This window comes from Oceaniferula marina (assembly GCF_013391475.1).
GTDB classification, from domain to species: domain Bacteria; phylum Verrucomicrobiota; class Verrucomicrobiia; order Verrucomicrobiales; family Akkermansiaceae; genus Oceaniferula; species Oceaniferula marina.
Genome location: NZ_JACBAZ010000004.1, coordinates 171,384 through 229,054, shown reverse-complemented (window position 1 = coordinate 229,054; position 57,671 = coordinate 171,384). Strand labels below are relative to the sequence as shown.

The 57,671-nt window shown below is 52.3% G+C and carries 44 protein-coding genes and 1 tRNA gene (2 of these 45 cut by a window edge); 15 read left to right on the top strand and 30 right to left on the bottom strand.

Translation table 11 applies throughout. The annotated features are described in order from the left end of the window. From HW115_RS19800 to metH, 8 genes are all read right to left on the bottom strand, one after another. Positions 1–535 carry the 5' portion of an L-rhamnose mutarotase gene (locus tag HW115_RS19800; RefSeq protein ID WP_227021443.1) on the bottom strand. The gene continues 251 nt to the left of window position 1, outside the view, so the window shows 535 of its 786 coding nt (coding positions 1–535); the start codon lies at positions 533–535; the stop codon falls past the left edge of the window. Positions 536–555: 20 nt separating this feature from the next. After that, on the bottom strand, positions 556–2,007 hold the full coding sequence (locus tag HW115_RS11205) for an alpha-L-fucosidase (protein ID WP_178932911.1): 1,452 nt from the start codon (positions 2,005–2,007) through the stop codon (positions 556–558). Between the two features lie 34 nt (positions 2,008–2,041). Continuing rightward, entirely contained in the window at positions 2,042–3,934 is a 1,893-nt protein-coding gene (locus HW115_RS11200; protein WP_178932909.1) for a sodium:solute symporter family transporter, read from the bottom strand. A gap of 31 nt (positions 3,935–3,965) precedes the next feature. After that, positions 3,966–6,125: a glycoside hydrolase family 95 protein gene (locus HW115_RS11195; protein WP_178932907.1), complete on the bottom strand. Its 2,160-nt coding sequence runs from the start codon at positions 6,123–6,125 to the stop codon at positions 3,966–3,968. A gap of 46 nt (positions 6,126–6,171) precedes the next feature. After that, positions 6,172–7,395 (bottom strand): enolase C-terminal domain-like protein, encoded by a 1,224-nt coding sequence (locus HW115_RS11190; RefSeq protein WP_178932905.1) that lies wholly within the window; start codon positions 7,393–7,395, stop codon positions 6,172–6,174. 90 nt (positions 7,396–7,485) lie between these two features. After that, a complete protein-coding gene (locus HW115_RS11185; protein ID WP_178932903.1) occupies positions 7,486–8,604 on the bottom strand; it encodes an AraC family transcriptional regulator in 1,119 nt (372 codons plus the stop codon). 18 nt (positions 8,605–8,622) lie between these two features. Beyond that, positions 8,623–9,384 carry an SDR family NAD(P)-dependent oxidoreductase gene (locus HW115_RS11180; RefSeq protein ID WP_178932901.1) on the bottom strand — a complete coding sequence of 254 codons (762 nt, stop codon included), beginning with the start codon at positions 9,382–9,384 and terminating at the stop codon, positions 8,623–8,625. Between the two features lie 69 nt (positions 9,385–9,453). Then, positions 9,454–13,323 carry a methionine synthase gene (gene metH, locus HW115_RS11175; protein ID WP_178932899.1) on the bottom strand — a complete coding sequence of 1,290 codons (3,870 nt, stop codon included), beginning with the start codon at positions 13,321–13,323 and terminating at the stop codon, positions 9,454–9,456. A gap of 123 nt (positions 13,324–13,446) precedes the next feature. Here metH and HW115_RS20085 point away from each other — a divergent pair, with 123 nt between their 5' ends. Beyond that, a complete protein-coding gene (locus HW115_RS20085; RefSeq protein WP_178932897.1) occupies positions 13,447–14,919 on the top strand; it encodes a DUF2868 domain-containing protein in 1,473 nt (490 codons plus the stop codon). Between the two features lie 42 nt (positions 14,920–14,961). Continuing rightward, on the top strand, positions 14,962–16,437 hold the full coding sequence (locus HW115_RS11165; RefSeq protein ID WP_178932895.1) for a DUF3482 domain-containing protein: 1,476 nt from the start codon (positions 14,962–14,964) through the stop codon (positions 16,435–16,437). A 161-nt stretch (positions 16,438–16,598) separates the two neighbouring features. Here the strand turns inward: HW115_RS11165 and HW115_RS11160 are convergent, their stop codons facing one another. Beyond that, the gene (locus tag HW115_RS11160; RefSeq protein WP_178932893.1) at positions 16,599–17,219 is read right to left on the bottom strand and encodes an acetate uptake transporter; all 621 of its coding nucleotides are present in this window, start codon (positions 17,217–17,219) and stop codon (positions 16,599–16,601) included. A gap of 276 nt (positions 17,220–17,495) precedes the next feature. Here HW115_RS11160 and HW115_RS11155 point away from each other — a divergent pair, with 276 nt between their 5' ends. Next, a complete protein-coding gene (locus HW115_RS11155) occupies positions 17,496–20,066 on the top strand; it encodes a DUF294 nucleotidyltransferase-like domain-containing protein (protein WP_178932891.1) in 2,571 nt (856 codons plus the stop codon). 63 nt (positions 20,067–20,129) lie between these two features. On the opposite strand, the gene HW115_RS11150 is transcribed toward HW115_RS11155, so the two are convergent. The 8 genes from HW115_RS11150 to HW115_RS11115 all read right to left on the bottom strand — a co-directional run bounded on the left by HW115_RS11150 (position 20,130) and on the right by HW115_RS11115 (position 27,610). Continuing rightward, entirely contained in the window at positions 20,130–21,359 is a 1,230-nt protein-coding gene (locus HW115_RS11150) for an OprD family outer membrane porin (protein ID WP_178932889.1), read from the bottom strand. A 78-nt stretch (positions 21,360–21,437) separates the two neighbouring features. Further along, a complete protein-coding gene (locus HW115_RS11145) occupies positions 21,438–23,345 on the bottom strand; it encodes a solute symporter family protein (protein ID WP_178932887.1) in 1,908 nt (635 codons plus the stop codon). After that, positions 23,345–23,629, bottom strand: a complete 285-nt coding sequence (locus tag HW115_RS11140; protein ID WP_178932885.1) for a DUF485 domain-containing protein — start codon at positions 23,627–23,629, stop codon at positions 23,345–23,347. Before HW115_RS11140 ends, HW115_RS11145 begins: the two co-directional genes overlap by 1 nt. Before the next feature lie 306 nt (positions 23,630–23,935). After that, on the bottom strand, positions 23,936–25,012 hold the full coding sequence (gene prfA / locus HW115_RS11135; protein WP_178932883.1) for a peptide chain release factor 1: 1,077 nt from the start codon (positions 25,010–25,012) through the stop codon (positions 23,936–23,938). Between the two features lie 35 nt (positions 25,013–25,047). After that, a complete protein-coding gene (locus tag HW115_RS11130; protein ID WP_178932881.1) occupies positions 25,048–25,398 on the bottom strand; it encodes a four helix bundle protein in 351 nt (116 codons plus the stop codon). A 43-nt stretch (positions 25,399–25,441) separates the two neighbouring features. Then, complete coding sequence (truB, locus tag HW115_RS11125; RefSeq protein ID WP_178932879.1) at positions 25,442–26,188, bottom strand: tRNA pseudouridine(55) synthase TruB; 747 nt, start codon at positions 26,186–26,188, stop codon at positions 25,442–25,444. Between the two features lie 47 nt (positions 26,189–26,235). Beyond that, the gene (locus HW115_RS11120; RefSeq protein ID WP_178933366.1) at positions 26,236–26,586 is read right to left on the bottom strand and encodes a four helix bundle protein; all 351 of its coding nucleotides are present in this window, start codon (positions 26,584–26,586) and stop codon (positions 26,236–26,238) included. A 46-nt stretch (positions 26,587–26,632) separates the two neighbouring features. Then, the gene (locus HW115_RS11115) at positions 26,633–27,610 is read right to left on the bottom strand and encodes a DHH family phosphoesterase (RefSeq protein ID WP_178932877.1); all 978 of its coding nucleotides are present in this window, start codon (positions 27,608–27,610) and stop codon (positions 26,633–26,635) included. 145 nt (positions 27,611–27,755) lie between these two features. Here HW115_RS11115 and HW115_RS11110 point away from each other — a divergent pair, with 145 nt between their 5' ends. Both HW115_RS11110 and hypD read left to right on the top strand, forming a co-directional pair. Next, a complete protein-coding gene (locus HW115_RS11110; RefSeq protein ID WP_178932875.1) occupies positions 27,756–28,583 on the top strand; it encodes a glycyl-radical enzyme activating protein in 828 nt (275 codons plus the stop codon). A gap of 32 nt (positions 28,584–28,615) precedes the next feature. Continuing rightward, the gene (gene hypD / locus HW115_RS11105; protein ID WP_178932873.1) at positions 28,616–30,979 is read left to right on the top strand and encodes a trans-4-hydroxy-L-proline dehydratase; all 2,364 of its coding nucleotides are present in this window, start codon (positions 28,616–28,618) and stop codon (positions 30,977–30,979) included. A 72-nt stretch (positions 30,980–31,051) separates the two neighbouring features. Here hypD and HW115_RS11100 read toward each other — a convergent pair whose 3' ends face one another. The 9 genes from HW115_RS11100 to tyrS form a co-directional block, all read right to left on the bottom strand. Continuing rightward, positions 31,052–31,801: a PEP-CTERM sorting domain-containing protein gene (locus tag HW115_RS11100; protein ID WP_178932871.1), complete on the bottom strand. Its 750-nt coding sequence runs from the start codon at positions 31,799–31,801 to the stop codon at positions 31,052–31,054. Positions 31,802–31,942: 141 nt separating this feature from the next. Then, complete coding sequence (locus HW115_RS11095) at positions 31,943–32,335, bottom strand: hypothetical protein (protein ID WP_178932869.1); 393 nt, start codon at positions 32,333–32,335, stop codon at positions 31,943–31,945. Between the two features lie 75 nt (positions 32,336–32,410). After that, positions 32,411–33,997, bottom strand: coding sequence for an Rne/Rng family ribonuclease (locus tag HW115_RS11090; protein ID WP_178932867.1), 1,587 nt, complete (start codon positions 33,995–33,997; stop codon positions 32,411–32,413). A 92-nt stretch (positions 33,998–34,089) separates the two neighbouring features. Further along, entirely contained in the window at positions 34,090–36,228 is a 2,139-nt protein-coding gene (gene mrdA, locus HW115_RS11085) for a penicillin-binding protein 2 (RefSeq protein WP_178932865.1), read from the bottom strand. A gap of 19 nt (positions 36,229–36,247) precedes the next feature. Continuing rightward, a complete protein-coding gene (locus HW115_RS11080; protein ID WP_178932864.1) occupies positions 36,248–36,838 on the bottom strand; it encodes a hypothetical protein in 591 nt (196 codons plus the stop codon). A gap of 5 nt (positions 36,839–36,843) precedes the next feature. Beyond that, positions 36,844–37,662 (bottom strand): rod shape-determining protein MreC, encoded by an 819-nt coding sequence (gene mreC, locus HW115_RS11075; RefSeq protein WP_178932862.1) that lies wholly within the window; start codon positions 37,660–37,662, stop codon positions 36,844–36,846. Between the two features lie 40 nt (positions 37,663–37,702). After that, the gene (locus tag HW115_RS11070; protein ID WP_178932860.1) at positions 37,703–38,734 is read right to left on the bottom strand and encodes a rod shape-determining protein; all 1,032 of its coding nucleotides are present in this window, start codon (positions 38,732–38,734) and stop codon (positions 37,703–37,705) included. Between the two features lie 434 nt (positions 38,735–39,168). Beyond that, entirely contained in the window at positions 39,169–39,669 is a 501-nt protein-coding gene (locus HW115_RS11065) for a hypothetical protein (RefSeq protein ID WP_178932858.1), read from the bottom strand. Between the two features lie 59 nt (positions 39,670–39,728). Then, positions 39,729–40,925 carry a tyrosine--tRNA ligase gene (tyrS, locus tag HW115_RS11060; protein WP_178932856.1) on the bottom strand — a complete coding sequence of 399 codons (1,197 nt, stop codon included), beginning with the start codon at positions 40,923–40,925 and terminating at the stop codon, positions 39,729–39,731. Between the two features lie 88 nt (positions 40,926–41,013). Between tyrS and HW115_RS11055 the strand changes: the two genes are divergently transcribed. The 4 genes from HW115_RS11055 to HW115_RS11040 all read left to right on the top strand — a co-directional run bounded on the left by HW115_RS11055 (position 41,014) and on the right by HW115_RS11040 (position 43,516). Next, positions 41,014–41,613, top strand: coding sequence for a hypothetical protein (locus HW115_RS11055; protein ID WP_178932854.1), 600 nt, complete (start codon positions 41,014–41,016; stop codon positions 41,611–41,613). 130 nt (positions 41,614–41,743) lie between these two features. Beyond that, positions 41,744–41,818, top strand: a tRNA-His gene (locus tag HW115_RS11050). A 118-nt stretch (positions 41,819–41,936) separates the two neighbouring features. Continuing rightward, positions 41,937–42,629, top strand: coding sequence for a ribonuclease III (gene rnc, locus HW115_RS11045; RefSeq protein WP_178932852.1), 693 nt, complete (start codon positions 41,937–41,939; stop codon positions 42,627–42,629). Next, positions 42,584–43,516, top strand: a complete 933-nt coding sequence (locus HW115_RS11040) for an ROK family protein (RefSeq protein ID WP_227021442.1) — start codon at positions 42,584–42,586, stop codon at positions 43,514–43,516. Before rnc ends, HW115_RS11040 begins: the two co-directional genes overlap by 46 nt. Here the strand turns inward: HW115_RS11040 and HW115_RS11035 are convergent. The 3 genes from HW115_RS11035 to HW115_RS11025 all read right to left on the bottom strand — a co-directional run bounded on the left by HW115_RS11035 (position 43,505) and on the right by HW115_RS11025 (position 46,236). Continuing rightward, positions 43,505–44,227, bottom strand: coding sequence for a ComF family protein (locus HW115_RS11035; RefSeq protein ID WP_178932849.1), 723 nt, complete (start codon positions 44,225–44,227; stop codon positions 43,505–43,507). The genes HW115_RS11040 and HW115_RS11035 overlap by 12 nt on opposite strands. A 64-nt stretch (positions 44,228–44,291) precedes the next feature. After that, positions 44,292–45,332 carry a hypothetical protein gene (locus HW115_RS11030; RefSeq protein ID WP_178932847.1) on the bottom strand — a complete coding sequence of 347 codons (1,041 nt, stop codon included), beginning with the start codon at positions 45,330–45,332 and terminating at the stop codon, positions 44,292–44,294. After that, positions 45,295–46,236: a type I phosphomannose isomerase catalytic subunit gene (locus tag HW115_RS11025; RefSeq protein ID WP_227021441.1), complete on the bottom strand. Its 942-nt coding sequence runs from the start codon at positions 46,234–46,236 to the stop codon at positions 45,295–45,297. The genes HW115_RS11030 and HW115_RS11025 overlap by 38 nt, the downstream gene beginning before the upstream one ends. 101 nt (positions 46,237–46,337) lie before the next feature. Here HW115_RS11025 and HW115_RS11020 point away from each other — a divergent pair, with 101 nt between their 5' ends. The 3 genes from HW115_RS11020 to HW115_RS11010 all read left to right on the top strand — a co-directional run bounded on the left by HW115_RS11020 (position 46,338) and on the right by HW115_RS11010 (position 48,882). After that, the gene (locus HW115_RS11020; RefSeq protein WP_178932845.1) at positions 46,338–47,009 is read left to right on the top strand and encodes an ABC transporter ATP-binding protein; all 672 of its coding nucleotides are present in this window, start codon (positions 46,338–46,340) and stop codon (positions 47,007–47,009) included. 228 nt (positions 47,010–47,237) lie between these two features. Next, on the top strand, positions 47,238–48,122 hold the full coding sequence (gene ilvE / locus HW115_RS11015) for a branched-chain-amino-acid transaminase (protein ID WP_178932843.1): 885 nt from the start codon (positions 47,238–47,240) through the stop codon (positions 48,120–48,122). A gap of 82 nt (positions 48,123–48,204) precedes the next feature. Beyond that, on the top strand, positions 48,205–48,882 hold the full coding sequence (locus HW115_RS11010) for a 3-keto-disaccharide hydrolase (RefSeq protein ID WP_227021440.1): 678 nt from the start codon (positions 48,205–48,207) through the stop codon (positions 48,880–48,882). Between the two features lie 70 nt (positions 48,883–48,952). Here HW115_RS11010 and HW115_RS20080 read toward each other — a convergent pair whose 3' ends face one another. After that, the gene (locus tag HW115_RS20080; RefSeq protein ID WP_178932838.1) at positions 48,953–51,427 is read right to left on the bottom strand and encodes a c-type cytochrome; all 2,475 of its coding nucleotides are present in this window, start codon (positions 51,425–51,427) and stop codon (positions 48,953–48,955) included. 129 nt (positions 51,428–51,556) lie between these two features. On the opposite strand from HW115_RS20080, the gene HW115_RS11000 reads away from it, so the two are divergent. The 3 genes from HW115_RS11000 to HW115_RS10990 all read left to right on the top strand — a co-directional run. Further along, the gene (locus HW115_RS11000; protein WP_178932837.1) at positions 51,557–52,945 is read left to right on the top strand and encodes an apolipoprotein N-acyltransferase; all 1,389 of its coding nucleotides are present in this window, start codon (positions 51,557–51,559) and stop codon (positions 52,943–52,945) included. Positions 52,946–53,063: 118 nt separating this feature from the next. After that, entirely contained in the window at positions 53,064–54,479 is a 1,416-nt protein-coding gene (locus tag HW115_RS10995) for a 3-keto-disaccharide hydrolase (protein ID WP_178932835.1), read from the top strand. Positions 54,480–54,711: 232 nt separating this feature from the next. After that, positions 54,712–57,671: the 5' portion of a hypothetical protein gene (locus HW115_RS10990; RefSeq protein ID WP_178932833.1), read on the top strand. The gene runs 997 nt beyond the window's last position; 2,960 of the gene's 3,957 nt are visible here — the first part of the coding sequence; the start codon lies at positions 54,712–54,714; its stop codon lies off the right edge, out of view.

Sequence of the window (57,671 nt, the reverse complement as noted above, 5' to 3'; positions counted from 1 at the left end):
TATTCTGGTGAAGAAGGCGGTAATCCATTTCCTTTTCTGGTTTCAAAATGGTGGCCGCCATATGGCGAGAAACGAGAGGGAGAGGATTTCCTTCCTTATCATGCATCGCCTCTTTGCGGGTAATGAGGCAAAGCGTTTCCATGCGCTCCCATGCGGGTTGCTCATCTTTCTTTACCAGATAGGAGTTACAGGCTTTCATCCATGGATGTAAATCTGGGTCGGCCATGGCAGCGGTCCATGCCTTGTCCGGGTGCTGATTGGCAATACGGTGATAACAAATTACAATGGTTTTCTCGCCGATCTGATCGAGCCAAAATGAAACGTTGCTTATGCCGTGTTTTTCCAGTGCCTTGATATGGTCAGCTTTTGGGGTGATGTGTTTTTTGAGGGCGTCAACAGAACCGGCTTTGATGTAGGCAAAGTAAGCAGTGCGTGAGCACTCTCCCTGCCGGGTGGGCATATCAAATTGCCCGGGATTCGCCGTAATTTTGAACGAGGTGAGAAGGGAGACGATGATAAAGAGCGTTCGCATCATTAAGCTGGTGAGATGAAGAGTTAGTTTTTTCCTGCGCCAATAAAGTAGAAGCTGGGAGCATCCTTGCATTGGTCAAATGAAATTTTGAGGTTGGTCGTCGTGGTTTCGGGGAACGGGATAAGTTTATTCGGGCCGATCTCTGTTCCCGTTACGATGGTTTTCCAATTACCGTTCATCATGGCGGAGACCGTAAATTTTTCCACACGGTTTGTATATTCACGAATGCGCAGGAAGTTGATCGTCTGGGCATTCCCCCATTGGAGAAAGAACTTACATGGTGAGTCTGCTGCTGCCCAGCGGGTTGAGGGGTTTCCATCCGTGGCACATATGGCTGAATGGTCGGTAGGATCTTTCGTCCAGGTAGAGGTGGCATAGACCTGTGCGCCTTCTGCTAGGTTGTGCGGGATTCTTTGGCTTGATTTGGCTCCAAGTGCTGAGGCAAGTTCTTTAAGTCGGTCAATATTCCGTTGCTCCATGAGTCCGTCTCTATTCGGTGGAGAGTTGAGGGTGAGTACATTGTCTTGAGCCGTGCAGCGTTCGTAGAGAGGGATGAGCTTTTCCACACTGAGTAGACCTTTGTCGTATGGGTGCCAAAACCAGTGTTTGTTGATGGTGATGGTGGCTTCAAAAGGCATGTAAACAAGTTGTCCCTTGGCGTTGGAATAGAGTTTTGGGTCCGGAAACACAGGAAGCATGGGGTCGCCCAAGCGGAAGTCGCCAGCGTAGCGTTGAGGTTGGCCTAAGCGGTAAGCCGGTGGCCTGACGGCGTGGTGGTCAGGGTTCGAATGTTTACCAATGCTCCAGTTTACTCCAACAAGGCAGTTAGGTTGTAGTTTTTTGACATGCTTATAGATACGGTCTGTTTGCCACTGCTCTCTTGGTAGCACCCATCCGCCATCGAACCAAAGTTCGCAGACTTCACCGTATCGGGTGAGGAGTTCCGTGAGTTGGCTATTCATGTAGGTAACGTAGTCGTCACTTTGTTGGGGTGTTAGTGTGGCTCTATTACTTCGCATGACGCCATTGCCCCAGTTTCTGTCCCACAGGGAGTAGTAGAGTCCAAGGTTGAGCCCATATTTCTTACAGGATGCGGCCATGGACTTGACGACATCCGTTTTGACCGAGCTTGAAGCCACATCATAGGTCGTGTGTTTCGAATCCCAGAGGCAAAACCCTTCATGGTGTTTAGTGACGAGGATGACGTAGGTCATGCCGGCATCTTTGGCTGTTTTTGCCCATTGGTCGGTGTCGAGTTTCTCAGGTTGATAGATGTCCGGGCTCAGCGTGCCATCGGTCCACTCTTTGCCTGAGTAGGTATTGATACCAAAGTGAATGAACATACCATAGGACCGGTTGATCATTTGTTTTTGGTATGCATTCGGTTGTGACGACGGCTTCAGATGCCCTGTCTGAGCATGGGCGAGAAGTGGTAACAATAGAACAAGCGCGGGGATGTGGAGTTTCTTCTTCATAAGTGCGGTTGGTAATGAAAGCAATCGGCTAGGTTTATTGAAAAACGATGTAGAGGATGACCATGATGACAAGGAGAAGGATCGCGAGAAACTTATAGTTTCCGATGCCACGCCATCCTGGTTGGCGGACCGGGTCAAATGGTGAGTCCCAGCATAGTTTGGCACTCGATTCCGGGACGCTCTGGCCCGAAACCAGCGTGATGGTGACTTGGACAACAACACAAAAGACAAAGAGATAAAATGCCATCATCATAAAGCCTCCGGTAATGTATGATGACGCATTGCATGAGTAGGTGGTGATGCCTGCAATCGCCCCGATGATCATTGTCCATTGGGCTGAAGTGGCATTGGCTTTTTTCCAAAAAACACCCAGAAGGAAGACACAGGTAACGGGGGCTGCAATGTGAGCAATGATTGAGTTGAGGGCATTAAAGATACTCGGGGCCTTGAGTAACAATGGAACAAGCCCGATGGCGATGACGAGGGCGGCGGCCGCTGCAATCCGCCCAATGGTAACCAGCTGGTGATCCGGGGTTTCAGGTTTGAAGCGTTTAAACAAATCATAGGCAGTGAGTGTGGAGATCGAGTTGAGTGCTCCTGATACGGTTGACATGAGCGCGGCGATCAGCGCGGCAATGATGACGCCTTTTAAACCATCAGGTAAAAGCTGGGTAATCATCGCGGTGTAGATGCCTTTGGTTTCATAGACTGGCTCTCCGTGTTCACGGGCTGCCGCGATGGTTGCAGGGTCGAGTAGGTTTTGTTTTTCTGCCGCTTTGAGATCAATAGTGAGGTGCCGTTGAGGCGCATGACTGAGCACGCCGGATGCTTTGAGCGAATCATAGCTTGCCTCGTCTATTGTCAATGTTTGGTTGGCATAGGCGACCCTGATATCAACGACGTCAGGTTTAATGTTATCGCTCATATCCAATTTTCCCGTCTTAAACATCGTGAAAGCCAGCAGTCCGGGAAGCACAAAGATAAAGACCGGGATGATCTTCACAATCCCGGCAAAAAGAGGGCCGACGCGGGCGTGGTTTTCATCCTTGGCCCCGAGAACACGCTGGACGATGGTTTGATCCGCACACCAATACCAGATGCCCAGCACGGGGTAGCCGAGTAATATGGCAAACCACGGCATACCATCGGGGTCGTCAGCAGGGCGCAGCATCGAGAGTCGGTGGCTTTCAGTTTCGCCCAAGGCGTTAGGTGTATTCAATACTTCCGTCATGGCACTCCATCCTCCCATTTTTTGATAGGCGATGTAGGAAATGATGGTGGCTCCGATAATCAGGACGATTGTTTCGATGGTTTCTGTGAGAACGACGGCGAGCAGCCCACCGACGATTGTATAAATGGCCGTGAGGATGGCGATGGCAATGATGGCAACATAAATATTCACACCAAAGATATCGTGTAGCACGATGCCTCCCGTTAGAAAGGAAAAGCCAATATGGACGATGACGGCAGAAACCAGCGAAAAAACGGCGAGCATGTCCCGGCAGGATCGGTTGTATCGCTTTTCAAGAAAGTCAGGCAAGGTGGCAACCTTTGATTTAATATAGAAAGGAGCAAAGAAAAGAGAGAGCAGGATAAGCGTAAAGGCTGCCATCCATTCAAAATTGCCATTCAGCAGACCTGTGTCGAACCCGGACTGAGCCAGGGATACGAGATGGACACAAGAGATGTTGGTGGCAAAAAGGGCCAAGCCAATCATGGGCCACTTCAGAGTGCCTCCGGCAAGGAAGTAGTCACGGCTTTCCCCCGCACCCGCTTTCGCCTTTTTCTTTTTCATCACGGTGCCTGCATAGAGACCGATACCAACGATTCCTAAGAGGTAAACGATGATGATGACGACATCCAGAGTGGCGACCTTGCTTCCACTAGGTGACGTTGCTGCAGTGAGGTGAGAAAGATATGAAGTCACGGTATCTTCGAGTATGGTTTAGCCGGAGGCGTTATTGGATGTTGATACGCGGGTCTGTTGCTTTGATCGGCTTGCCTTGGACCAGGACGGTGGGAACGCGGGACTGGCCTGTTTTAATAACCGCATGAGTCAGTTTGCCATCTTTCCAGGTGATGTCGATGCTGTGGCCTCCTCTGGCTTTGAAGCCTTTGACTGATCCGTTTTTCCATGCATCGGGGAGAGCTGGGAGGAGGTGGACTTTGCCGGCTTCGTTGCTCTGAAGAAGCATTTCAGCAACGGCTGCTGGATACCCGAGGGAGCCATCAATTTGGATGACCCCCCAGACGATGGTAAACAGATTGGGTGATGTTCCATCAATGCCACTACGGATTCTCCCTGGAGTCGTGAGGATCGGGTTGAGTTTATTGACCAGAAGCTTATGTGCACGGTTGCCATCGCCGAAGCGTGCCCACGCCGCAGCTTTCCATGGTAGGGCCCAGCCAGCCCCTTTGTCACCACGGGCATTGAGTGAGATCTTGGCTGCTTCGAGAAGGTTAGGTGTGTTGCTGTTGATTTGTCTTCCCGGGTAAAATCCAATGAGGTGGGACAGGTGGCGGTGTTTCTCTTGTTTTTTGTCCCTGTCGACTAATAGCCATTCTTGGAGTTGCCCCCATTTGCCAATTTTGAGAGGCATGAGTTTTTCCCGGAGCTTAATGATCTTCTGTGTGTGTGCCGTTTCATTGCCGAGGATTTTGCAAGCATCAATGTAATTGGTGAAGGCGTCCCACGCAAATTGTTGATCATAGGTCACCCCATCTTCGGTGGGGCCATGTTCTGCCGACCATCCATTGGGGGCGATGAGTTGTCCGTCTTTTTCAATCAGCCAATGTTCCCAGAATTCACAGACGCTTCGGAATACTGGGAGCGCTTGAGTTTTGAGGAATTTTTTATCGAGCGTGAAGCTGTAGTGGTCCCAGAATTGTTGGGCAAACCAGGATGCCCCGGAATGATTCCAGCGGTAGGATCCTCCACCATGGATTCCATTTTCATATTGAATGGCGTAGCCGTCGAATCCAAATTTCTTTTTGGTGTTGATCTTGGAGACCGGGAGTTGGCTTAGGACGTAGTTGAAGAACGGTTGACGAAGCTCGGAGAGGTTCGTTGTCTCAGCCAGCCAGTAGTTCATATCTACGTTGATGTCCGAGTGGTAGTCACATCTCCATGGTGGCTTGTTGGACTGGTTCCAGATCCCTTGTAGGTTGGCTGGTAGGGTGCCCGGGCGCGAGGATGAGATAAGGAGATAGCGGCCGTAATTGAAGATGAGTTCTTCTAAGTCGGGGTCGTTACGATCTTTCCAGAAACGAAGCAGACGGGCTTCGGTGTTGAGTTTATTGAGGCTTTGATCACTGGTTCCGAGATCGATGGCGACGCGCTTATAAAACTGTTGGTAGTCGTCGATATGCTGTTTTTTAAGGGTCAAAAAATCGGCGTTGGCTATGGTTTTGATTCGCTGATTGATGCTGATGAGCGGATCTTCGCCTTTCCATTTTTTTGTGTGATCTGGGATGTAGTCCGTGTTTGCAATAAGGATAAATTGCAGGCTGTTGGCGTTTGTGACGTGGAGTTGGTTTCCTTTGTTTGTAAGAGTTCCACCATGGTTGATGACCTTGACCTTGGCTGCGTAGCGCATGCCGTTTTTTAATGAACCTTGGAATTGGATGGTGTCGTTTCCGATCACGTTGGCTTGGGTCCCGTGGTCGTCAATAAGTGAGATGGTGCCCGAGTATTGAGCAGGCTTGTCAGCTGAGGCTTGGAGTATGATGGCTCCCTTGGGCGTGGAGGAGAATGCGGTGCGCTGGTATGTCGTGCCGCCTGCGGTATAGCTGAGGTGGTGAGTGGCGGTGGAAATGTCCAACTCTCGTTGGTATTTCTGGTATGTGGGAATTTGCTTGTCGAATTTGAATGTAAGGTGGCCAAAAGATTGATACCAGCCAGTGTCGTCGGCATTGCCTTCCCAGAGCGAGTCTTGGTTGAAATGGATGACCATTTCCTGAGTCCCACCGTAGAGCATGGCTCCAAGGGATCCATTGCCGATAGGTAGGGCGTGGGTTTCCCAGTTCGTTGCTGGTTTGTCGAACCAGATTTTGTCTTGGGCTGGGAGTGTCAGGTTGCTGAGAAAGAGGAGGAAAAATATTCTCGTTAGTCGATGCATCGGTATCGGTGGTTTGATGGTTAGTAGCTCGCCATGGGTTCTATGGCTATTTTAAATCGGATGACATGCCGGGTTCTTGAGGTGTATGATATACGCCACCCGAGACTTGGCACGGGTGAATGAAATGTTCGCTCAGGTGAGGGATATGCTCGAGTAATAAGGCCTCGTGACCCAAGCCGATATGATTAAAAAGGACAAGGTGTTGGTGGATTTGCCCCATATCACCAACGTGTGGCACAACAGGGATATTGCGTTGGCGTGCCATGAGGCTGATTGCCAAAAACTCACTAATTCCGGCGACCCGGACAGCATCAGCCTGGCAATAGCCGAAGGCCTTGGCCTGGAAGTAATTTTTGAAAATAATGCGATTCGGGACGTGTTCACCTGCGGCAACCTTGGTGTGTGGTGCGTAGGCTTTGGCAAGGGTCGCGTGGCCGAGAATGTCATCGGGGTGGGTAGGCTCCTCAATCCAGAACAAGTTATAATCTTTGGCTCGTTCACCAAATTCCAATGCTCGGGATAGGGTCCATTGTTGGTTGGCGTCGACCATGAGCGTCGCGAGACGGCCTGCCCCTGACCGGACAATTTCCGTACGTTTCAGGTCGGCATCCATGTTTGATGACCCCACTTTAAGTTTCATCGCCGTGAATCCGGCATCGACGGACTTTTTGACGTTTTCTTTGATTTGCTCATCACTGTAATTAAACCAGCCGATCGAGGTGTCATAGCCTGGGTACCCTTGATGCAGGATGCCTTCTCGTTGTTTGCGGGTAGCTTGATGGTCTGTGATGATCTTGAGTGCCTGTTCCTTGGTGAGTTCGTCTTCGAGGTAGGAAAAGTCGATGGTGTTGACGAGTTCTTCGGGGGATAGGTCGAGAAGAAGTTTCCAAAGTGGGACGCCCCGTGTTTTTGCCCAGAGATCCCAGCAGGCGTTGGTGACCGAGGAAAGGGCGAGGTGGGCCACTCCTTTATGCGGGCCGAGCCAACGAAACTGTTGTTCGTCAGCCAGCTTTCTCTGAACTTCCCCGAAGTTGGCCATCAAATCTTCGATGTCACGGCCTTGGAGCGAGCTCGCTAAAAATTCAGCACCGCGGCAGACCAAGTCGTTTCCCTCACCCAAGGTGAAGGCCAAGCCGGAACCCGTGTGGCCCGAATTGTCCTTGAGCAGGGTGACGGCGTAGGAGTATTGCGGGTTCTTGTGGATGGCGTCGGATCCCGCTTGATCTCCGATGTCGAAACGCGTGTCGTTTGTTTGAATGCTCTTAATCACAGGGACGGTGGGTAATGAATAATGCTATTATTACACCGAAGTCATCTGCTGAACATTGCAAATTGGGACGTTTGGGTTGTGGTTTGAGCTTCAAGGGCTCTCATGGTAGCTCGAGGGGGCAAGGCCTTCATGTTTTTTGAAGGCTCGGAAGAAGGTGGTGTATTCTCTATAACCTACGGTGAACGCTACTTGTTCCAGTGTCAGGTTTGATCGTTCAATAAGTTCTTTTGCGGCTCTCATTCGTGCATTTAGAATGCACCTGGAGAGTGGTGGGTAATCGTGGGTTTTTAGAGATCGGTTGAGAGATCTGACGCTGATAGCGCATTTTGCTGCTAGTGTTTCGGGGGTGAGGTCAGGGGACGCATACTCTGATGCTATTATTTGCAGTGCTTGTGAGACTGCAGGGTGGCGACTCTGAAGTCGTTGAGCCTGGCGGTATCTGTTGACCAATTGGAGTGGCGGAATTTCAATACACCTTGGTGGTGAGGTTTTCTCCCGATATTGCTGGTGAACGAGTTGGGCGGCTTGATACCCGACCTGGCGATGGTTTACATCGATGCTGGAGAAAATGACGGCACCGTTGTCGTAGTAGAAAGGATCGTTATCGACACCAAGGAGGATCAGGTGATCTTCCAAATCAGGGTGGCGAGGTTCCAGGAGGTTGAGTAGAGCTCTTGCGGTAAGGTCATTGACACAGAAGACAGCGGATCTTGTTTTGTCCGCAAGTTTCTTTTTCAGCCACAATACGGCAGGGTCTAACGAATTTGAGCTAATGCAATTCGCTCGAATGCCGTGGGTTTTGAGGGTGTCATTAAAGCCTGCCTGACGTCGTTCTGAATAGTGATGATTAGGGACGTCGCTGATGAAGGTGTAATCTTCACATTGAAGATTTAAAAAATGGTTTGCGGCCATCACTCCCACTGCATAGGCATCGGATCTGACGCATGAAACATGTTGATGATCGAATATGCTGTTGATGCATACCGAGGGGATATTCATGTTTGTGAGTTGCTGGACATGCTCCGGTTGATGCAAGAAACCGATCAGGGCATCGGGATCGCAGCTTAAGGCGTCTTTCCAGGATAGGGAGGAGGTTCCATTGACGCTAACGACATCGATCTCAGAGTGATCCCTTAAATAATCGTGAATGCCCAGTTCTACAGGAAAGCGTAGAGCTGTGGAGCGGCGTAGTGCGAGTGCCAGTTTCATAGGGAACTGGGAAGAGGATTACCTTCTATAGCCAATCTCGGCACCTCCTCCAACATGAAGGATGTGGCCTGTAATGAAGCGGGCCATTTTTGATAGGAGGAATACGCAAGGGTCCGCTATGACGTCACCTTCTGGGCAATTGCCAAGAGGGTGGATGTCGTCCAGGTATTGTTCAATCGAAGCGGCGTTTTCTTGTTCCGAGCACCATTTTCTAAGCATGGGGGTCCATGTGCCCGCAGGGCAGACCGCATTCACTCGGATGCCGTATGGTGCATAGTCAAGAGCCATGGACTTCGTCAAGGTATTGACGCCTCCTTTGGTGCCAGTGTAGGCCGCATGATCGGCTTGCCCCATGACGCCTACGAGTGATGAGGTATTGAGGATGCAGCCTTTGGATTGTTTTAGAAATTCAAAACCATAGCGCGTGGTTAGGTAGATGCTTTTCAGATTGATGTTCATCAGGTTCTGCCATTCATCGAGGGAGGTTTCGTGCAGAGGCTTTGCCGGCGATCCTATCCCTGCGTTATTGTGGATGGCATTGATTCGTCCATATTTAGCCATAATCGACTGCATGGATGCCGAGACATCATTTTCATTTGATACGTCGCAGGCAATACCATGGTGATCCGGTCCTATGGCATCCACCGCCGTTTTGATTTTGTCATTCGAACGGGCGAGGATAACGACTTTGGCTCCCGCTTTGGCATAAGCCTGGGAGCACTCCCAGCCAATGCCCTCTGATCCACCGGTGACGACAATGACCTGATCTTTTAGCAACATAGTTGACCTCTATTATGGCTTTGCTGAGGGGGCAAGTCTATTTATCTGAATGAACTGACTGGATCTTTATCAATACCCGAGCCAGGGGCCGAGCCATTTTTCAGAGGTTTCCAGATCCCATCCTTTGCGTTGGGCGTAGTTTTCCACCTGATCTTTTTGCAGGTCGGTAATGGCAAAGTAGCGACTTTCCGGGTGGGAGAATAGCAGACCTGAAACAGCTGATCCGGGATGCATGGCGCAGGATTCGGTGAGGTCCACACCGGTTTCTTCTGCTGCGTTGAGCAATCGGAACAACGTTTCTTTTTCCGTGTGATCCGGCTGTGCCGGATAACCGGGAGCCGGGCGGATACCCTGATAGATCTCCTTGATCAGCTCGTTGTGATTGAATTCGTTAGTCCGCTCGTATCCCCAATCAACTCTGGCACGATGGTGCAGCAGCTCGGCAAAGGCTTCGGCGAGTCGGTCCGCAATGGCTTGGACCATGATGGCAGAGTCGAGTTCATGTTTGTCCCGCAGTTCGGCCGCCCATTCGTCCGCACCGTGGATGCCCACAACAAATGCTCCGATGTGGTCGGATCCATGAGCCTCGGGTGAGATAAAATCACTGAGTGCGTAGTTCGGCTTGCTGCTGGACTTGTCTGTTTGCTGGCGAAGGGTGTGGAAGGTGGCATTCTTGGTGGGCAGAATGATGTCGTCGCCCTCGGCATGGGCTGGAAAAAAACCGTAGATGCCGCTGGCTTTGAAGCGCTTGTTGCTGATGATATCTTGGAGCAGCTCTTGAGCATCCTCGTAGAGTTTGCCGGCAACTTCCGCAGCCTCTGCATTTTTGGTTTTAAGAACCTTGGCCTCACGGTCCCATACGCCGCGGAGCTCCCATGCGTGGAAGAAGGGCGTCCAGTCGATATATTCGGAGAGCTCGCGCAGTGATTGATCGTTGATCGTGCGCGTGCCAGTGAAAGACGGTTGAGGTGGTGTGTAATCGGCCCACTTGGTTTGAGGTTGGAAACGCTTGGTTTGCGCATCCCGCAGACTGACGCTCGCCTTGTCTTTGCGGTTGAAACCATCCCGTAGCTTTTGGTAACGATCTTTTGTTTCCTCAAGGAAGCCATCTCGTTGGTCCTCACTGAGTAAGGCAGTGGTCACGGGGACGGAGCGGGAGGCATCGAGGACGTGGATCACCGGCCCGGAATAGTGGGGGTCGATTTTTACTGCGGTGTGGGCAGCACTGGTGGTGGCACCTCCTAACAAAATTGGAAGATTCATTTCTTGTCTCTCCATCTCCTTGGCAACATGGACCATCTCATCTAACGATGGGGTGATCAATCCAGAGAGTCCAATAATGTCGGCGTGTCTTTGCTTGGCGATTTCGAGGATTTTTTCACAGGGGACCATGACGCCGAGGTCGATGACTTCAAAGCCATTGCAGGCGAGAACCACGCCAACGATATTTTTCCCAATGTCGTGAACGTCTCCTTTGACGGTCGCCATGACAACACGGCCTGCGGTCATGGATTTTTCTGCCTGTTCGCGTGCACTTGCCTCGTCGAGGTCGGCATCGGCGGCCATGAATGCAGCTGCTGATTCCGAGATTTTTATTTCCTTTTCCTCGAGCATAAACGGGTCGAGGTAGGCAACGGACTTTTTCATCACGCGGGCGGACTTGACCACTTGGGGAAGGAACATCTTGCCGGCGCCAAAGAGGTCTCCGACCACCCCCATGCCGTCCATCAGTGGGCCTTCGATCACTTTCAGCGGCACCTTGTACTTTTGCCGAGCTTCTTCCGTATCTTCTTCGATGAAGGTGTCGATCCCCTTAAGCAACGCGTGTTCCAGGCGTTTTTCGACTGGCTCCTTGCGCCAGGCGAGGTCTTCTTTTTGAGTGGATTTTTTGATGCCTTTGAATTGCTCGGCGAAGTCGAGCAATCGTTCGGTGGCATCCGGGTCGCGGTTGAGCAGGACGTCTTCGACGTGTTGGAGCATGTCCGGTTTGATGTCGTCGTAAACCTCCAGCATGCCGGCATTGACGATGCCCATATCCATGCCGGCTTTGCCTGCGTGATAGAGGAAGGCGGAGTGCATGGCTTCACGCACTGGATTGTTTCCTCGGAAGGCAAAGGAAATGTTAGAAACTCCGCCGGAGACTTTCGCGCCAGGGAGGTTTTCTTTGATCCATCGGGTGGCTTTGAAAAAATCGACAGCGTAGTTGTTATGTTCCTCGATGCCGGTGCCAACGGTCAGGATGGCGGGGTCGAAAATGATGTCTTCCGGGTTGAAGCCAACTTCATCAACAAGGATGCGGTAGGCTCGTTCACAGATGCGGACTTTGTCCTCATAGGTCGCGGCTTGGCCATGTTCATCAAAGGCCATCACCACGACGGCTGCTCCGAATTTCATGATGGTCTTCGCTTGTTGCTTGAATGGCTCTTCACCTTCCTTGAGTGATATTGAGTTGACGATTCCCTTGCCTTGCAGGCACTTGAGGCCTGCTAACAAAATTTCCCATTTTGACGAATCGACGGTAATCGGCACCTTGGTGATGTCTGGCTCAGATTGCACCAGATTGAGGTAGCGGGTCATCATTTCCACGCCATCGATCAGACCGTCATCAAAACAGATGTCGATCACTGGGGCTCCGTTGTCAACTTGTTGGCGGGCGACGGCGAGGGCGTCTTCGAGTTTGCCTTCCTGGACGAGCCTGCGGAAGCGTGGAGAGCCTGCGACGTTGGTGCGTTCACCAATCATCAGGAAATTTTTATCCGGGGTGTGGTTGTAGGGTTCGGTTCCGGAGAGGCGGAGCCGGGGTTCGATGACGGGCAGCTTACGAGGTTGAATATCTTTGACTCCACGCGCAATGGCGGCGATGTGCTCCGGGGTGTTGCCGCAGCATCCGCCGGAAAGGTTGATAAAGCCGGATTTGGCGAAGTCGCGTAAGTGTCCGTACATGTCATCCGGCAGGAAGGGGAACCCCGTGGGTGAAAGCGGATCCGGCATGCCTGCATTCGGGTAGCATGAAACAAAACACTCGGCGACGCGACTGAGCTCCGCAATGAAGGGGCGCATTTCATCCGGCCCGAGAGAGCAGTTCAAACCGATGGCGAGCGGCTTGACGTGGGCGACGGCATTCCAGAGGGCCTCGGCCTTTTGGGCGGAGATCATGGTTTCGCCGCCGCGGCCGACAGCTGCTGAAATGATGATCGGGAGGTGAATGTTTTCTTCCTCGAAGACATCCTGACAGGCAACGAGGGCCGCTTTGGAATTCAGGGCGTCGAAAATGGTTTCCACCATAAGGATGTCCACTCCGCCATGAATGAGGGCACGGATTTGACGTTTGTAGTCGATATAGACCTGATCAAAGGTCACCACCCGGAACCCGGGGTCGTCAGGATCGACGGCGGAGTTGTTCAAGCCGACGGTCATCGGGCCGATTGCTCCGGCGGCGTAGCGTGGGATACCGGTGGCTTCTGCCATTTCGTCGCAGGCCTTGCGAGCCAGTTTGGCCGACTCGACGTTGATTTCCCATGCGAGATTCTGAAGGAAGGGGTCATCGATGACCTTTTGGTAAAAGTCCGGGTCCTTGCGCCCATTACCAGATTCGCGGGGGTCTTCGACAAAAAACTCCGACTGGGCGATAGCGGTTCCGGAAAAGGAATTGGTTTCAATGATGTCGGAGCCTGCTTTCAGAAAGCGTTTGTGGATATCCAGAATGACATCCGGTCGGGTGAGGGACAGAATATCGCCATTATTGAGAAGGTCTTTTTCTGTATCTTTGAAACGTTCTCCCCGGGCATCGGATTCTTTCAGGCCGTAGCCACGGATGGTGGTTCCCATCGCTCCATCGAGCATCATAATACGTTGTTCCAAGGCGCTGGTGAGCGATTTGGTGGCATCGGGCCGGTGGGAAATGGGGCGTAATTCAGGTGAGATGTGTGGTTCGGACATCAGCGGTGTTTGTGGTTCGGGCGGAAACGTAAGGGGAAAAACGGAATGATCAAGAACAAATCTACATATCTTGATTTGTTGATTTGTTTGTCCTTCCGCTAGAATTACTTCAGTTTACGGAGAGTGAAACGAGGATCGACACAAACGCGCTGGACCTTGGCAGAGGTCTTGGATTTGGAATGGTTGAAGGACCGGCATGAGCTTTGGCGCAGTGCTTGGCGTGAGGGGGTGGTTGGAGAGTTAAAACAAGGAGATTTTCAGAGCGAGAAAGAGCGTCGAAGGGCTGGGTTGCGGTGGATGCTGGAATCGATCCGTAATAAAGAGGGGAAATCCGAAGGAAAAGGCACTGTGGCATCACTGAAGGTGGTGGAGTGGGCCGTGGCCTTGGTGATGTTGGTCTTGGGCGTCATGTTGGTGAGAGGGTTGATTACGGATTATCAGTATGATGAATACCAGTTTTCCTTACCGACGGCTGACGAGGGCACGATGGAGGGTCGCTTGGATCAAAAGGCGGCCCAAGGGTTTAACCTTTGGGTGTTTCTGATGGTTTCTCTCGGGGCGCAGTGGTTGGTGTTGCTTGCCGGCTTGGTGGGTTTTGTCCTGTTTCGGAAATGGTCTGGAGGTTTGGGCGGCTTACAAAAAGCAATGGCATGGTTGGTTCGTAAGTGTGAGGGCGCGGTGGGCGAGGACAGGTGGAAGTCGATCCAAGGGCAAGTTGGTGGCGGAGCTAGCCAAGTGTGGTCATGGAGACTAAGCCGGGTGCTTCAGGCCGGTGGAGTTGGTTATAACCTCGGTTTGTTGCTGGGTTTGTTTGGCTGTTTATGGTTTATGCGTGTCGGTTTTTTTTGGGAGACCACGCTGCCACAGTTCGGGGCCGAGAGTTTGGAGTATGTGACGCGGGGATTGTCGTTGCCGCTGGGTGGAGGAGGCGTGTCCAGTGAGACCATTGCGATTAGTCAGTTAGGCTATATGCCTGATCTTAACCCGAAGTCGGCAGTGGATCTGTCGTCACTGAGTCCGAGGATGCAGGCTGATCTTAGCTGGAGTTTGTTTTTATTTACGGTTTTGGCCTTGTGGGGGTTACTCCCCCGCATGCTGATGTGGTGGGGGTGCCGTTTTATGGAGTCGAGGTCTTTAGCCCGGATGGATTTTCAGGATGCAGGGCATCGCGTGTTGTGGCGCGAAGTGACGCGAGTCGAGCGCACGGAAGTGATGCATGGACCGGCGGATGGGGTGGTGGTGATGGATGTGGGTGGCATCGAGATGTCCACGGAAGAATTGCGTCCGTTTTTGCTGCAGTCCTTGCGTGTCAATCCGGAATCCCGGTATGTTCTGGGTTCCTTGGATGAACAATTACAGCGTGATGCCATCAATGCCGTTAGGGGAGCCGCGATGGGTGTTGTGATCCTTGTTGAAGGGTGGAATTTGAGCCCCAAGCAAATGGAGGTATACCACCGCCAGCTGAGGGATGCCATGGGGGACGATGCGATGATTCGATATCTGGTGGTTGGCAGCGAGGATGAGCTGGAGGTGTGGAGCCGTTATGTGGATGGTTTGAGAGACAGTGAGTCCGAGGTGTTTCGCTACGAGTGTTGATGATGTTTACGGATGAAATGGATTTGATAGATTAGATTGCATATGGCTGATGATGAAACAAAGGAGGTGCCGGTGTTTGCGGTGGTGGGAAAAGTGAACACAGGGAAGTCTGCGGTTCTAGCGACCTTGCTGGAGGTGGATGATGACCGAATGATCCGGGTGAGTAATACTCCGGGGGAGACCACCCATTGTCAGGAGCTACCTTTGGTGTTCGATGGTGAGGAGCGGATTCGTTTTGTCGATACCCCTGGGTTTCAGCGACCGATCGACGCCATGCATGAAATTCAGGACCTCCATGGTGATGGAACGCCGGGGTTGGAATCGATTCGAACTTTTCTCGATGCCTTTGAGGGAAGTGGTTCCTTCGAGGATGAATGCCAGCTACTTCGCCCGTTGGTCGATGGCGCCGGGTTGTTGTATATCATTGACCCGAGCAAACCTCTGCGGGATGAGTTTGTCGCAGAAATGGAGATCTTGCGCTGGACCGGCAGGCGGCGCATGGCACTTTTGAATGCGAAGTCGGATGAGGACCGCTATCTGCAAACATGGAAGGACCGGCTTGGGAGTTATTTTAATTTGGTTCGAACGTTCAATGCTCACCAGGCTCGTTTCGAGCAACGCCGGAGGCTGCTGCGCTCGTTGTTGGAAATTGACGAGACTCATGCGGGTATGATCGAGACGACGATTCGTTGCCTGGATGATGAATGGCAACTTCGCAGGGAGGAAAGTGCCGAAGTTGTGGTCGGGGTGCTGGAAAAGGCGATGATGCTGAGGGAGTCCCGGGTCTTGGGAGAACGGGATATTGATGTGGAGCACCGCCGACAAAAAATTCAGAGGGATATGGGGGAGGTCTACTACCGGAACCTTGGGCGGGTCGTGACCCGGGGGATGGACAGGTTGTTGGAGATTTATCGTCATCATTTACTCGAAGTGGACTGGAAGGACCTGGGAGTGGAGGCATTGGATTTGGAAGCTGAGGAAACGTGGTCGAAATGGGGGCTTTCCCGCACCCAGTTGACGATGGCGGGTGCTGCCACGGGTGCTGCTGCGGGTGCTGCCGTGGATGCTGGCACGGCATTTCTCAGTCATGGGGCAGGAGCGCTCATCGGTGCATTGGGTGGTGGCGTGGCTGCTTTTTTCAAAGGAAATGCCCTACCTGACTTGAAGGTGGATGTCCGCGGCGGCGTTCGTTTGAAGACCGGTGAGGGGAGAAAGCTGGAGCTTGGCCCACCGAAAAATGAGAACTTTGCCTGGGTGTTGCTGGATCGCTTGTTGGATGCCTATGCCCGGATTCAGACGAGAGCGCACGCCTTGCGAAGCAAGTCGAAGCTATTTGAAAACGAAGAGCTGGGGGGCGGAAGGGTTCAGCAGTTGCCGGGTGATCAGAGGCGGGTTTTGGCCAAGTGGTTGAGATCCTGTGGGCAAGGTGATCCGGACCGGGGCTTGGAGCCGGAGGTGTTCCGCATTCTGGTCGGATTTTTGGAATTGATCGAGCAAGAGTCAGCCAGCGGAGAATGAAGTGCCCCTGCAGTGTGGCTGCAGACCCACCGCGAACCTTGGTAACTAGGGGGGATGATAAAAAGAAAAGCTGACCGCCTTTTTTCTCTTACCATGAGTTGATCATGGAGACGGAGAAAAACGACGGTCAGCCTGACAGAACAGGGTGATGAAGCCGAAGCTTAAGCGGCCTCAGGAAGGTTGTCGCTCGAGAGGTCGGGAGCGTTGCGCTTGTCCTTAATCCATGGCGCTCCCAGAGGAAGAACCTCACGGCCAAAGACCTGATTGTAAATGGCGCTGGCCATCATGTAGAGAGCGCAGAGAGCACAGAGCATCAGTTCGTAACCGGCAACTTTGGTGAGTTGGGGGTAGCCGAAGTGAGCAAGGTCGAGAAGGATGAAGCCGATGACAACGAGGGTGAAGGTGGTTGCCATCATTCCATGAATGCGCATCGCCGGAACCCAGAGGATGATGCTAAGAATGGTGTAGCCAATAAGAAACCAGCCTACGTCGGTGTGGCTGGATTGGTAAAAGCCGAGTTTATTGCATATCAAAATGGTCCCGAAGGTTAACCAAAACGCACCGTATGAGACAAAGGCACAGTAACCAAAATTATTGCCACACTTGAACTCTTGAAAGCCGGCAATGAGTTGGGCAAGACCACCAAAAATGATAGCCAGCGCAAATACAGGGCCAATGCCACACCAGCCGACGTTGTGAAATTGTAATACGAGGGTGCTGATTCCGAATCCGGCCAGTCCGACAACGGCTGGGTTACCTTGGGTACTTGCTTCTGTAGACATATTGATTGATTGGTTGATGTGATATACTTTGTTAGTCTTATTTGAGGGCTTGGACGGAGTGGGGCAAGCGCGGCTTAGGTATGGCACTGCAGACTGTCAACCCCTTCATCTCACTTTTACGGGAGACTTCATGCATGAAATGCTGGATGGTGCGCGCATTTTGATTTTAGCCCGTATCAGGCACTCCTGAGTTGTGAAAAAAGAACCGAACATGGGGTGCGATATCTTTGGAAATGGGATTGAACCGCGCATAGCTGCGCTATATCATGGAAGCCAATGAAAATCTCAAGCCATGCAGATCGGACGGAAAAGCTTGATGGCATTCGAGCTTTGGACATCCATAAATGGATTGATGGATATTTTGATGCCGAAAGTTTCGGTCTCTTTCTTCAATCGGGTGGGGACAGCAAATTTAACCCGTATAATCACAGGAAATACCGTCATTGTGCAGAGGCGCTGGATGATGCTTACAAGGCATTTGAAGGGAAATACACACGGGAGCAAATCAAAGCGGTTTTTGAACGGCATGTAAAAGACGACTACGATGGCATCATCCCTCTTCAAGAAGATTTTGAGCGCGGAACGTTTACTGAGAAGTATCACGAGAGTAACGAGCCAGATCAGCCTGAAAAAATATTGAGTGAGTCTGAGTTATCAGAGTATTTCAAGGGGAAGGCCTATCGTCACGAAGCTAAGAATAATCGAAAACTCTCTGCCCGTTTCTACTGGCGTATCGTCTGGCCAACCGCTATTGCCGGGATTCTTTTTGCGTCCTCAGCATTCACCATCATTGTGCCTGTTTTCAGAAACAATATGATGAATCAAAAAAAGCAAATGATCAAAGAGCTCACCTCAACTGCAAGCAGTGTGATCGAGTTCTACATTGAGCAAGAGGAAGGGGGTGAAATGTCGCGAGAAGATGCGCAAACTCAAGCTGCCAAGGAGGTGGCCGAACTGCGCTATGGGGTGGACCGAAAAGACTACTTTTGGATCACCGACATGCACCCGAAGATGGTGATGCATCCATACCGCCCTGAACTTGTCGGCAAGGATCTAACAAATCATAAGGACACTGAGGATAAAAGTGGAAAAAAGCTGTTTGTTGAATTTGTTGACCTCGTTAAAGAAAACAACGAGGGGTATCTGGAGTATCAATGGCAGTGGATGGATGATGCATCCCGCGCAGAGCCTAAACTATCTTACGTGACTGGCGTCCCTGAATGGGGTTGGGTCGTGGGAACAGGCGTTTATATTCATGATATTGAAGCGGAGATCAGCAAATTATCCAGAAACCTCTTGATCGCTGACGGCGTGATCGCGGCTATCCTTCTCGGTTTGATGGGGAACATTATTTTCCAAAGTAGAAGGATAGAGCTGGATCGAAAACACGCGGAAATTGGGCTCAGGGAAGCTAAAGATCGTTATCGGGCTCTTGTGGAAGGCTCCAATGAAGGCTATGTGCTCGAAGTAGAAGGGGAAACGATTTACTCAAACCACACGCTCAGTCGGCTCACGGGTTATGATGAAGGTGAGCTTGCCCGCATGCCACTATGGGATTTACTTGATCCGAATTCCGAAATTAACGCCCCAGTAAAACATCACCTGCAACAAATCTATCAGCATACGGCCAAGTCTGCGGAATTTGAGGCCCAGATTTTTACAAAATCAGGAGAGGTGGTTGATGTAAGTATTTCAACCTCACGGATTTTCTTTCCTGAGAAAAATGGTCATATTATCTCATTTGGAAGAATCACACGTGGGGCGCAAGACACGCTGATGGCATTTTACCACGGCAAAGGGGAAAACCAGGATGAAATCAAAAAGCAAATCATGGATTCCAAATCCTCTGCCCAGGTTCTCCAGTCGCTAAAAAACATGCCGAAGGTGGTGAAATCCATGAGTGACCAGGGCGTGCACCCAAAGACTCTCAGGCAAACAGTGGGTGAGGCTTATGATGCCGCTATCAAGAGGTTCATTGTTCTTTCTTTGGAAGAACTTGGAGGAGAGCCTCAGCCCTTTGCTTTTCTTTCACTTGGAAGTAACGCGCGACATGAAATGACCATGTTTTCGGATCAGGATAACGCGCTTGTTTTTGCCGATGTCCCCGATCGCTTCCTTTCCCAAACAAGGCTCCAATTTTTAACTCTGGCGGATGATATTTGTGCAAAACTCAAACAAGGCGGGTATCCATACTGTCCCGGTGGAATCATGGCTGCCAACCCGAAGTGGTGTTTGTCTCTGTCTGAATGGAAGCAGCATTTTACGGATTGGATAGGTAACGCATCTCCGGAATCGATATTGGAAATCAATGTGTTTTTAGATGTGCATTGTGCCTATGGAGACGAATCGCTTATCCATGAACTTCGTGAGCACATCAAAGAGCTTACTCAAGCCAACCAAGGGTTTTTTCTCCACTACGCAAAGAACTGCCTGGGGTATAAAGCCCCGCTTAACCTGCTCGGTCGAATCCGTGCGGCAAAACGAGGTGGTCATAAAACGATTAACTTAAAAGAATGTATTCGCCCGCTGGAAACATTTGCCCGGATTTATGCAGTCAAGCATCACATTGTCGAACCCGGCACCATTGACCGCTTGACCCAACTGTATGAATTGGAAGTGATCCAAAAAGACAACTTCCGCGAAATGGTCTATGTTTTCGATTACCTTTGGAAATTACGATTCTATAATCAGATCGAAACCAATGCCGAGCTGGTCGTTAACAGCGATGAGTTGGATCTCGATAAACTCACGGACATTGAAAAAGAAAACCTTCAGTCCGTGCTGTCACGCATATCCGTTTTCCAGACCGAGCTTAGCTATGATTTCCTGGGAGTGGCCGCGCCATAAAAAAACCTCGGCGAGAGTTTCCCGCCGAGGTTGATGGTTTTTAAGTAGCGTATTCGCTATGATCTAGAATGTGTACGTTACAAACAAGCGAGTGTCTGTTGCTGTCAGGTCGTCTGTTCCTTTTTTACCGTCACAGTGAGCCACTCCAGCTTTCAAACAAACGGCGAAGTCGTCGGTGATGATTTGCTTCACCACGACATTCAGTTCTTGAGCATTAAATGGGAACCGCTCATGATCCTGCCACGTATAGTTATAAAGACCGTAGAGCACGGTATTATTCATTTTGGTTGTTGCCTTCAGGTAAGCTGTATCGGCGCCTCCATTGTATTGTTTTCCGAAGATCATCATGGATGCCCCGAGAGCATGGTTGAAACCGGTAGTGACTTCGTTAAACAGCATGTTATTTCCATGAACCCCAAAGTAACCACCCTCAAGTTTTACATTGTCGAGTTGTTGCTGAATGGAAAGACCCCATGCGTCACTGTGACGTGAATCGGCATCACCGACATTCGTTTCGTTACGGTAGTAGCCAATCAAGGATACTTCATCACATACATCATATTGAATACGTGTTCCGAATAAGTTGGCTACATCCCAAGCATATCCGTCATAAAGGCTGATACTCCAGTCTTTTAACCCTGTGTAGCTTACTTCTCCCCATGTGATACCGTCTGTGTCGTAACCTGTATTAAAGACATCACCGAAATCGTTGTAATCCCAGCGATCATCCAGGGCAATCCAGTTACTCATTCTGATTGCATGACCTGCTGAGAATGTAAGGTTTTCCACCTCTTTCACGATCAATTGCGCAGCTTCCACGCCTCGTGCTTTTTGGCGGAAGTCATCTTTTCTGAAGACTTCACCATTTACAATCTGTCGACCTACAATCAGGGATGTTTCTTCAAGGCCAAGTGCTCCTGCCTGATAGCCAATCCAAGCCTCATTTAACAAATGAATATCGTCGTTTGCCAAGAGGTTGGTATTTCCTCCATCAAACAAGGTGCCTGCATAGTTATAGGTTGCTCCGAGGGAAAACCCCTGCCACGTAGGTGAAACATATCCAAGCATCGCACCCAATGTCGTGTTATGACCGTGGGTTGTTTCATAGTCACGATACATACTAAGGAGCTGAACCCGCCCTGAGAATGTGCCGTATCCTTTGCTGTTGATCGAATCGATCCATGATGTGGGTTCCGCTACCATGGGAGTTTCCGCCTGCTGGTCCTCGCCAGCGAGTGCGCTCAATGTCGATGTCATCGCAATGACGGCCATCATGTTTGCTTTCTTATTCATAATTCAGTTGTCTGTCGATTAGGTGTTTGCTTGTAAAAAAGCTGACTGAAGTTTCCCTCAGTCAGCTTGAATTTTGGGTTAGATGTCGTTGACGTCCTCGAGACCTTCGTTGTCTTTTTGAGTCATCAAGGAAACAACAACGAGAACCAGGAAACCAAGTGGGATGGAAATGATCCCCGGGTTGTTTAAGGTGTGAAGGGCGTCTGTTTTCTCCATGCCGTATTGAACGAACATACTCTCGGAGGTGAGAATGATGCCTAAGGCTGATGCCATACCCACTGCAATCGACCAGGCGATGCCTTTGGCCGTGGTTTTCTTCCAGAAGAGAAGCATGATGATGGACGGCAAGTTGGCAGATGCTGCTACGGCAAACGCCCATCCAACGAGGAACGCGACGTTCATGCCCTTGAAGGCGATGCCCAGGGCGATGGCGATAATGCCAACGACAACCGCTGTGATTTTACCGGCCCTCACCTTTTGATCTCCTGTCATTTTGACGTTGGCGTAGCGATCAAGCAAGTCGTGAGCGACAGCTCCTGACGCAGCGACAATCAGTCCGGATACGGTTCCCAACACGGTGGCAAAGGCAATGGCCGAAATAATGGAGAACAGAACGATACCAAAGGCTTTCGCCAATAGGGGAGCTGACATGTTACCACTTTCAAGGTCCATGACTCCAAGGGTCATGGCTCCGAAGCCCATGAACAATGTGAGGATGTAGAAGAATCCGATGGAGGCAATGGCCACGATGGTTGATTTGCGTGCGCAGCGCTGTGAGGGCACTGTGTAGTAGCGAATCAGGATGTGTGGCAATGCCGCCGTTCCACAAAATAGAGCCAACATCAAAGAGATGAAGTTGAGCTTTCCGACAGGCTTCTTGATTTTAAACTTCTGCCCCGGAATCAGGAGATCTTTACCGGAGGTGATGACCGGACAATAGACCGACACTTTGTTTCCTTTGTGCTCAAATTTGGCCACTTTACTTTTGGGGTAACGAACGACTTCAGAGCGGTCAATGGCTGCGAAATATGAAAAGATTCCGACACTGCCGGTTTCTTTGATTTCCTTTCCATTTTCGTCCACCAGTTTGGAGACGTAGCCGACGGGCTTGAACTTATTATCTTCTTTAGGTGCTCCGTTATAGAGGATCTTTCCGTCAGTGGTTTGGGTTTTCGATTGGGCTTCTTCGAGGACGTCACCTTTTTGGATCCACCACCCGGAAACTCCGTCTTGTTCCAATAGGACAAAGGTGAGTTTGGATTTTTCATCCTCTACTTTGTCAAGGAATGTGTATCCCTCGGTTTTGCCAGCAATGGCGTCCGCTGTAACCAGGTTTTGAGGAACGAATGTTTCTTCACGGACATCGGTAGAGAGTCCTTTGTTCAGCACCATCACGGACAAAACGGTTGAAAAAATAATCAACAGACCTCCTTTAAGGAACTGCACATAGGTGGTGGAGGTCATACCGGCTGTTGCCACAATGGCAATGACGATCACCCCGACCATAATGACCCCCGCCCAGTGAGGTAGTCCAAGTAGCGGCGTTACAAGAACTCCGGCGCCAACCATCTGTGGAATCAGGTAAAAAACGGAAACCGCCAGGGTGCTGATGGCCGCCATGAGCTGAATCCCTTTGGAGTTGAATTTGACATCCAGGGCATCGGTAAACGTATACTTGCCGAGCCGCTTCATTGGCTCAGCCACGACAAACAGGGCTACAATCCAGCCAGCGAGATAACCAATGGAATATAAAAATCCATCGTAACCCATTGTGGAGATAAGACCGCAAATGCCGAGGAATGATGCCGCGGAGAGGTAGTCACCAGCGAAGGCGATACCATTGACAAACCAGTGAACGGTTCCGCCGGCTGCAAAATAACCTTCTGCAGATTTCGCCTTGCGGGCAAAGTAAAAGGATAGCCCGAGAACAAAACCGACAAATGCGAGGAAAATAGTAATCGCAATAGGATTGGCTATATAGTTCATTATTCAGCGCCTCCTTTCTTGTTCATTTCATCTTCCTTCTTGGTGCAAAGGTAATTGTAAATAAGTCCAAGGATGACCGCGAAGAGAATGAGGGCGATACCGAAGACAATGGCTCGGTTGGTTCCGGCAATCAGGGGCTTGTTGAGCGATTCGGTCGCAAATACCGCGGTCCCGACAAAAGCCGAGTAGGTGAGGCAATAAAACCAAAAGAGCTTAATGCCCAATTTCGCTTTCCATTCGGAAGCATTATCCTTTTCTGCTTTTGCAGCTGGTTCGTGTAACATGGTTAGGTTTGGGTGTTAGTTTGAGTAAAATCAATACCTATCCTGTTGTTTCGGACGAGCGTTTGATTTCATGGATGTCAAACTATCTAAGATGGCTTTTTTTTACTCTGCGAGTAACGCTCTAGACTGCGCATATCCTGCTGCCCTCCGCCGTGGCCGAAGGTGTATGGCCTTGAGGATGAGTTGGTCCGCTTGCTTGGTGGCTGCGAATCAACACAAACAAGCCCACCCGTCAGAAGTCGGGTGGGCTTGTTTGCCGGACATGATCTCAGGCGATCACGTCAGTCTGTTGAGTCGATTTTTTGCTTAGGCCATGCCTGCATCTTCGAGGCGTTGCGCCATTTCTTCTTTTTGTAGCGCATCGGTGAGTTCGAAAAGCGAGCCATCGAATACCCCGTCCATATTGTGTGTGGTGAAGCCGATCCGGTGGTCGGTGATTCGGCTCTGAGGGAAGTTGTAGGTGCGAATTTTTTCAGACCGATCTCCGGAGCCGATCAGGGAGCGGCGCTGGGCGGAGTATTGCTCGGCCTGTTCGCGTTGTTTTGCCTCGAAGAGTTTGGCCCGGATGATTTCGAGTGCCTTTTCTTTGTTCTGCGTTTGCGAGCGTCCATCCTGGCACTTGACGTAGATGCCGGTTGGCAGGTGGGTGATCTGGACGGCTGAGTCGGTGGTGTTGACGTGCTGCCCCCCGGGGCCTCCCGAGCGGGTGGCTTTGATTTCGAGTTCTTCCATTTTGAGTTGGATATCGACATCTTCGGCTTCGGGCATCACGGCGACGGTGCAGGTGGAGGTGTGAATGCGGCCTTGGGTTTCGGTGGCGGGGACGCGCTGCACGCGATGGACACCGGATTCATATTTTAAGAAGCGGAACACCTCTTCCCCGGTGATTTTCATGACGGACTTGGAGAAGCCTCCGGCTTCGGATGGCATGGCTTCGATGACTTCGTATTTCCATCCACGCTGTTCGGCGTAGCGTTGGTACATGCGCATGACCTGGCCCGCAAAAATGGCGGCCTCGTCTCCACCAGCGCCACCACGGATTTCGAGCAGAGCGTCGCGATCCTCGGCTGCATCACGGGGGAGCAGCGCATACTGCACATCTTGGGAAAGTTGTTCGATGGTGCTTTCCAGTTCCGGGATTTCCATCTGTGCCATCTCGGCAATTTCAGCATCCTCTTCCTTAGCGAGTTCGATATTCTCCTCGAGGTTACGTTTGGCTGTTTCGAGGGTGTCCCACATTTCGAGCAGTTGCTTCAGGCGTCGGTGCTCGCGCATGATTTCCGTGGCCTTTTTCTGGTCGGAGAACAAATTGGGGTCGGCGATGAGTTCTTCGACTTCGGCGAAGCGTTCGCGACGTTTGTTGATGAGGGATGAATAGTCCATGAGAATAGTGAATTGAGAATAGTGAATAGTGAATGCTATGCACGTGAATTCTTGGTAATGGTTGTGAGGATGGAGAGGAGTTCGTTCGCTTCTGATTTAAGCGGCTTAAGCTGAGATGCGGGTATCCTTTCAGATGCTATGAGAATGCGAAGCCAATAAAGGCTTTCGCGGGCTTCCTTGCAAGCGATGAACATTTTTGAGCTGAAATCAGCTTTGCTCTGTGCTGCCTGGGCTTCTTCAACGTTGGTTCCAATGGATGTTCCTGAGCGTAGGATTTGATGTGCAATGGCTCTGTTCGTGCCAACGGATGCGACCAAAATCTGACAGAGTTTCACGATACGTAATGAAAACTCAAAAGTCCTGTTGGTGATATCAACCTTGGTCATTCTACATTTGGCATGCTTTATTCATCATTCCGCCGCAGGCGGGTCAGGCTCCTCGCATGAGGGAGATTTCGGCGAGAGAGATCATGGCTTTCTGGATTTCTTCGGCACTGGCCGTTTTGAGTTCGGCTGCAGTCATGGCTCGGTCGAGGGTGAATTTTCCCGAGCGGGTGCGGCGTAGCGCTGTCAGGTGGGCGCCGCAGTTGAGATCCTGGCCGATGTCGTGGGCGTAGGTGCGGACGTAAAACCCTTTGGAACATTGGACTGTAAAGTCGACTTCGGGGAGGGCGATCCGATCGATTGAGTAGTCGGTGACATAGACGGGGCGGGGGTCTCGTTTCACGACCTTGCCTTTGCGTGCCAGTTTGTAGAGTGGCACGCCGTCTTTTTTGATGGCGGATACCATCGGGGGGATTTGCTCAAACTTACCGACGTATTCGTTGAATGCGAGGTCAATTTGCTCGTCTGTGAATGCGGGGACTTCTTTTTCTTCCTCGATTTCACCGTCCTTGTCCTGGGAGTTGGTGGTGGCTCCGAGTTTGAGGGTTCCGATGTATTCCTTGTCTTCAGCCATCAGCAGGTCTTGGATTTTGGTAGCTTTGCCAATCACGAGCATCAGGAGTCCGGTGGCCATGGGGTCGAGGGTGCCACAGTGGCCGATTTTTTTAAACTTCAGCTGGCGCCGGCAGATGGCCACGGCATCGTGCGAGGTCATATCCGGTTCTTTATCGATCAAAAGAACGCCGCAAGGAGCATTGAGTGTTGAGTGTTGAGTATTGAGTGTTGAGTGCATGTGGAAGGAAATGGTTGGAATGTAGAGATTCTGGTAGTTGGTCCAGGTTACGCCTCCTTGCTGCTGGATGTTTTGACGATGGCGGTAATGATGGAGACTAATTCGTTGGATTCCTGTTGAATGGCCGTGAGTTTTGTTTCTGGAATGATCTGAGTTACTGCGAGGAGTCTGAGCCAGTAATGTGTTTCACGTGCTTCCTTGCTGGCTATGGACATCTTGGCTATGAAATCGCGTTTGCTTTGCGCTGCTTGGGCTTCAGCGATATTGGCTCCAATGGATGTTCCTGCCCGTAAGAGCTGGTTGGCAAGTGTTCTGTTTATTCCTGGAGATTGATCGAGGGTTTTGCAGAGTTTGATGATACGTGCTGCAAAATTGAAGGATCTATCCGCGATATGCATTTGTAGGTGGTGGTTGGATGAGAATTCAACATTCAACAATGAAAACTCAACACTCAAGTGCTTGATGCACAGCTTCAAGCACGTCAGTGCGGGCGTTCGCCATGGTGGTATCTGCGATCCGGATGCCGGCTGCTCGAGCGTGTCCGCCACCTCCGAACTGTTGGGCCACTTCACAGCAGTTTACGCTGTCATCTTTGCAGCGCAGGGAGACGCGGATGGTTCCATCGTAGAGCTCTTCGAAAAAGGCAGCGACGATGACGCCTTGAATGCCGCGGATATGGTCGATGAGGTCTTCACTGTCTTCGGGTTTGAGTCCCAGTTCCCGTTTGACGCTGGTTGGCAGTTGCCAGTCGGCGACTTGACCATCGGGGCTGCGCTCCAGAGTGTTGAGGAGCGAGCGCAATAGCTCAATGCGGCGATACGGGTGGTTGTCGTAGGTTAGGGCATTGATTTTTCCAACGTCGACTCCCCGGCGAACCAGGTCGGCAGCCATTTCGTAGGTTGCTGCGGTGGTGTTGGAATACTGGAACGATCCGGTATCGGTGGAAACGGCGACGTAGATGGCGTCGCGGGTTTCATCCGGGAGGGGGAGATCTTGTGAAGTGATCAGGTTGTAGAGGATCTGGCCGGTTGCGGGTGAGCTGTCGTCGATGTGATTCAGATCACCATATTTCGGATTGGAGATGTGGTGGTCGATGTTGATCCAGAGGGAGGCTTTGGATGCCGCGTGCAGGGCTTTGTCTCCGAGTCGAGGGCGGTTGGCGCAATCGAGAGCGATGCAGACCTGGACGTCAAGGGCTTCATCGGGAGGGGTGAGCAGTTTCTCACTACCGGGTAAAAAGGAGAGGCTGTCGGGAAGTCCGTCTTCGTTGATGTAGTGGACGGTTTTCCCCAGAGCTTCGAGGCAGTAGCCCAGAGCCAGTTGCGAGCCGATGGCGTCCCCGTCCGGGCGGACGTGGCTGAGTAGGATGAATGAGTCGTTGGCGTGCAGGGCCTCGGCGATTTCGGAAAAGGAGTTATTCATAAGCTGGGCGGGATACATAAACGCGCTACGGGGCAGGGGCAAGAGCGAAGAGTCCGGAATTCCGAAGTGATGACTTGGGATTCTGCCAATTGGGGGCGGTGGGGCCCTTGACAATTTTCGGAGGAGTGGCGAAATAGCTGCAGCCATGCCGATTGCAGCTTTGCCAAGCGAAGTAGGCGCATCATCTGATGACGCCCCGGGGCAGATATTTGATATCAAGCGCTTTTCGACGCATGATGGGCCCGGGATTCGGACGACGGTCTTTTTTACCCATTGCCCTTTGCGTTGTGCCTGGTGCCACAACCCGGAAGCCTTTGCCCTCTGTGGGGCGAACGAGGAGGAGGATGCGTGCGCATCGGATGAGGATGAGGATGTCTTGCAGCAGATGACGGTTGCCGAGATGGTCAAAGAAGTGGAAAAGGACGTGGCCTACTATGATCGTTCCGGCGGTGGGGTCACCGTCTCCGGAGGGGAGCCTTTGATGCAGGCAGGATTTGTTGAGGCTTTTTTACGTGAGTGCCGTCGCCGGGAATTACATACGGCGGTGGACACCAGTGGCCATGCCAGCCAGACGGCAGTGGAAATGGTAGCTCAGTGGGCGGATTTGATTCTTTACGACATTAAGTCGATTGATGATGAGTCCCACGCGCTTTGGACCGGGGTGGGGAACAAGCGGATCTTGGAAAACTTGAAACGGTTGAATGACCTCGAAGTCGAGGTTTGGATTCGGCTTCCCTTGATCCCGGGGGTCAATGATGACCCAGTGACCCTCGAGACGACTCTGACATTTTTGCAGAGTACGCGATTTCGTAGAATCTCACTTTTGCCTTATCACCGGATAGGTGAGGGCAAGTATCGTAATCTGGGATTGGATTACCGGATGGGAGGTGTGGAGCCTCACTCGCCGGAACAACTTGAACGTATTCGCCGGCAGATTGCCGAAGCGGGATTTGAACCGCATATCGGGCATTGATGCCCATGGAAATGGAATAGATTGGATTAAAGATGAACTCACGCATTCAACAATTACGGGAGGAGACCTTAGCTGCGGTGCCGAGCATCGACATGGAACGAGCAAGGATTGTCACCGAAGTGGCTCAGGCTCCGGAATACCGCAGGGCCTCGGTGCCGATGCAGCGGGCGATGGTGTTTAAGGGGCTATTTGAGGAAAAGGCACTGTATGTCGGTGACGGAGAGTTGATTGTCGGGGAACGTGGGCCGAAACCGGCTGCGGTGCCTACCTATCCAGAGATTTGCGTGCATACCGAAGAGGATCTGTCGGTCTTGGATAGTCGGGAAAAGATTCCCTACCGGGTCAGTGAGGATGCGAAAGAAGAGCATCTTCAGAAGATTGAACCTTTTTGGCATGGCCAGTCCCAGCGCGAACGCATGATGCGTGAGTTGCCTGACGAGTGGCATGCTTGTTACGCTGCTGGAGTCTTCACCGAGTTCCAAGAGCAACGGACTCCGGGGCACACGGTGCTGGGCGAAGTGATTTATGAGAAAGGATTCCTGGATCTGAAGCTCGAGATCAGAGCGTCGATCGGAGCTCTTGATTTTGCCACGGACCCGATGGCTTATGACAAGCGGGAGGAGCTACGGGCCATGGACATGTGTGCGGATGCTCTGATTTCTTACGCCCAGCGGTATGCTGAAATGTTGGACCGCATGGCGGCTGAGGCCGGGGACCCCCAACGCTCGGAGGAGCTCGCCGCGATGGCTGCGGTTTGCCGCAAGGTTCCCGCCAGTGCTCCGGAGACGTTCCGCGAGGCCCTTCAGTACTACTGGTTTGTGCATATTGGGGTTATCACCGAGCTCAATCCTTGGGATGCCTTTAACCCCGGACGGCTCGACCAGCACCTTTGGCCGTTTTACCATGAGGAAATAGAAAAGGGATCCTTGGATGAAGAGCAGGCACGTGAGTTGCTGCAGGCATTCTGGGTGAAGTTTCACAATCATCCGGCACCTCCGAAAGTGGGGGTGACCGCTCAGGAGAGTGGAACCTACACGGATTTTGCGTTAATCAATTTGGGTGGGGTCAAGCCAGACGGCACGGATGCGACCAATGAATTGACCTACCTCATTTTGGATGTGATTGAGGAAATGCGATTGCTACAACCGAGTTCGATGGTGCAGGTCTCGAAAAAGAACCCTGACCGATTGCTGAAACGCACCGGGCGCATCGTTAAAACCGGATTTGGCCAACCATCGATCTTCAACACGGATGCCGTGGTGCAAGAGTTGTTACGCCAGGGGAAATCGCTTGAGGATGCCCGACGAGGCGGATGCTCTGGGTGTGTCGAGGCCGGAGCCTTTGGCCGTGAGGCCTATTTTTTGAGTGGTTATTTTAATTTGCCCAAAGTTCTGGAGATTACCTTAAACAACGGTGTCGACCCAAGGACCGGGCAACAACTGGGACCTCAAACGGGTGAGGTTCAGGCATTCGGATCCTTTGAGGATTTTTATGCCGCCTTCGAGCAGCAGGTCCGTCATTTTGTCGATATCAAAATCCGGGGCAATAACCTGATTGAGTCGATTATCTCACGCTACATGCCGGTGCCATTCCTGTCATTGTTGATAGACGACTGTATTGAGACCGGGCGGGATTACCATCATGGTGGGGCTCGATACAATTCAACCTATATCCAGGGAGTTGGGTTGGGAACGGTAACGGATGGATTGAGCTCGATCTGGCATAACATCTATCAAAGCCAGCATTGTTCCTGGGAAGAGATGTTGGAAGCCCTGCGGGATGATTTTTCGGGACACGAGGCTCTGTATGAGCAAGTCATGGAGAAGACCCCGAAATACGGCAATGACGACGACCGTGCGGATGCACTGACATCGCGGATCTTTGAGTCGTTTTGGTCAGCTGTGGACGGGCGCCCGAACGCTCGGGGGGGAGAGCACCGTGTTGATATGTTGCCAACGACCTGCCACGTTTATTTTGGCAAGGTGACCGGAGCATTGCCTGACGGCAAAAAGAACGGTGAAACGGTGAGCGAGGGGATCTCCCCGGTGCAGGGAGCGGACCGCAAGGGGCCAACGGCTGCACTGAACTCAGCAGCGAAATTCGACCATATCAAAACCGGAGGCACGCTGCTCAATCAGAAGTTGTCACCTCAACTGTTGGCATCGGATGCCGGCTTAAACCACTTTGTCGATCTTGTTCGGGGGTATTTCTCCAAGGATGCCCACCATATCCAATTCAATGTGGTGACGCGTAAGACCTTGCTGGATGCACTTGAAAACCCGGAAAAGCATCGCGATCTGATTGTTCGTGTCGCCGGCTATTCCGATTATTTTCTCAACCTCACTCCAGAGTTGCAGGATGAAATCATCCGCCGGACCGAGCAGGAGGGGTTTTGAACTCAAGATGAAGGAGAGAAGCTCCGTTGATTTCCCTGTGTTTGACTATATGGAAACACCGAACGTTCCCGTTTATTTTTTGCGACGGGCGATGAGAGCGAAGACTCCGAGAGTAAGTAAGCTCACTGAAGTGGGTTCAGGTATGGTGACGAAGGTGTCTTCATAAAGGCGGAACCCTGATGTTAGGTTTGCCGAGGCTTCGGCGTCGATAGGGCCGATCGCTCCAGAGCCACTGTTAAAATCCTCAACCAAAACGGAGCCTGACCGGGCAAAAAAACCGCCACTGTCACCACCGGCCCAGTCTGTGACAGGGACCCCGGATACGCTACCAATCAAGGTTCCATCAACGAACATGTTCATGGTTGAGGAGGCGCCATCGACATCAAGCGAGATAACCCAAGAGCGTTCTATATTTAGATCTCCAGAGGTGACCGCATAGGAAAGAGCTCCCGTGTCGCCCAATCCTGATCCTCCTACTTGTGACGGGCTTTGTTGGACTTGGGCGAAGATGGTTCCATTATACCACGTTACTGACAGCCCATTGGTTCCTCCTCCCAGGTCGACGATGCTGCGACGGGTGCCTGTAGGTGACGGGGTTGTTTTCAAGAGGGTCATCTCCCAGGCAAGCGTGATGTCAGCATTGTCATCCACATTCGCATCTCCATCGTTGACGCTTGTATCGGTGAATACACTGTTGGCTATGGTTCCTTTTGATGTGATGGTGTGGGTGGCAGTCAGAGCATCAAGGTTGTCAATGGTCGTTGTTGCGGCATGTGAATAGCTGCAACTACAGAGAAGCAGAGTAAAAATTTGATTTTTCATAATGCGACTGTTTTCAAAAATGGCCGAGCCTGTTGTTCTATCATAAGAACATACCTATTCGGTGAATACACGTTGCCCGATGATGCGTCAATGTTGAAAGACCGAACTTGACCGTTGAGCATCTATCCTCGATCGAGGTTGCTATCTCCGTGGTTGCGGGCGGAGAATGGAAGTGATGATGAGAATGAGCATTCCGAATATGGCCACAGGAATGGCGATCAGGATAAGAAGGAAGATCGCCGGCGCAATCACCCACTTGCCCCAGCTTTTGCTTCGCAGAAAGAGGAAGCCCTGGGTGAGTGCCAGGGTGACCCGGGCTTTCCATCCGAGGCTGGAGCGCAGGTCGGGGAAGGGGGCATCCGGCCCTTCGGTCGGCATGCCTGAGGGGCCGGAATCGGGGCCATTCGTGCCCCCGGAGCGGGGTTTTTTGCCGGATCCTTTTCCGGTATGGTGTCGAGCCGACTTCATGCCCTCCCCGCCATCAGCAGGGAGGACTTCATCGATTTCGATGGTTTTGACTTTGTCGTCTGGCACGTTGAGTGGGCGCTTGGTGTCAGTTGAGGGACGGCGGCGGCTGACTGAGGCCAATCAGCCCTACCGGTTCGGAGATTATACCTGATGGAGGGTTTTCTCCGACTGGGCGTCGATGATGGCGAAGTGTTCGCGGTGCAGTGAGGGGTCGGTGCGGAAGGTCAGGCGGCCGCTGTGGCTACGTTCAAGCTCGGCGAAGAGCTTGGAATCTTCTTTTTTGAAGCGGTTCAGCACCTCGGTGTTGACCACGATAACAAGGTCGCCGATTTGCCCTTCTCCTCGCTGGATCACGGTGTTGAGTGCCCGCTGAATTTCCACACTCATGGTCATGGTGGTTTTTACGCGGCCTCGGCCGTGGCAATAAGGACAGGGCTCGAGCAAGCTGTCGCGAAGGGACTCGTTGAGCCGCTGGCGGGTCATTTCCATCAGTCCGATCGATGAAATCTGGAGCACTTGGGTTTTGGCCTTGTCGCGCTTCAGGCGTTCGCGCATGGCGCGGTAAACCGCTTGTTGGTCGCGGCGGTGGCGCATATCGATGAAGTCGACGACGACCAATCCACCGATGTTGCGCAGTCGGAGCTGGCGGGCGACTTCCTCTGCGGCTTCGATGTTGGTTTCGAGCAGCATTTTTTCGACATTTTTTGAGCCTTTGTTACGTCCGGTATTGACGTCCACGGTGATCATGGCCTCGGTTTCATCGATCACGAGGTAGCCTCCACATTTCAGCCAGACCTGACGTTGGAATGCTTCGTCGATTTGTTTTTGGATGCCGATTTTTTCGAAAATCGACCGTCGTGCCGGGTAGTGTTGGATCCGTCGCTTTGCGCGGCGTGAGATGCGGCCGGCGATTTCGCGCATTTGTTCGGTGGTGTCCTCGTTGTCGCAGAGCACCTGGCCAAGGTTATCGGTCAGGAAACTACGCACGCTGCGCTCGATGAGGTCGGGTTCACGGAACACGCAGAGAGGCGCCGGGTTGTTGTCGCGTTTGTCTTCCACGGCGTACCATTGCTCGAGGAGCATGGCGAGGTCGCGGACGAAATGGCGGGCGCGTTGTCCTTGGGCCACGGTGCGCATGATGATACCCATGCCTTCGGGGACCTGGAGCTTTTGCATGATACGGCGCAGTCTCTGGCGCTCTTTGGGGTCATCGACCTTGCGGGAGATACCAAATTGGTCGGAGTAAGGCATCAGGACGAGGTAACGTCCGGCCATTGAGATGTTGGTGGTGACCCTGGGGCCTTTGTTGCCAATCGGGCCTTTGGACACCTGGATCATGATTTCTGCCCCTTGTGGGTAGATGCTCGGGATGTCTTTGGAGGTGATGCGTTTTTGCTTTTTCTTTTTGCGTCCTTCGCGCTGGATTTCCTCCAATCCTCCGTCGAGGGCGGCCGGGATGGCATCCCAGAAGTGGAGAAAGGCATTTTTATCCAGGCCGATGTCGACAAACATGGCCTTGAGTCCGGGTTCGATGTTTTTGACGGTGCCTTTAAAAATGCCACCGACGATGTTGAGGTCACCCTCGCGTTCGATGTTGTATTCTTCGAGTGAGCCGTCTTCGACGAGGGCGACACGGCGTTCGAGCTTTTCGGAGTTGATGATCAGAGAGGTTCCTTCAAGTGGGCTTTGGGCGTTCAGTCCGAGAACGCGTTTGATTCGTTTAATCATAGAATGGGAAGTGGTTTAGAGTTGGTTGTAAAAGTTGATTATTGGGGGCTCCGCAGCGGAAAGAAGATCCGTTACGGGCATGATATGGGAAATTATTCTTCGATGATGATAGCTTTGGGGATTCGGGATCCGGCGGCATCTGCCTGTTGACGGATCGTCGGTTTGGGAATGTGTGGGGCAGGTGTTACTAAAATTGGTTGGGTGTTGGGAAGCTCAGAAATCTCGTTTCCTGTTTCTCCAGTGTCATCCTCGGCATTGGCGAGTTGTTCGTAGGCGATATCGATGTAGTCGTCTTCTTCGGGGAGTTCGACGGCTTCCCTGACTTCAAAATCGCCCTGGGATTCGGACATCTTGACGATAGGGAGTTTGATTCCATCTTCTTTCGCGAAGAGTCCGCGCGTGATCAGGTGGACCAGCGGGCCGGCAACGGTGCCGCCGTGCTCTCCCCGGTGAACGGCGACGACTACAACGTAGCGGGCTTGTTCTTTGGGGGCGAAGGCGACGGTCCAGGCATCGTGGGCTTTGATTCCCATGTCCACCGTCTGTGCGGTTCCGGTTTTGGCGCAGACGTCACGGTCTTTGACGGATGCCCGGCGGGCGGTTCCTCCGAGTTTGTTGGCTGCGAGCCACATTCCGTGACGGATGCGTTCGAGGTCTTCGGCGCTGAGTCCTTTTTCGAGTAGATCGACTTTGAGTTTCGGGGTGTTTCGGACCAATTTCCCTTGATGGGGGTGGGTGACTTCTTTGACGATTCTGGGTTTATAGTATTTGCCACCGTTGGCAATGGCGGAAACAAGGGCGGCCATTTGCAGCGGGGTGGTGGCGCAGTCGCTCTGTCCAATCGCCATCATGCCGGTGATTGAGGGGGTGACGGAGGCTCCGGGGCGTAAGACCTGACGCCAGTAGCGGTTGCCCGGAACAATTCCCGGGGCCTCGGATGGTAGCTCAACCCCTGTCTTGTGACCAAGGCCGAGCAGTTCGTATCCTTCGAGCATTTTCTGGCTACCCATTTCGTTGGCCATTCTCATGAAAAACGGATTGCATGAGCGTTGGATGGATTCTTCCAGGGCGAGGGTGCCGTGACCGTAGGTTTTCCAGCAGCGGATTTTGATGTTTCCATACTGGACATAGCCTGGGCAGAACATGCTCTGGTGGCTATGGCCGTGGCGGCAGAGGTTGATTGCGGTGGGCAGCTTGAACGTGGACCCCGGGGTGAAGTTGTTGATCGCTTTGTTGACCAGCGGGTGGGCTTTATTGGAATTGTAGTTTTTCCAAGCTTTCGGGTCGATGCTCGGGACGAAGTTTCCGGGGGTGAAATCCGGAACCGAGGCCATGGCGAGGATTTCACCGGTGTTCGGGTTCATAACCACAGCGGCGGCTCGGCCGACGTGTCGCAATGAGTTTTCGACCAGGCACTGGATGCGGGCATCAATCGTCAGGGCCACTTTGGCTCCGACATCGGGTTTGATCCGGTCGACTTCACGGATGACCTTGCCTTTTTCATTTTTCAGCAGCGTCAGGGTGCCTTCCGATCCGGTGAGGTAGCGGTTCATCGTGGCTTCGACGCCGGCGATCCCATGGCTGTCTCCGGTGTAGTGTTTGTATTTTTTCTTTTCTTCCGGTGTGATGGCTCCTTTTTCCCACTGCTTGACGTATCCGAGGACGTGGGATGCCAGCGATCCAAGCGGGTACTCGCGGCGTGGGCGCACCCGGATTTCAACCCCGGGGAGTTCCAGGTTGTGCTCGGCGAAGTAGGCAAAGTGGTTGTAGTTCAGGTCGTCGCGGAAGGTGAATGGCACCATGCCGCCGTGCGTGATGTAGTGGGTGTCGAGTGCGCTTGCCCGGTAGGGTTTATCCAGTCCGTGCAGGGCGAGGCGTGGGCGCACCCAGAGGTTGACGATTTCGTGGGTTTTGATTTTCCGAAAGTCCTTTACTGCTTCTTCGCCTTTCGATTCGATCAGGTAGCGTTTGTAGTCGTTCCGGATGTCCTCCAGGTTGAACACGACCTCGTAGTTGCGCAGGTTTTTGGCGAGGGTGACGCCGTTGCGGTCGGTGATGTCGCCCCGGATTCCGGGTTCGCGGATGGTGACGGTGTAGTCGGAGGGGACTTGTTTGCGGAAGCGGTCCCTTTCTGTGATTTGGTATTGGTACAGCCGCGAGACCAGCGTGCCGAACCCGATTAAAATCAGGGCGGTAAGCAGGTAAAGTCTGAGGCGGTAGCGAGGTTCCATGGATGGAGTAGGCGGGGGATCAGGTGGCGAGATACTTGGAGCGGCGTTGTAGCCCTTGGTATTGAATCGTATGGTTACAGAAGTCGGAAATGTGGCCGAGTAGCCAGAACACCAGAGGTGAAAAAAGCATGGTCAGCGCACTGGTCAGGTAAATCCGGTACAGCGCTCCGGCGGGAATGCTGAAGTTGCCACGGACAAAGTTGATCAGCAAGTATTCGATCAAGAGGTAGAGAAGGATGGCGATGCCGGATAAAATGGCGGACAGATGCCATTTGCCATCGCGGAACAGGGGTTGGATTCCCTGCATCAGGAATCCCATCAGCCCGTAGAGGATGATGCTGTAGCCAAAGTGCAGCGACTCGGGCGGGGTAGGGTAAATTTCGGGGTCGCCTCCGAGCGGACCGAGGGTGTGTTGGGCATCCCAGAGGAATCCACAGAGGAACGCCAGACCGAGCATGCTGGGGATTTCGACCGTGACCGCGATACAGAGAAAAACCAGAGGGAAAATCAGCACCCGGGCACCATACAAGGCACCGATCGCGGGCATGAACTGCTGGAGAATGCAGGCCGCGAGGGTAAGGAGAATAATGCTGATGGTATACTTGATCACAAAGGCTAGCGAGCTGACTCCGGAGGGGCTGGGATTTTGACGAAGACCGTATGTAGGGTCGCGAAGTCCACCGCTGGCTTGACAAGAGCTTCTCCGTACAAGGGTCCTGGTTCGAACGACTTGACGGTTCCAAGAAGGATATCTGGCGGGAAGAGGCCACCCCGGCCGGTGGTGAACACCAACTTGCCGGGTTTGATTTTGGCATCTTTCGACAGGAAGCTGAGCCGGAGATCGGGATTGTCTCCGGTTTGGCCTCGTTGTCCGCTGAGAATCCCGACTTCCGGTGTGCCGTCGACTTTCGCCGAGACCTGGCATTTTTCATCGGTCAGGAGGATAACGGTGGATGTGTTCTTTGATGGGGCGTCGATTTTTCCGACCAGACCTTCGGGGGCCAGGACCGGGAGTTGGACGCCTACACCTTTTTGTTCGCCACGGTTGATGGTGACGGTCTGCCACCAGGTGGACGGCTGGCGGCGGATGATTTTGGCGGCAAGGACATGGAAGGGTGCCTCTTGCTGAAATTGGAGCGCTTGGTTGAGTCTGGCATTTTCCGCCTCAAGCTTCCTGAGGTGGGTGACTTCCATGCGTTTTTTATCGAGTTCGTCCTTGGCGAGTTGGTAGCGGGTTTTCCAGATTTCCGAATGTTCGGTTTCCCGGAGTAATTCGCTGGCTTTACTTTCCAAGGATGATCCTTTTTCGAGAAAAGGACTGATGGCAGTGTAGTAGCTGCGCTGGATGCTGCGAACCGTCGATTCACTGCGCGTGAGTGCCCACATGGCCCCCGCGAGGAACAGTAAAAGAGCGATGAGGTTCTGCGCCTTCATGATCTGTCAGAAAGATCGGGACGGAATGGAGGATGTCAACCTAGCGAGGTTGGGTGCTGGTGATTCTCCGCAAGACGGAGATCTCCGAGAGGGCTTTTCCTGTACCCTCGGCGACGGCAGAGAGGGGGTCTTCGGCAACGTGTACCGGGAGGCCGGTTTCTTCGCGCAGTAGCTTGTCCAGCCCCCGGAGCAGGGCTCCACCGCCGGCGAGCATGATGCCGCGGTCGACGAGGTCGGCTGCGAGTTCCGGTGGACAGCGCTCCAGCGTGGTCCGCACGGTATCGACGATGTTGCTGAGTGGAGCGGTCATGGCTTCACGGACTTCGAGGGAATTGATACTGATGGTTTTCGGCAAGCCGGCAACGAGGTCGCGACCTTTGACTTCCATGCTGGTTTCTTTGGGTAGCGGGGTGGCTGATCCCAGCCGGATTTTGATTTCTTCCGCCGTGCGTTCACCGATGAGCAGGTTGTAGGCACGCTTCATGTATTGGATGATGGACTCGTCCAGGCGGTCACCGGCGGTTTTTTCACTGCGGCTATAGACGATGCCGGAGAGGGAGATTAGAGCCACTTCCGTGGTTCCACCTCCGATATCGACAATCATGTTGCCTCCGGCGTCGAGCACCGGGAGTCCGACACCAATGGCCGCAGCCATGGGCTCTTCGATCAGGTAGATTTCGCGGGCTCCTGCCTCTTCGGCGGATTCACGTACGGCTCGGCGTTCGACTTCGGTGATGCCGGATGGCACGGCGATGACGACGCGCGGGTTGGATCGGCGACGGCCGTTGTTCACTTTATTGATAAAGTAGCGGAGCATGGCAGCGGCCACATCGAAGTCGGCAATGACCCCGTCACGCAGTGGGCGGATGGCAACGATATTGCCGGGGGTTCGCCCCAGCATGCGTTTGGCGTCGTCTCCGACGGCCAGGACTTCGTTGGTTCCGGAGTGAATCGCAACTACGGAGGGTTCCCGGAGGACAATCCCCTGATCTTTGACGTTGACCAGAGTGTTGGCAGTGCCGAGGTCGATACCTATGTCATTGGATTTGAGTGAAAAAAATTTGGCGAACATGTTCGGTTAAAAGAGATAAAATGTCTGAAAGTGATGGAAAATATTGGAAAGCGGTTGTCGCATGCGGAGGTTTTTCCATTCCGGGTGAAGCGTATTGTGGCAGCAGCCCCTCGGCCGAATGCGGCAAGAAAAAACAAATCCTGTGCAGCAGGTGCACATGCAGGTTCGCGACTATTGAGTGTGAACCCCTTGAGGTCAAGTGGTAAGACTGGGAGAGGGACAGTTTTGCAGCAGTCGCAACCAATCATACTGAGTAGGTGGAGTGATGATTTCATTAAACCACGAAATACATTGAAAACAACGAACGTGAGTGTGGGGGGGGCACAAGCTTTGTGATCAAAGGAGGGGCTGTCCAAGAAGGAAAAAGGTCGGCACCGTGAGATGCCGACCTTTGAAAAGGGTTGGAGCTGAAGCCGCGGAGGGCAGTGGCAAGCTTAAGCTAGCTTGAGGCGTTCGTCATTTTCGAGCGCATCGGCAAGTGCGGACCATCCGTCCGGAGTTTGCAGGTTGAAGGTGTGGAGGTAGAGGGCGACCAATCCGGTATCAAATTTTTCGAGTAGGGTGTCGATAGCGGCTTTTAATTTTTCGGCATCCAGGGTTTCGGGGAGGTTTCCTTCGACTTGTCCTTTGCCGTCGTGTTCGATTCCCAGCCCGTCGCAGAAGCTGGCGAGCATCTCCTCCTGGCCTTTCATGAAGTAGACCTGAAGCAGGTGCTCGGCGATCATGTCACTGGACTTGAGTCTCAGGGTGTTATGCATCCAGGTGATTTGGTCGGCGATGGATTTTTTCTGCACAAACTGAGGGCGGAGCTTGCGGTTGGATGCCAGGCTGCCGAGAGCCGTTTTGTAGAGGTTGCGGTCGGTCTCGCGCATCCATTGGAACATGTCTTGAACGAGTGACGGGTTGACATTTTGGAAGAGTTCGTGAGCAGTCATGGTAGTCTAGTTGGAAGTATTCAGTTTGAAGTTTGAAGCGGTAGGTTCGGGCGGGGCATTCAGGATGTGATACTCACGGTGTGCTTTTTGGAAAGCCTTAGCGTGTCGCCTTCTTGGAATGTAATGATAGCTGCTGGATCGGTGAGTTTTTCGCCGTTGAGTTGGACTGCTCCTGGGAGAATGTGCTGTTTCCTGACTTCTCCAAGCGATTTTTGAATATCAAAGACCTGAAGAAACGCCCATTGAACTTGTTGGGCGAGATTGGATCCGTCTTTGAATTGGTCGAAGGACATTGGCTTGGCTCCAGCAGCCGTGTCGCGTTTGGAGAAGCGCGCTTCCCAGGTGGAGCGGGCATCTGTGGCTGCCTGCTCGTTGTGATAGCGGCCGGTGATGCTGGCGGCAAGCTGCTTTTTCGCCTCCATCGGATGCAGGCTGTTGTCGCGGTCGGAGCCGAGGAGTAGCGTGTAGTAACGATCCATGAGGTCATCAGAGATGCTCATGAGTTTGCCGAACATCTCGGTGGGTTCCTCGCTGACCCCCACGTAGTTGTGAGCGGATTTGGACATCTTTTTGACGCCATCAAGGCCCTCGAGTAGTGGCATCAGCATCACGACTTGTTGTGCTTGTCCTTCTTCTTTTTGGAGATCGCGGCCGACGAGGATGTTGAACAGCTGGTCGGTGCCGCCGATTTCGACATCGGATTTGATTTCGACGGAGTCCCACCCTTGCATGATGGGGTATTGGACTTCGTGGAGGCGGACTTCCTGGCCTTTGTCGACCCGTGATTTGAAGTCTTCGCGTTGCAGCATTTGCTGCATCGTGACGCGGGCATTGAGTCTGAGGACCTGTTCGTAGGTCATGTTGCGGAACCAGTCACCATTGTAAACGACCTCGGTTTTTTCCTGGTCGAGGATTTTAAATGCCTGGGTGGTGTATGTTTCGGCATTGGCGAGAACCTCTTCCCGAGTCAGTGGTGGACGGGCGGCGGAGCGGCCGGTGGGGTCGCCTACGGTGGCCGTAAAATCGCCGATGATGAGCACCGCCTGATGGCCAAGTTCTTGGAATTGGCGAAGTTTTTCAATGGCTACAGTGTGCCCGAGGTGGATGTCCGGAGCGGTGGGGTCAACGCCGAGTTTGACTCGCAGTGGGCGGTCAAGCTCGAGCTTTTCCTTCAGTTCTTTTTTACTGAGGACTTTGGCTGTCCCTGCGGTCAGGGTTGCGAGTGCTTGATCAATATCGGCGGCATTGTGGCTCATGGCGCGCGGAGGTTGGACAGATTTTTCCGCTCTGTCGAGCCGGAAGATGGCTCTTTACGCGATCCTCGCGCTGGTTATGATCCGGGGCATGGATCAAGAACCGTCGCCTTATCAGGTTTCCCAATCCGGGATGTCCCCCGTTGTTGTCCCCGAGCTTCCTCCGGCGCAGGGGACTTCCCTGCCCAAGGTGTTTGGGATTATTCATATCTGCTATGCCATTTTGGGTGGGATCATGTCCCTTGTGGGGATTGCCTCGCTCTTTTTTATTCGGGCAATGGTCGAGAAAGGGGGCGAGGAGTTCCAGCAACTGCAGCCGATGCTGGATGCTTTTGATGGGATGAAAGTCTACATCTATGTGGATGCCGGAGTGAAGTGGATCTTGGCAGTGATGTTGTTGGTTGCGGGGATCGGGTTGTTGAAGCGTAAAGCCTGGGCTCCGAAACTTAGCCAAGTGTGGGCGGTTGTGCGTATTGTGTTGGCTATCGGGATGATGGTTTGGGGTATGTTTGTGACGGCGCACTTTCAGGAGAGTATGGTGGAGCTTCAGAATGAGAGCCAGGCTGGGATTCATCAGCTCAGCCAGGGGGTTGGCAATGTGATGAATATTGTGTTTGTCTGTGTTTATCCGGTGCTGTGCTTAATTTTTCTGAGTAAAAAAGTGGTGAGAGACGCCATGAAGCGGCCTTGATTCTGGTGAAGATTCCGCAAAATGGATAATTTTTTTGAACTTGCTGCATTTTTCTCTTTGCAAGTGGCTGCTAATGGCTTATTTCCGCGCCGCACTCCTGCGACAAGGCCGCAGAGGCAACAAAACGATGGTGACTGTAGCTCAGGGGTAGAGCCCCGGATTGTGATTCCGGTTGTCGCGGGTTCGAATCCCGTCAGTCACCCCATTTTGCCTTCATGCTGTAATGGTTTTTGGCCGGTTTGGCATCTTTCGTTCTTCCCATTGGTGAAAAATGAGATAATTTCTTCAACGCGAGGCTGAAACGCCCGTTTGTCTGGATCGCTATGAAATCGCTGGAAGATGTAATCGGGTATAAATTTACCAACTCCCTACTGATGGCTGAGGCTTTGACCCACCCTAGCCTGGCTTATGAGACCCAGCGTCCTCGTTTTGATAACCAGCGTCTCGAATTTTTGGGTGATGCGGTGATTCAGTTGGTGCTTACGGAGTTGCTTTATGCGATGTTCCCAGGCTTCAATGAGGGGAAATTGACCAAACTTCGGGCCCGTCTGGTATCTGGCGATGCCCTTTGCCGATTCGCCCGCAGTATCAATTTGGGTGCTTATGTTATGATGGGCAAGGGTGAGGAAGCAACCGGTGGGCGTGAACGGACATCGACATTAGCCGATGGCTTTGAGGCATTGACGGGGGCCATTTATCTCGATAGTGGACTTGAATCGGCACGGAAAGTGATCACCGAGATTTGTTCGGAAGCTGTCGCCCGTGTGGCTGAGTCACCCGAGGAGAAAAACCCCAAAGGGCAACTCCAGGAAATTCTTCAGGCGATCGCCAAAGAAAGTCCGGTGTACGAGGTGGTCAAGGAATCGGGACCGGACCATCAAAAAAACTTTCAAGTCACGGTTTCCTGGAAAGGGATGCTCCTTGCCGAAGGCGAAGGGAATAGTAAAAAAGATGCGGAAACCAAAGCCGCATGGCTCGCTCTGCAGGAGCGAAGGTGGGAAGACTACGCCATTTGATTGAATTTATGAACAATGCATTGTTAGGCGGCGTTGAAGCCGGTGGAACGAAGATGGTTTGTGCCGTGGCGCGTGAACCGGGCGATATTTTGGACGAAGTCCGTTTTCCCACAACCGATTCGGAAAACACTCTGGAGCGGGTGCGTGAATACTTTGCACAAGCGCAGGATCAATTCGGCGAACTGGGAGCGATTGGTTATGGGACGTTTGGTCCGGCTGGGGTGACTCCGGAAGCTCCGGAATACGGGACAATTTTGCCGACACCAAAGCCGGGGTGGCAAGGCGCTGACGTTGTAGGTTTTTTGAAGGACTCGTTTCCGAATGCTCTGATTTCTTTTGATACGGATGTGAATGCGGCTGCGATTGGTGAAGGTTTTGCCGGTGCGGCCCAGGGCTTGAAAAACTATGTTTACATCACGGTAGGCACCGGCATTGGTGGTGGCGTGGTGATTGATGGCAAGGCGTTGAATGCAAAACCTCATGCCGAGATCGGGCATATGCTGGTACCTCGCTTGGATGATTTTGAGGGGTGTTGCTCATTTCACGGAGCTTGTCTTGAGGGACTGGCCAGCGGTTCTGCCATGGGAGCTCGTTGGGGAGTGCCTGCCCCTGAACTAGGTCCGGGGCACGAAGCCTGGGATTTGGAAGCCGAGTATTTGGCGATGATGGTTCAGAACTTGGTGGCTTGTTTTGCTCCTGACCGGATTATTCTCGGTGGGGGGGTGATGGAACAGCCGTTTTTGCTCGAGATGGTTCGCGAGAAGTATTATGCAAAAACCGGAGGCTACTGGCCTAACGATGACAGTTTGTTGGTCACTCCGGCGATGGGGAATCAAGCTGGAATTACCGGTGCCCTGGTGATGGCTAGAGAGGTATTATCCTCGTAGCACTGTGAGGATCGCTATATCGGATGCTCCGTGTTTTGATAGCGTGCGTGCGCATTCGTTGGCTGTTGAACCCGTGGTGAAAACATCGTCGAGTAAAATGATTCGACGGTTGGATAATTCTTTCAGGTAGCGGCTTCTGGGTGAAAAAGCACCCTTTAGGTTCTGAAGTCGTTTGGTCCTACTGAAGCGGGTTTGGGTCGCGGTGTTTCTTGTGCGTTTCAGAGCGTTCAAGGTGGGGATGCCGGTTTGTTTGGCTAGATGGATGGCAATTTGTTCGGATTGGTTGAATCCACGTTTTTGTTGTCGGCGCCAGAACAAGGGAACGGGGACGATGATGCCAGAATCCGGATAGTTTGAGAAACGTGCGTCTTCAAGTGCCCGTTGAGCCAGTTTTGCCAAGTCTGGTGCCAGATGAACCTGGCGCTGATATTTGAAAGCGTGGATCAGTTCGCGAGCTGATCCCTCACTTTGTAGCGAGGCCCGGGCAAAAGAAAAATGGTAATCTTGCTTGTGGCAGTTCGGGCAGGTGAATGGGCCGTCGATTTGACCATCATACATTTCGCCGCACTGTTGGCAAAAGGGAGGTTCGATCACAGGTAGGGCGTGAGCGCAGCCGGAACAGAGGTGTCGGCCGTGGCTCAGGCCTGTCTCACAGAGGTGGCAAGTGGCTGGGTAGATGAAATCGAATAATCTGCTGACAATTCTCTGCATGGCATGGAGGTATGATGGGTTCTAACATCTTTGTGTTGTGTTAGATTGTCAAGCCTGCAGCGGATTATGGAGTGAATTGGATGTGTAGTCCTTTGGGGCGCCAGTAGGTGATGATACGTTGCTCGAGTTCTGCGTGGGTTTCAGATGGGAGCAGTAGGTTGGATGCTTTATGGCGAAATTTGCGATTGTGACATTGGTTGACGAACTCGGTGGTGGCCTTGAGGCGTTTTGGTCCTCCGTGGAAGAGGCCATGGACGATGAGCAATGAGGATGCGTAGTATTGGTAGGAGACGTTCGGATCGTTTTGTTCGATATTGCGTTGCCAGGACTGGTGGTTTTGTTTGAGGGTGTCAGATAGGCTTGGCAGTTTGATGATACCTTTTTCTTGGGGGAGGTGCTGTTTGATCCGGTCCCGGATATGGCGGGTCATGTTGGAAAAGTCGTAGCGGCCGTGGCTTTGGTGGGCTGCTGCGAGGTATTCGGCGGTGCCTTCAGAGAACCAGATGGGGAGGTAGCCCAAATGGCCGTGCATGCACAAGTGGGTAAACTCATGAACGAGCAGGTCGTAGTCTGCTTTGGGTGGCAGTTTACTGCCTTGTCTGGGTGGCGGGGTGAGGAAGGTGTCGGCCCGCAACAGGACCGCGGATTTTTTACCTACGTAGGTTCCCGCTGCATTGGGTGACCCTCCCTCCCGGATGAAGGACGCCTCGTCGGGATAGATGTAAATGTTGGCCCGTTTCCCTTGAGGCATTTTTAACAAGGGGAGGGGCAGTTTGGCCAGAACGGCTGGAACAGATTCGGCGGTGGCTGCAAAAAGTTTGGCGTTATGCGGATTGAGTGGCTTCGATGTGGTGAGCCTGAAATGCCGGGTGTGATAAAGGTAAGGTGGTGCCGGAGCGTCACTTTTTTGATGCTGGATGACGGGCGTTGTGGTTGGCCGGTAAGATGTCGGCCACTGCAATGAAGCTACTTGTTCAGAGCTGACCGGCTCAGTCAGCTGGGCACCAACCTGCGATGCCGTGGCCAGGGTAAGCCCAAGCCAGGCAACCAGCTGAGTGGCAGGGTGATTAGCTCTGCGGAATGGTGGTTTGAAGAATGCTGGCATCCGTGCTGGCGGTGAGGGGGGCTGCACCTTGTGGTTGTAGGAGGAAGTCTCCAGCTTGATAGGTGCGTCCATCGGTTGATGTGATTTGACCTTTCACTACGGTGACGATTGAAAACCTTTCCGGATCCGGGTTGCCAATGCTGCAGCCTTGTTGGACTTCGAGTTGTTCGACATGGAAAAATTCACAGTTGGCCAGGGTGTTGCCATCCGGGGTATCCATGCCGGGTTCGATGTCATCGAAATCAATGCAGCGCATGGATTCCTCGACATGAAGCTCGCGGGGGACTCCGTCCAAGCCGACTCGGTTCCAATCGAACACCCGGTAGGTGGTGTCTGAGTTTTGTTGGATTTCGTAGATCAGGAACCCGGCACCAATGGCGTGCAGGCGCCCGGAAGGAATAAAGATAGAGTCTCCAGCCTTGGCATCGATGGCGTGGACGACCTGGTCGACGGTGCCGTCATTGATGGCTTGTTGGAAATCCTCCCGGCTGACTCCTTGTTTGAGACCGACGTAGAGCTGAGCGTCATCGTTGGCGTCGGCGATGTACCACATTTCGGTTTTAGGTTCGCCATTGAGAGTTGGGGCGATATCTGTCGGTGGATGAACTTGGATGGAGAGATCGTCACGGGCATCGAGGATCTTGATTAAGAGAGGGAAGCGTTCGGAATTTTCGAATCCGGGGCCAAACAACTCGTTGCGTTTTTCCTGCCAGAGCTGGCCGAGGGTCATCCCCTTGTATGGGCCGTCGGTGACGACCGATTGCTCTTCCGGGCGGTCCGTCATTTCCCATGATTCTCCATAGGGTGGTTCGCTTTTCGGAAGTTTTCGGCCGTAGACGGATTCGAGTTCGCGCCCTCCCCAGACGCGTTCCATGTAAAGCGGTGTGAAGGTGATCGTGTCCATGCGCCGACGGTGGCAGCAGGACGGATTTTTTTCCAATGTTTTTCGGCACATTTTTTAAGAAAAGCATTCGCATGTTGTGAGGGATCGGCTAGTCATTGGTCATGAGTGAAAGCACGGGGGTCATAGCTGAAAATTTGCATCGGGGGTATTCGGTGGGTAAAAAGCGTGTCGAGGTTCTGCATGGAATCAATCTGGAGATTCAGGAAGGGGAGACGATTTTTCTTTGTGGACCGAGTGGTGCCGGAAAAACCACGCTGATGTATATCCTCGCTGGTTTGGAGCGTCCCGAGCAGGGGAAGGTGTGGGTGGATGGCATTGATCTGTATGCGCAGAACCGGCGGCAGCAGGCGAAAATCAGGAACCAGCGCATGGCCTATGTTTTTCAGAACTATTATCTGATGCCGGAGTTGACGGCTATGGAGAATGTGATGATGCCTGCGATGATTTCTGGCCGGGACATGGCTGAGCGGGCAAAGGCTTCTTTGAGTCGGGTGGGATTGGACCATCGGCTGGATCACTTGCCGGCCGAGTTGAGTGGTGGTGAACAGCAGCGTGTGGCGATTGCACGGGCTCTGGTCAATTCGCCCCGAATCATTTTCGCGGATGAGCCCACGGGAAATCTGGATTCTCGCAATGGCTCACAAGTCATGGAGATGTTACTTGAATTGGCCCGGGAAGAGCAAACCACCTTGGTGGTGGTGACCCATGACGAGGAGCTGGCCCGTCACAGTGACCGCACACTGATTGTGAAAGATGGTTTGGTTGCCGATTGAAGTACCGTAGATGTGCGCTTGTCTCTTGGTCGAGCCCCATTCAGGTGACAGAGGAGGCATTCTGCGTTCTCGTCATCCCAGATGCTGTATTTTGGGGAATGATGACCTAAATTTCTCGAGATCGCCAAAAAAGGCATGTTCAATCAGGCAAAATCATGATTTAACACGCGCCCCGCGATGAGGATGAATGTCTTATCCGATCGCGAGCACCCATCATTTTTCATCATTATGAGCGACACACAAAAAATCTGGCTCGACGGACAATTGCTCGATGCCAATGAAGCCAAAGTCTCTGTTTTTGATCACGGCCTGCTGTACGGTGACGGCATTTTTGAGGGAATCCGATTCTACGAAGGGCGGGTTTTCCGGCTGGAAGAGCACATTGAGCGGTTGTTCCTTTCGGCCCGTGCGATCCTTCTCAAGATGCCATGGTCCGAGCAGGAAGTTTGTGATATCGTCTGTGAGACCATCCGAGCCAATGGCCTGAAGGACGGCTATGTGCGCCTGGTGGTAACCCGGGGAAGCGGCGGCTTGGGGCTCAACCCCTATCTTTGCGAAACTCCATCGATGTTTTGCATCGCTTCATCGATTCAGTTGTATCCCACCGAGTATTATGAGAATGGGCTGGAGCTGATCACCTGTTCAACCCGGCGGCCGACTCATGCAACCTTGAGTCCACAGGTGAAATCCTTGAACTACCTGAATAATGTGATGGCGAAGATCGAATGTGTGAAGGCCGGAGTGATGGAAGGTTTGATGCTCAACGAAGCCGGAACAGTGGCTGAATGCACTGGAGATACGGTGTTTATCGTTAAAAATGGTGTCGTGATCACGCCGAAGATTTCTGACGGAGCTTTGGACGGGATCACACGGGCTGTGATATTCGACCTCTGTGAACGCTTGGAAATTGAGATCATTGAGGACACATTGACCCGCTATGATGTCTATACGGCGGATGAATGTTTCCTGACGGGGACGGCCGCCGAGGTGATCCCGGTTGTGAAGATTGATGACCGCCCGATTGGTGAGGGTGTCCCCGGTGAGCTTTTCCGCTCCTTGTTGTCGGCATTTCGTGAGGAAACGCTGACTACAGGCACAAAAGTGAGTGAATAATTATAAAAATGTCATCATTGTTGTGCGTGTGCTGAAAAAAAGAAGAAACATTCCACGTTATTAATGCATTATGAAGATGAGGATGAAGAGTTTAGCCGTCTTAGCTGTTGTGATGGGGGCTGTATCTGCCCTGACTGCAGAGCCCTTGTTCAATGGCAAGGATTTGAAAGGATGGAAGGTGGATGTGCCCAAGGCCGATAACAATCCGGATATTCAACCCAGTTTTATCGTGCGTGATGGCAAGTTGGTCAGTCTGGGGAATCCGAGAGGCCATTTGATCACAGAGAAGTCGTTTAGCAATTACCGTTTGACGGTGGAATATCGTTTTGCCGGTAAGCCGGGTAACTGCGGAGTTCTGGTTCATTCTTCTACGCCCAGGGCATTGTATGGAATGTTTCCCAAGTCGATTGAGGTTCAAATGCAATCGGGGCACGCCGGTGATTTTTGGTGCATCGAGGAAAACATCGAAGTTCCTGAAATGGAAAAGCGCCGTCCGAAAAAAGAAGGACAGAAATACGGCGGAAGCAAGGGGGATGCCCGGAGAATTCTCAACCTGACGGATGACTCGGAAAAAAAACCGGGTGAATGGAACACCATGGTGATCGAGTGCAAGGGGGATGAAGTTAAAGTTTGGGTCAATGATACCCTCGTAAACCATGGTAGCAAGGCTACGGCAAGCAAAGGGCAGATAGCTCTTCAGGCCGAAGGAAGCGAGGTTGAGTTCCGCAAATTGGAACTGGAGCCCTTGGCCGATAAATAAAAGCCCCGGAGAGCGGCTTCACGCTAGGTCGGGGATCGCCCGGGAGTGGGGTGTGGAAACCCGCGGTGGCTCAGGGTGCCGGGGTGCCAAGAAACTTCATCAGGTCGCGAAGCTCGTCGGCATTGAGCGAGTTGATCATGGCGGGAGGCATCGGGGATACTGTCGATACGCTTCGGCGTAGGATCGTGTCGATTGGGACCTCGACCTGTTGTTCGAAATTGAATGCGCTGGGAGCGATCCAAAGCTTCTTCTTGTTTTCTTTCATGATTTTCCCTTGCAGTTGGGATCCGTCCTTGAGGTGAAGGATGGTAAATTGATATTGTTCAGAGATTTCTTCCGAGGGGGTAATGATGGCTTTGAGGATGTCCTGACTGCTGAACCGATTTGCGAGGTTGGTTAAGTCCGGTCCGGAGTTTCCTCCGGATTGGCCATGGCTGTGGCAATGGATGCAAAGTGTGGCTTGGAACATCCTTTTGCCGTTTTTCTTATTGGCCTGGGATAGGTCGCGGATGGTTTGGGATGCCTCGTTCAGTGTCCACGACCGGCCGGGTCCCTGTGCCATGGGGGTGTCTTTCTCGGGCGCTTGGATTTTTGGTGCAGCCAGAGCGGTGGCTTTGAGTTCCTTGGGTAGCGAGGTAAGTGCGGTTTTTCGAATATTGCGAATGAAGCCTTTATAACTGCGGCCTCCGCTTTTGGCTTCGGCCTGATTGAGCCAAGTAAAGTATGTGGTGACGGATGCCTGATTCCACCCTGATTGAGCATGCATGAGGGTGAGTGCATACTGGAGTGCATTGGCATCAGGTTGGTTGCGCATCATGGATTTAATGTCTTTGGCATAACGGTCATTGCCTTCCAACAATTCGAGGTCAACCGCTTGTTGGGTATTCACTGAACGTTCCATGAGTTGAACCGTTTTGCCGGTGGCACTGGATGAACCTAGATAGGTGAGAAGCTTACAGAGCTCTCTATTTTCCTGATCATTGTCCGAGGGGTAGACTGGGTTGAGAAGTTTGAGGTAGCGGATTCCAATGTCAGGGTCAGTTTGTTTTGCCCGAATAAAGGTAAGTGACACGGCACGGAGGAATTCCAGTTTTTGTGGTGGCGAGAGTTGAGGGTAGGGGAGGCTGAGGAGCTTTTGGTGAATGGTTGTTGGATTGGCTTGGACCCTCGCAAGTGCTAGGCTGGCAGTGATGATGTGCTGGAACTTGGTTTCTTTTTGGAGTCGGGTGATGGAAGGTTCATGTGGAAGGTTTTCCAATGCCACCCTGGCATTGTAGCGCATGAGGCGATCCGGGTGGTCGAGGTGTTGCCAAATCGTATCCATGTCCTTGCTCTGAAGTAGTTCATTGCGCAAGGATCGCATTTTGTTTGGTTGGGTTACCATTGGTGAGGTATCCTCATGGCCCAGTGGTCCGGTGTAACTGACCCGGTAGAGGGCGGATTGGAGTCGGCGGCCGCCGGTGATGAAATACATCGCTCCGTCGGGTCCGATGGCAGCATCGCAGAGAGGTAGCGGTTTACCCGTGAGGAATGTTTCGATTTCGGCGGAGTAGCTGAAGCCTTCAGGTTTGAGGTGGGCCGCATAGATCCGTCCAAACGTCCAATCGAGCAAGAACAACGCTTTACGGTACTTCAGAGGGAATTGTGCCTGGGTGCCGAACAAAACGCCTGTTGGAGATCCTGGTCCGATGTTTTTGACGGCCCCTAAGCTGTCGGCATAATAATCAGGCCATTTTGCGGTGCCGGTCCGCCATCCGAATTCACTTCCGCGCGTAAGATGCAGCACTCTGGTGGGGCGGTACCAGGGTGTGCCGATGTCCCATTCCATGTCGGAGTCATAACCGAAAATTTCTCCGTCAGGGCTGGCTGCGATGTCATAGGTGTTGCGCATGCCGGTGGAGATCACTTCGCAGTCTTTGCCGTCGGGGGTGAGATAGAGTAAGGTTCCGCCGGGAGCTTTGACATTGACCGCATGACCGCTGGCATCCGGTAAGTGAGGTAACAAGGTGTCTTCTTGCCAGTTGTGTGAGACGATTGAGCGCGTTGGTGTTTTTGGACGGCAGTGGTTGCCAATGACAAGGTAGAGTCCCTTGCCGTCGGGGCTGGGGATAATGCCATGGGGACCATGTTCTCCGGAACCGGCGATAGGCAGGATGTGTTTGATTTGGTCAAACTCGCCGTTGTTGGCTGTGCTTGTGAGTCGATAGACTCCGCCTTGTTTGCCTCCATTCACTGACATATAGAGACTACCGTATGCCCAACATAAGCCCTGGGCCATGCCTGGGCTGGCTAATGCTTGTTTGTGGCTGATTTTTCCTCCTTTGAGTGTGATGCGATATAGCTTTCCGTATTGATCACAGACGTAGAGTTTACCTTCGGGATCGAAGCACATGGATACCCATGAGCCTTCTTGTTTTTTATCCACCAGATGGACACGATCAACTTGAAATCCGTTGGGTGCTTGAATTGGGGGTGGTTTGCCGAAGCTGGAGGAGACCGCAGTGAGACAAGCCAGTGTGACAAAGATGGATGGGATAGTGTTCACAAACCATTCTATACGATAAGGAGACCCCGGTTTTTATCACCTTCATGTGCCGGATACTTGGTCTTTTTGGTGATGCCGTTTGGCATTCGGCTCTTGTCGATCGATCTTGCTGCGTGTTAGCGTCGTGGCATGGGGATGTTCCTTCGTGTGTTGTTGGTGTTACTGAGTGCAGGTTTGGGGATTGTGGTTTTTCCTTCGGTCGGCTGGTTCGGATTGGCGGTCGTTGCCTGGGTCCCTTTGATTCTGGCTCTGCAGGGGGTGAAGACCTCCCATGGCTTTTACCTAGGGCTGCTTCATGGTGCCTTGTTTTATGGAGTGACCTTGTCTTGGTTGGTAAACATCTTCAAGGAGATGCCCTATTTTGTGGTTCCCTTGGTTTTGATCCTGGCTCTGTTCACTGGATTTTTTGCGAGGGGGTATGCTTTGGCTCATGCGCACTATGGTGGCGGAAAATCGGAGTGGGTGGTGGCCTTTTTTGCCGCTGTGTGGTGGGGCGCGGTGGAGTTCTTTCGTTGTGAGATCTTCGTGTTGAAATTTCCCTGGATGTCTCCGGGCGTGGGCTTGAGGCCGATGTGGCTGTCGCCGTGGTTGGGAGTGTATGGAATTGGCTTTGTGTTGATTCTTGGCTCGGCCTTGGTGTGTTGTCGTGGCCGGAGCCCGCGCCTTGTGGGGGCGGTGGTGCTGGGCGTGATGTTGCTTTCGGCTCTTTTCCCCAAAAAAACACCTGCGATCGATGATCCGATCAAGGTGATGGCGGTTCAGAGCGAACTCACGGATGGATACCAGTATGTTGAAATGACCCAGCGGGCTGAGCAGAATGTGGATTTGATTGTTTGGCCGGAATACGGGATCCCTACGGATATCCGAAAAAATCAGAAACAATGGTTGGATTTGATCTTATTGGCAAAAGAAAAGGAGGCCGTGATGGTGGTTGGCACGGAGACTGTGGTTGCCGACGGTTGGTTCAACACTGCGCTTACCTTGGACGCTGACGGCGAGTTAGGGGATCATTACAAAAACCACACGGTGCATTTTTTCGATGACGGGACGGCAGGGACGGAAGCCAAAGCCATTAACACACCCTTGGGTAAGGTTGGGACCCCTATTTGCTTTGATTGCGACTATGAGGACGTGGTGAGAAGAATGGTGGCGGACGGGGCCGAATTTCTGGCAATCCCCAGCATGGATGCCGAGCATTGGACAGCCCGCGAGCATCACCAACATGCCGAGTTGTTCCGCCATCGGGCCGCGGAAAATGCACGTTGGATGGTGGTCTGTGCGACATCCGGAACAACCCAGATTCTCGACCCCTATGGAAACCGTGTGGTGGACATTCCCTTGATGAAAGATGGCATATTATATGGCGAGATCGGACGCCGGAACGAAAGAACTTTTTATACTCGTTTTGGTTGGGTGTTTCCTTGGTTTCTCATGGGCACCGGCTCTATTTGGGTGGTGGCTCTTTTTGTTCGGGTTCTGCTCGAGGCAAGAAAGAGCGCCCGGATGAATAGAAATTAATTTGTTCGCATTTGGACAGGTTTAAAAATTGGCGTGTATCCATGCGCAAGGTGATGGTAGTGCTGTTCGTAAGTTTTTACATCTTATGAGCAGACAACACACACGATCAATCAAACCGATGGCCATTGCGCTTATGTCCCTTGCTGGAGCTACCGCATTGTCGGCCGCTGACGGAGCTTGGGTCAATCTTTTCAATGGTAAGGATTTCACCGGCTGGACCCAAAAAGGAGGCAAAGCAACTTATACCGTGGAGAATGGAACCATTGTCGGGCATTCAGTCACCAAGACTCCCAATACATTTATGTGTACGGAAAAGCTCTACGGGAACTTCATCCTGGAATATGAATTCAAGGTGGATCCTCGCCTGAATTCAGGAGTGCAAATTCGTAGTAATTGTTACGAGAAAACGAAGACCTATACATGGCAGGGCAAGAATATCAAAGTTCCTCCCGGCCGCGTGCACGGATATCAGGTGGAAATCGACCCCGATCCCAAACGGGCGCGTTTTTGGAGTGCCGGTATCTATGATGAGGCGCGTCGGGGATGGCTTTGCCCAGGGAAACTTGGAGGGGATGGCAAGGCGTTCACGAAGCAGGGAGCAGAGAGTTTCAAGCCGGAAGCGTGGAATAAGGTCCGTGTTGAAGCGGTTGGTTCGTCGATCCGAACCTGGCTCAACGGTGTCCCACGCGCATCCATTCAGGATGATTTGACTCCGAAAGGATTTATCGGTCTCCAGGTTCATGGCATTGGTAATAATAAGGCCATCGAAGGTACGACCGTTGCGTGGCGCAATCTCCGGATTAAGGAATTGGAGCCCGGAAGCGGAGACAACAGCCTGAGTGCGGATGAAATTCAAAAAGGTTGGATATTGCTCTGGGATGGAACGTCCACGGATGGCTGGCGTGGAGCGAAGCTCGATACCTTCCCCAAGTCGGGCTGGACGATCAAAGATGGTGTGCTGACGGTCTTGGAAAGTGGAGGTGCCGAATCTGCGAAGGGAGGCGATATCGTTACGATGCAGCGTTATGCCCGATTTGATCTTACGCTTGATTTTAAAATCACCCCTGGAGCCAATAGTGGCGTGAAGTACTTTTGTCAGCCCAATCTGAACCCGATCACCGGTGGTGGCGCTGTTGCAAAAACGGGATCAGCCATCGGGTTGGAAAGTCAAATCCTTGACGATGCCAAACATCCTGATGCAAAAAAAGGACGGGACGGCAACCGGACAATGTCTTCATTGTATGACCTGATCACGGCGGATGCCGGTAAACAACCGAAACCTGTCGGAGAGTGGAACCAGATGCGAGTGGTGACCGACGGAAAACATGTTGAACATTGGCTCAATGGGAAAAAAGTGGTGTCCTATGACCGCGGAACCCCTGAGTTCAAGGAGATTGTCGCCAAGAGCAAGTATCGTAAGGTTCCTGGTTTCGGAGAATGGCCTGATGGTCATATCCTGCTGCAGGATCATGGAAATACCGTGCATTTTAGAAATGTGAAACTCAATGTGCCTCCCGTACCGAAGGGTAAGTAAAGGTCGCATGTCGTAGGCCTTTGCTCGAACAGCAAAGGTTGGAATCGATGCATTCTGAATACTCATAATTTCAGACCCCTGGAGTCCGAATCTTCGGATTCCAGGTTCATGTGGTGTAAGCGGTCGGAGGGTAATCCTCCGGCCGCTTTGTTTTGTGCTGTCTGATAGGTTGTTGGGCCCTTGTAAAAATATATTTGCTAGATCTAACTAAATTGAGTATTGGTTAGATTGAATGCAGTGCGTAAGGGGTGGTTTCTGGGTGGGTAAGGATCACGGCGGTTTTGCCGTGGTTTCCGTGGTGATGTTTCTTGTTTTGCTGTCATTGTTTAGCCTGTCGTTATTGAGCTTAAGTTCACAAGTGGTCAGGTCGGATGGGAGTCAGCGGCATCAGAGGGTAGCCAGGGAGAATGCTCGCTTGGCGCTGATGCAAGCTGTGGGGCAATTGCAAAAAATGGCAGGGGGTGACCGGCGGGTGACGGCACGGGCTGAGGTGCTTGGTTCCGGGGAGGGGAGTCAGCCATTGTCTCACCGTAATTGGCATGGAGTGTGGCAGACTTATTGGGATGACCCTCGGGGGGAGTGGCCAGTGATTGGAAAAGGCGGGGAGGATGGAAGCGCTAGCCCTTACCCCTATTCTGGAGTATACACGGATCTCAGGGAAAATGAGCAGTCTTTGAAAGGGGGGAGATGGAAGGAGCGCTTGTTTTGCGGGTGGTTGGTGAGCGGATCCGGGGATAGGAGTGAGATTGAAAATGCTTATCGGGAAGGATCGAGGGATTGGGTTGAGATGGTAGGCCGGGGAACGATTGGAGCGGCGTGCTCACAATCCGATTACCTGAAAAAGAGAGTGCTGGTTGAAAAAGTAAGTATTTCCGATGCCTTGGGAGGGGGGGCTTATGCCTGGTATGTATCAGACAATAGCCAGAAGGCGTCACTATCGCTTGTTGAAGATGCCTCTGGTGACGACCCCAGTCAGGTGAGGGATGCAAAAGGGACCTTGGTGTATCGGGATTGGGACAAGATCCTGAAGAGGCACGGTGGTAAATTGATCACCCGGTCGAGTGTTTGTTTGGTGGAAGATGATTTACAAAAAAGGAGCGCCTTGGCCGAAGCTCTTGGTTATCATTTTCATGACCTGACACCGAGGGCGGATGGGTTGATGACGGATGTGGTTCTGGGTGGTTTGAAAAAGGATCTTACGCCTTTGTTGTTTGCCCATCCTGATAAGGAGGTCATGGTTTTTTCATTGTCAGAGCGTGAGAGTTTTTCCAGTGACTCTCCGATTATTCCAGGGAGGAATCATGCAGTGTTAGGACCTGGTTTTGGCGCGTTACGGTCATGGGGGCGGTTGAAATATCTTGAAGGCTTGCACCGTGGCGAGATACAAGCTCAGGTTGAGCATCGGACATCGGAATCAACCCGCACGCGTCCGGTTGAAGATTGGCCGGGAGGAATAGCCGATGGTTTGACATGGGATGGGGCTCACTGGGCATCCCGTGCGCCGAAGATTCACCCTGTGATGACAGATGTCCGATGGCATTATTATTTCAGTCACACGGAAGGTTCGCTGAACTCATTGCGAACGCACATTCAGCCCAGAGTTTGCTTATGGAATCCCTACGATGTGGGTATGCAGACTGGGGAGTTAATGGTGCTGATGCCGAATCCCTTCCGTGATGAGTCTGCCTTTCATTTTGCCGTGGATGCTGAAGAGTCTGAGCGACTCAATACCTACTTTTTCGAGAAAGGATTGCTGCCGGGATACCTGGATGAACAATGGCCGGCTCCCGAATCAAGTGCGGTGATTGCTCCTGATGGACCCGGGGTCTTTCCTCGTCAGCGCTATCTTGGTTTTATCTTGGAGCCAACTCATTTTCCCCCTGGTCAGTGTCTGGTGTTTTCGCCTTTGGTTTCTCAAGCCGATTTTTCAGCGGGAGGGGTGAGCTTGAAAAAATACAATCCTGATTGCATCGCTGACCAGCGATTGAGTGCGCGGGCTGCTGAAGGCATGGATCATTATTTCATCGATTACCATGGTGGGGTGCGATTGCGGACGGGTAAACGTGACTCTGGCTCGGAGAGGGTGATGCGATTCTGGCGGATGCCTCATGATGAATTTTTCGATGCCCTCGATCTTTCCCGTATTGTTTCCTATCAACCATGGGCTGTGGTTAGAGATAATTTTCCTTTTATTCTTAAGGCCGTTGATCGAGGGGGGCAGTGCTCGGTCGAGGATGTCGCTGCCAAGACATGCCAATCGTTTCCCACCCTGCAGTTGATGAACCATGGAAATGGAGGTGTGTGGACGTATGACTATTGGTCGCAATTTTTTGGTGACAGCCAGTCGTTTGCATCTCCCTTTGGTCGTTATCTCAGCCGGTATGAAGAGTTCCCGCACCGTCAAGGTTCTCGGGTGCACCAGTGGGGGGCAAAGTTGTTGACCTTGGATGAGTCTTCGAACGAAGGCGGCTTGGTTCCGATTCGCAGTGGCTTGTGGGACTCGCGGCACTGGGCCTATCATCAGGCACCCATCGCGCACTGGAATGTGCGCCCTGGCTTGGTAACGCGTTCTCCAGCTTCCCCCTGTACCGCGTCTTGGGGGCATCAGAGCTCGGGAGCGTGGATGCTGCAAGTTCACCCCTTTTCCCTCGGAGATGTTGCGCACGCTCCACTACCGAACCGGGATGGGCAGTTTACCCAGCCTGCATTGTTACCTCCCGGGAGGATGCCCGAAACAAGCACTGTGCTCTTTTCCTTGCCCCTTGCGGATTCCGGTATGCCGTCCCTGGGGGATTTACGTCATGCTTGTCTGAGCCCGTATTCTTGGCACCCTAGTTATATTGTCGGGCATTCGAGAGCCGACCTCCATGCTCCCTCTGATAGGAGTGCACATGTCGCGGATCCGATGTTGAAGAGTGGCGATGCATGTTCTACTTGGGATGCGGCGATTGCTGGATACATCATGCCATATGGAGAAGATAAATTTGGTCCGAGGCTTTCTTATGCGAGTGACCCTCGATTGGCGAACTCATCGGGGCTCTTGCAGTTGGGTAAGCATGCGGTTGAAAAACGATTGGGTGGAGAAAAAGTAACGTCACGTGATGAATGTTTAGCCTATGATATTGCCTTTGAAGTGAATCAGAATCTTTGGGATGCCTATTTTATTTCCGGTATGCCGATGAGTGAAGATGG

Bases quoted from the DNA above. Each gene is read 5' to 3' on its own strand.
- HW115_RS11155 (WP_178932891.1), top strand. From the start codon at position 17,496: ATGAAAATCTCAAGCCATGCAGATCGGACGGAAAAGCTTGATGGCATT.
- HW115_RS11165 (WP_178932895.1), top strand. From the start codon at position 14,962: ATGGCTGATGATGAAACAAAGGAGGTGCCGGTGTTTGCGGTGGTGGGA.
- HW115_RS11100 (WP_178932871.1), bottom strand. From the start codon at position 31,801: ATGAAAAATCAAATTTTTACTCTGCTTCTCTGTAGTTGCAGCTATTCA.
- HW115_RS11180 (WP_178932901.1), bottom strand. From the start codon at position 9,384: ATGTTGCTAAAAGATCAGGTCATTGTCGTCACCGGTGGATCAGAGGGC.
- HW115_RS11035 (WP_178932849.1), bottom strand. From the start codon at position 44,227: ATGCAGAGAATTGTCAGCAGATTATTCGATTTCATCTACCCAGCCACT.
- HW115_RS11110 (WP_178932875.1), top strand. From the start codon at position 27,756: ATGCCGATTGCAGCTTTGCCAAGCGAAGTAGGCGCATCATCTGATGAC.
- tyrS (WP_178932856.1), bottom strand. From the start codon at position 40,925: ATGAGCCACAATGCCGCCGATATTGATCAAGCACTCGCAACCCTGACC.
- metH (WP_178932899.1), bottom strand. From the start codon at position 13,323: ATGTCCGAACCACACATCTCACCTGAATTACGCCCCATTTCCCACCGG.
- HW115_RS11065 (WP_178932858.1), bottom strand. From the start codon at position 39,669: ATGACTGCTCACGAACTCTTCCAAAATGTCAACCCGTCACTCGTTCAA.
- HW115_RS11025 (WP_227021441.1), bottom strand. From the start codon at position 46,236: ATGGACACGATCACCTTCACACCGCTTTACATGGAACGCGTCTGGGGA.
- truB (WP_178932879.1), bottom strand. From the start codon at position 26,188: ATGCACTCAACACTCAATACTCAACACTCAACACTCAATGCTCCTTGC.
- mreC (WP_178932862.1), bottom strand. From the start codon at position 37,662: ATGAAGGCGCAGAACCTCATCGCTCTTTTACTGTTCCTCGCGGGGGCC.
- HW115_RS11140 (WP_178932885.1), bottom strand. From the start codon at position 23,629: ATGTTACACGAACCAGCTGCAAAAGCAGAAAAGGATAATGCTTCCGAA.
- HW115_RS11150 (WP_178932889.1), bottom strand. From the start codon at position 21,359: ATGAATAAGAAAGCAAACATGATGGCCGTCATTGCGATGACATCGACA.
- HW115_RS11000 (WP_178932837.1), top strand. From the start codon at position 51,557: ATGGGGATGTTCCTTCGTGTGTTGTTGGTGTTACTGAGTGCAGGTTTG.
- prfA (WP_178932883.1), bottom strand. From the start codon at position 25,012: ATGGACTATTCATCCCTCATCAACAAACGTCGCGAACGCTTCGCCGAA.
- HW115_RS11185 (WP_178932903.1), bottom strand. From the start codon at position 8,604: ATGAAACTGGCACTCGCACTACGCCGCTCCACAGCTCTACGCTTTCCT.
- HW115_RS11130 (WP_178932881.1), bottom strand. From the start codon at position 25,398: ATGACCAAGGTTGATATCACCAACAGGACTTTTGAGTTTTCATTACGT.
- HW115_RS11090 (WP_178932867.1), bottom strand. From the start codon at position 33,997: ATGATTAAACGAATCAAACGCGTTCTCGGACTGAACGCCCAAAGCCCA.
- HW115_RS11195 (WP_178932907.1), bottom strand. From the start codon at position 6,125: ATGCATCGACTAACGAGAATATTTTTCCTCCTCTTTCTCAGCAACCTG.
- HW115_RS11020 (WP_178932845.1), top strand. From the start codon at position 46,338: ATGAGTGAAAGCACGGGGGTCATAGCTGAAAATTTGCATCGGGGGTAT.
- ilvE (WP_178932843.1), top strand. From the start codon at position 47,238: ATGAGCGACACACAAAAAATCTGGCTCGACGGACAATTGCTCGATGCC.
- HW115_RS11040 (WP_227021442.1), top strand. From the start codon at position 42,584: ATGGCTCGCTCTGCAGGAGCGAAGGTGGGAAGACTACGCCATTTGATT.
- HW115_RS11055 (WP_178932854.1), top strand. From the start codon at position 41,014: ATGGATCAAGAACCGTCGCCTTATCAGGTTTCCCAATCCGGGATGTCC.
- HW115_RS11145 (WP_178932887.1), bottom strand. From the start codon at position 23,345: ATGAACTATATAGCCAATCCTATTGCGATTACTATTTTCCTCGCATTT.
- rnc (WP_178932852.1), top strand. From the start codon at position 41,937: ATGAAATCGCTGGAAGATGTAATCGGGTATAAATTTACCAACTCCCTA.
- HW115_RS11115 (WP_178932877.1), bottom strand. From the start codon at position 27,610: ATGAATAACTCCTTTTCCGAAATCGCCGAGGCCCTGCACGCCAACGAC.
- HW115_RS10995 (WP_178932835.1), top strand. From the start codon at position 53,064: ATGGCCATTGCGCTTATGTCCCTTGCTGGAGCTACCGCATTGTCGGCC.
- mrdA (WP_178932865.1), bottom strand. From the start codon at position 36,228: ATGGAACCTCGCTACCGCCTCAGACTTTACCTGCTTACCGCCCTGATT.
- HW115_RS11205 (WP_178932911.1), bottom strand. From the start codon at position 2,007: ATGAAGAAGAAACTCCACATCCCCGCGCTTGTTCTATTGTTACCACTT.
- HW115_RS11010 (WP_227021440.1), top strand. From the start codon at position 48,205: ATGAAGAGTTTAGCCGTCTTAGCTGTTGTGATGGGGGCTGTATCTGCC.
- HW115_RS11030 (WP_178932847.1), bottom strand. From the start codon at position 45,332: ATGCCAGCATTCTTCAAACCACCATTCCGCAGAGCTAATCACCCTGCC.
- hypD (WP_178932873.1), top strand. From the start codon at position 28,616: ATGAACTCACGCATTCAACAATTACGGGAGGAGACCTTAGCTGCGGTG.
- HW115_RS11160 (WP_178932893.1), bottom strand. From the start codon at position 17,219: ATGTCTACAGAAGCAAGTACCCAAGGTAACCCAGCCGTTGTCGGACTG.
- HW115_RS11120 (WP_178933366.1), bottom strand. From the start codon at position 26,586: ATGCATATCGCGGATAGATCCTTCAATTTTGCAGCACGTATCATCAAA.
- HW115_RS11070 (WP_178932860.1), bottom strand. From the start codon at position 38,734: ATGTTCGCCAAATTTTTTTCACTCAAATCCAATGACATAGGTATCGAC.